39 protein-coding genes (1 of these 39 only partly in view) are annotated in these 57,671 nt (G+C 42.1%); 21 read left to right on the top strand and 18 right to left on the bottom strand.

Going from position 1 to position 57,671, the window contains the following annotated elements; all coding sequences use genetic code 11:
* The 3 genes from AC570H_RS17875 to AC570H_RS17865 form a co-directional block, all read left to right on the top strand.
* Window positions 1-208, top strand: partial view of a phosphodiester glycosidase family protein gene (locus AC570H_RS17875; protein ID WP_497357338.1) — the 3' end only. 662 nt of this gene lie to the left of the window's left edge; the window shows 208 of its 870 coding nt (coding positions 663-870); its start codon lies beyond the left edge, outside the window; it ends in the stop codon at window positions 206-208.
* Between the two features lie 592 nt (window positions 209-800).
* On the top strand, window positions 801-1,763 hold the full coding sequence (locus AC570H_RS17870; RefSeq protein WP_497357336.1) for a hypothetical protein: 963 nt from the start codon (window positions 801-803) through the stop codon (window positions 1,761-1,763).
* A gap of 85 nt (window positions 1,764-1,848) precedes the next feature.
* On the top strand, window positions 1,849-2,040 hold the full coding sequence (locus AC570H_RS17865; protein ID WP_497357334.1) for a cold-shock protein: 192 nt from the start codon (window positions 1,849-1,851) through the stop codon (window positions 2,038-2,040).
* Between the two features lie 97 nt (window positions 2,041-2,137).
* Here AC570H_RS17865 and AC570H_RS17860 read toward each other — a convergent pair whose 3' ends face one another.
* Window positions 2,138-3,652 carry a family 16 glycosylhydrolase gene (locus AC570H_RS17860; RefSeq protein ID WP_497357332.1) on the bottom strand — a complete coding sequence of 505 codons (1,515 nt, stop codon included), beginning with the start codon at window positions 3,650-3,652 and terminating at the stop codon, window positions 2,138-2,140.
* 151 nt (window positions 3,653-3,803) lie between these two features.
* Between AC570H_RS17860 and AC570H_RS17855 the strand changes: the two genes are divergently transcribed.
* Window positions 3,804-7,112, top strand: a complete 3,309-nt coding sequence (locus AC570H_RS17855; RefSeq protein WP_497357330.1) for a DUF4175 family protein — start codon at window positions 3,804-3,806, stop codon at window positions 7,110-7,112.
* Between the two features lie 114 nt (window positions 7,113-7,226).
* The gene (ybeY, locus tag AC570H_RS17850; protein ID WP_497357328.1) at window positions 7,227-7,658 is read left to right on the top strand and encodes an rRNA maturation RNase YbeY; all 432 of its coding nucleotides are present in this window, start codon (window positions 7,227-7,229) and stop codon (window positions 7,656-7,658) included.
* Between the two features lie 308 nt (window positions 7,659-7,966).
* On the opposite strand, the gene AC570H_RS17845 is transcribed toward ybeY, so the two are convergent.
* The 3 genes from AC570H_RS17845 to AC570H_RS17835 all read right to left on the bottom strand — a co-directional run bounded on the left by AC570H_RS17845 (window position 7,967) and on the right by AC570H_RS17835 (window position 11,645).
* On the bottom strand, window positions 7,967-8,635 hold the full coding sequence (locus AC570H_RS17845; protein WP_497357326.1) for a PepSY-associated TM helix domain-containing protein: 669 nt from the start codon (window positions 8,633-8,635) through the stop codon (window positions 7,967-7,969).
* Window positions 8,616-10,136, bottom strand: a complete 1,521-nt coding sequence (locus AC570H_RS17840) for a DUF2271 domain-containing protein (RefSeq protein WP_497357324.1) — start codon at window positions 10,134-10,136, stop codon at window positions 8,616-8,618. The genes AC570H_RS17845 and AC570H_RS17840 overlap by 20 nt, the downstream gene beginning before the upstream one ends.
* Window positions 10,137-10,454: 318 nt before the next feature.
* The gene (locus AC570H_RS17835) at window positions 10,455-11,645 is read right to left on the bottom strand and encodes a threonine aldolase family protein (protein ID WP_497357322.1); all 1,191 of its coding nucleotides are present in this window, start codon (window positions 11,643-11,645) and stop codon (window positions 10,455-10,457) included.
* Between the two features lie 858 nt (window positions 11,646-12,503).
* Here AC570H_RS17835 and AC570H_RS17830 point away from each other — a divergent pair.
* Both AC570H_RS17830 and AC570H_RS17825 read left to right on the top strand, forming a co-directional pair.
* A complete protein-coding gene (locus AC570H_RS17830; protein WP_497357320.1) occupies window positions 12,504-13,127 on the top strand; it encodes a GIN domain-containing protein in 624 nt (207 codons plus the stop codon).
* A 164-nt stretch (window positions 13,128-13,291) separates the two neighbouring features.
* Window positions 13,292-13,942, top strand: a complete 651-nt coding sequence (locus AC570H_RS17825; RefSeq protein WP_497357318.1) for an MCP four helix bundle domain-containing protein — start codon at window positions 13,292-13,294, stop codon at window positions 13,940-13,942.
* A gap of 263 nt (window positions 13,943-14,205) precedes the next feature.
* Here the strand turns inward: AC570H_RS17825 and AC570H_RS17820 are convergent, their stop codons facing one another.
* The 6 genes from AC570H_RS17820 to AC570H_RS17795 form a co-directional block, all read right to left on the bottom strand.
* Entirely contained in the window at window positions 14,206-14,463 is a 258-nt protein-coding gene (locus AC570H_RS17820; protein ID WP_497357316.1) for a hypothetical protein, read from the bottom strand.
* A 6-nt stretch (window positions 14,464-14,469) separates the two neighbouring features.
* Window positions 14,470-17,916 (bottom strand): DUF6443 domain-containing protein, encoded by a 3,447-nt coding sequence (locus tag AC570H_RS17815; RefSeq protein ID WP_497357314.1) that lies wholly within the window; start codon window positions 17,914-17,916, stop codon window positions 14,470-14,472.
* Between the two features lie 8 nt (window positions 17,917-17,924).
* Window positions 17,925-21,794 carry a DUF5977 domain-containing protein gene (locus tag AC570H_RS17810; RefSeq protein ID WP_497357312.1) on the bottom strand — a complete coding sequence of 1,290 codons (3,870 nt, stop codon included), beginning with the start codon at window positions 21,792-21,794 and terminating at the stop codon, window positions 17,925-17,927.
* A 931-nt stretch (window positions 21,795-22,725) separates the two neighbouring features.
* A complete protein-coding gene (locus tag AC570H_RS17805) occupies window positions 22,726-23,082 on the bottom strand; it encodes a hypothetical protein (protein WP_497357310.1) in 357 nt (118 codons plus the stop codon).
* Between the two features lie 28 nt (window positions 23,083-23,110).
* Complete coding sequence (locus AC570H_RS17800) at window positions 23,111-23,398, bottom strand: hypothetical protein (RefSeq protein WP_497357308.1); 288 nt, start codon at window positions 23,396-23,398, stop codon at window positions 23,111-23,113.
* 31 nt (window positions 23,399-23,429) lie between these two features.
* Window positions 23,430-23,768, bottom strand: a complete 339-nt coding sequence (locus AC570H_RS17795) for a DUF7674 family protein (protein ID WP_497357306.1) — start codon at window positions 23,766-23,768, stop codon at window positions 23,430-23,432.
* A 152-nt stretch (window positions 23,769-23,920) separates the two neighbouring features.
* Here AC570H_RS17795 and AC570H_RS17790 point away from each other — a divergent pair, with 152 nt between their 5' ends.
* From AC570H_RS17790 to AC570H_RS17780, 3 genes are all read left to right on the top strand, one after another.
* Window positions 23,921-25,786, top strand: coding sequence for an ABC-F family ATP-binding cassette domain-containing protein (locus AC570H_RS17790; protein WP_497357304.1), 1,866 nt, complete (start codon window positions 23,921-23,923; stop codon window positions 25,784-25,786).
* Between the two features lie 138 nt (window positions 25,787-25,924).
* Window positions 25,925-27,787 (top strand): tRNA uridine-5-carboxymethylaminomethyl(34) synthesis enzyme MnmG, encoded by a 1,863-nt coding sequence (gene mnmG / locus AC570H_RS17785; RefSeq protein ID WP_497357302.1) that lies wholly within the window; start codon window positions 25,925-25,927, stop codon window positions 27,785-27,787.
* Window positions 27,788-27,918: 131 nt separating this feature from the next.
* Window positions 27,919-29,553, top strand: a complete 1,635-nt coding sequence (locus AC570H_RS17780; protein WP_497357300.1) for an Ig-like domain-containing protein — start codon at window positions 27,919-27,921, stop codon at window positions 29,551-29,553.
* Here AC570H_RS17780 and AC570H_RS17775 read toward each other — a convergent pair whose 3' ends face one another.
* Both AC570H_RS17775 and nadB read right to left on the bottom strand, forming a co-directional pair.
* A complete protein-coding gene (locus AC570H_RS17775) occupies window positions 29,554-30,063 on the bottom strand; it encodes a gamma carbonic anhydrase family protein (RefSeq protein WP_497357298.1) in 510 nt (169 codons plus the stop codon).
* A 68-nt stretch (window positions 30,064-30,131) separates the two neighbouring features.
* Complete coding sequence (gene nadB, locus AC570H_RS17770; RefSeq protein WP_497357296.1) at window positions 30,132-31,718, bottom strand: L-aspartate oxidase; 1,587 nt, start codon at window positions 31,716-31,718, stop codon at window positions 30,132-30,134.
* Window positions 31,719-32,232: 514 nt separating this feature from the next.
* On the opposite strand from nadB, the gene nadA reads away from it, so the two are divergent.
* From nadA to AC570H_RS17750, 4 genes are all read left to right on the top strand, one after another.
* Window positions 32,233-33,225: a quinolinate synthase NadA gene (nadA, locus tag AC570H_RS17765; RefSeq protein ID WP_497357294.1), complete on the top strand. Its 993-nt coding sequence runs from the start codon at window positions 32,233-32,235 to the stop codon at window positions 33,223-33,225.
* A gap of 75 nt (window positions 33,226-33,300) precedes the next feature.
* Window positions 33,301-34,341 (top strand): thiamine-phosphate kinase, encoded by a 1,041-nt coding sequence (gene thiL, locus AC570H_RS17760; RefSeq protein ID WP_497357292.1) that lies wholly within the window; start codon window positions 33,301-33,303, stop codon window positions 34,339-34,341.
* Between the two features lie 118 nt (window positions 34,342-34,459).
* Window positions 34,460-34,993: a hypothetical protein gene (locus AC570H_RS17755; RefSeq protein ID WP_497357290.1), complete on the top strand. Its 534-nt coding sequence runs from the start codon at window positions 34,460-34,462 to the stop codon at window positions 34,991-34,993.
* Between the two features lie 76 nt (window positions 34,994-35,069).
* Entirely contained in the window at window positions 35,070-35,801 is a 732-nt protein-coding gene (locus AC570H_RS17750; protein ID WP_497357288.1) for an alpha/beta hydrolase, read from the top strand.
* Here AC570H_RS17750 and AC570H_RS17745 read toward each other — a convergent pair whose 3' ends face one another.
* Window positions 35,802-37,085: a DNA recombination protein RmuC gene (locus AC570H_RS17745; RefSeq protein ID WP_497357286.1), complete on the bottom strand. Its 1,284-nt coding sequence runs from the start codon at window positions 37,083-37,085 to the stop codon at window positions 35,802-35,804.
* A 48-nt stretch (window positions 37,086-37,133) separates the two neighbouring features.
* Here AC570H_RS17745 and AC570H_RS17740 point away from each other — a divergent pair, with 48 nt between their 5' ends.
* The gene (locus tag AC570H_RS17740; RefSeq protein ID WP_497357284.1) at window positions 37,134-38,063 is read left to right on the top strand and encodes a tetratricopeptide repeat protein; all 930 of its coding nucleotides are present in this window, start codon (window positions 37,134-37,136) and stop codon (window positions 38,061-38,063) included.
* Between the two features lie 25 nt (window positions 38,064-38,088).
* Here the strand turns inward: AC570H_RS17740 and AC570H_RS17735 are convergent, their stop codons facing one another.
* Window positions 38,089-39,228, bottom strand: a complete 1,140-nt coding sequence (locus AC570H_RS17735; RefSeq protein ID WP_497357282.1) for an NAD(P)/FAD-dependent oxidoreductase — start codon at window positions 39,226-39,228, stop codon at window positions 38,089-38,091.
* Window positions 39,229-39,313: 85 nt separating this feature from the next.
* On the opposite strand from AC570H_RS17735, the gene AC570H_RS17730 reads away from it, so the two are divergent.
* On the top strand, window positions 39,314-40,009 hold the full coding sequence (locus AC570H_RS17730) for a zinc metallopeptidase (protein WP_497357280.1): 696 nt from the start codon (window positions 39,314-39,316) through the stop codon (window positions 40,007-40,009).
* A 99-nt stretch (window positions 40,010-40,108) separates the two neighbouring features.
* On the opposite strand, the gene apaG is transcribed toward AC570H_RS17730, so the two are convergent.
* On the bottom strand, window positions 40,109-40,495 hold the full coding sequence (gene apaG, locus AC570H_RS17725; RefSeq protein WP_497357278.1) for a Co2+/Mg2+ efflux facilitator ApaG/CorD: 387 nt from the start codon (window positions 40,493-40,495) through the stop codon (window positions 40,109-40,111).
* Window positions 40,496-40,524: 29 nt separating this feature from the next.
* Window positions 40,525-41,532, bottom strand: a complete 1,008-nt coding sequence (dusB, locus tag AC570H_RS17720; RefSeq protein ID WP_497359166.1) for a tRNA dihydrouridine synthase DusB — start codon at window positions 41,530-41,532, stop codon at window positions 40,525-40,527.
* A 90-nt stretch (window positions 41,533-41,622) separates the two neighbouring features.
* Between dusB and AC570H_RS17715 the strand changes: the two genes are divergently transcribed.
* The 4 genes from AC570H_RS17715 (at window position 41,623) to AC570H_RS17700 (ending at window position 47,102) form a co-directional block, all read left to right on the top strand.
* Window positions 41,623-42,549, top strand: coding sequence for a CPBP family glutamic-type intramembrane protease (locus AC570H_RS17715; RefSeq protein ID WP_497357276.1), 927 nt, complete (start codon window positions 41,623-41,625; stop codon window positions 42,547-42,549).
* A 21-nt stretch (window positions 42,550-42,570) separates the two neighbouring features.
* Window positions 42,571-43,380 carry a phosphatidate cytidylyltransferase gene (locus tag AC570H_RS17710; RefSeq protein WP_497357274.1) on the top strand — a complete coding sequence of 270 codons (810 nt, stop codon included), beginning with the start codon at window positions 42,571-42,573 and terminating at the stop codon, window positions 43,378-43,380.
* A 94-nt stretch (window positions 43,381-43,474) separates the two neighbouring features.
* The gene (locus AC570H_RS17705; protein WP_497357272.1) at window positions 43,475-46,204 is read left to right on the top strand and encodes a M14 family metallopeptidase; all 2,730 of its coding nucleotides are present in this window, start codon (window positions 43,475-43,477) and stop codon (window positions 46,202-46,204) included.
* A gap of 178 nt (window positions 46,205-46,382) precedes the next feature.
* Window positions 46,383-47,102, top strand: a complete 720-nt coding sequence (locus AC570H_RS17700) for a DsbA family oxidoreductase (protein WP_497357270.1) — start codon at window positions 46,383-46,385, stop codon at window positions 47,100-47,102.
* A gap of 574 nt (window positions 47,103-47,676) precedes the next feature.
* On the opposite strand, the gene AC570H_RS17695 is transcribed toward AC570H_RS17700, so the two are convergent.
* On the bottom strand, window positions 47,677-47,892 hold the full coding sequence (locus AC570H_RS17695; protein WP_497357268.1) for a DUF3820 family protein: 216 nt from the start codon (window positions 47,890-47,892) through the stop codon (window positions 47,677-47,679).
* Window positions 47,893-47,983: 91 nt separating this feature from the next.
* Window positions 47,984-51,322, bottom strand: a complete 3,339-nt coding sequence (gene mfd / locus AC570H_RS17690) for a transcription-repair coupling factor (protein ID WP_497357266.1) — start codon at window positions 51,320-51,322, stop codon at window positions 47,984-47,986.
* 731 nt (window positions 51,323-52,053) lie between these two features.
* Here mfd and AC570H_RS17685 point away from each other — a divergent pair.
* Window positions 52,054-57,671 (top strand): beta strand repeat-containing protein (locus AC570H_RS17685; protein WP_497357264.1); only part of this gene is annotated, 5,618 nt, incomplete at its 3' end.

The raw sequence follows: 57,671 nt of genomic DNA, 5'->3' as shown, positions 1-57,671 counted from the left end.
AGGCATGAGCCTGTTCGAACTCACCAAAGTAATGAAATGGTTAGGCTGTACCAGCGCCATTAACCTCGATGGGGGTGGTTCTACCACTTTATGGATAGCCGATGCTCCCGGAAACGGCATCGTAAATTTCCCCTCAGACAATAAAAAATGGGATCACGAAGGCGAAAGAAAAGTAGCCAATGTAATTATGCTTAAATCAAGGAAGTAGGTTAGTCTCTTCTACAAAATTGTTAGTGATTTATGATCGCTGGTTGGATAGCGCATGAAAGCACTGTTTTTTATAAACTTTAACAATCTTGCCCTCACCAGACAAACAATGTTAGTTGCCACACGGCCTACAAAGCTTTGGAAGTAAAGGCAAACCAAAGCTTTTGCACTTCCTTTCGTTTTACTGAAAATAAGCAAGGGCGCAGAAGTGGTGCAGGACCTTTGATTACCAATAGGCATTCACGCGGCTTGGCCTTGCGCTATTAAGCGAAGGTTTAGGATTTGCGACAAAACTTTGAAGCCTTGATTCTTTGGTCCCTTTCTCATCAAGGAGAAAGGACTAGCCCAGCCGGCTAGGAGGCGGAACTACACTAGCCCAAGAAAAATAGCCCGAATTTAAACCAGCAACCGGAATATGCGCTCCAGAACAATTGGCAGTTTTCAGAGGAGACAAGTTGGATTGTGATGATCATCCCTACCAACGGTGATTAAAAAGACGAAAACCCCTGAACGTCACGTTAAAGTATCAACTCCCTTTATACTTCTTTATAAAACTATGATATATTTGCGCCATCAATATTGTGCCCTTTAAAATGAAGCTGAACCACCTTTTAACAACTGCCTTTCTTTTTTCCCTATTTTTTGTCGCTTGCAATTCTGGTTCCAAAAAACAGACTAAAGGCGATTCTAAGCCTGCCGAACAAACAGAAGAGCTCGGTTTTAGCGATGTAAACGGCATTCGGTTTTACGAGGTGAAGCGCCGTTTTAAAAATGGCCTTTCTTTTAATAAAAACGGTTTCCAGCATGAACCTACTTGGATTATTCAATATAAAGCACCAGATACAATGCTGGCTTATAGTCCTGAGAAACAGGGAATGGAAGCTTTTTACCTGCAGTTTGACCACGGCAAGGTATACAATTTTGCGCGCGAGTTTTTTAGGGTGATTACCATTAGCAAAGACAGCCTGATCCTGCAACGCCTGCAGGTGGATGGACGCGTAATTGCCGGCGACGACGACGAACGTTCGGATGTTTTTTGCACCTACTACACCCGCGACTATATCGAAAACAAGCTCCATACCACTGTTGGCGAGCTGCAGCGTCCCACCAAGGCCGATACTCTTTTTATCAAGGAGCTGTCGGCCAAAACGGCCAAAGATCCTGCCAATCCAGAAGTGGCCTTTGCGGCCCGTCAGCCTGTTGAGTTTAAGCCAAAAGGGCCTTACGTAACCGTAGAAAAAATAAGCAATGTAGATGAGCTCAATCATAAAACAAGTTCTTACGACTACCTCTATCCAGAATACAAATTGGTCATCAAAAAATCTTACAAGGAGTTTGCCTATCGTTTTTCTATAGTGGTTGATGCACAAGGCAAAATGACCGTTAATCGGGTAGAAGGCGTGATGAAACAAGATTTGGGGCCAAGAAAAAGACTAATTCAGGGTATTTTAGATGTGTATGTGCGCAACCTCTACCAAATTACGCCTGGCACTACACTGGGCATACCCCACTCTAGCGAAATTACCCTGAACCTGGTGGGCAAATTGGCGAAATAAACTGTTCTTTTTTTTGACTGCATAGCGCAAACATTTGTTTTATTAATTTTTAAATGTACCTTGCAGCTCATTTAATTACAATACAATGCAAGAAGGAACAGTAAAATTTTTCAATGTAACTAAAGGTTTCGGCTTCATTATCCCATCAAATGGCGATAGCGAAATCTTTGTACATTCAACAGGCCTTATCGACGAAATTCGTGAAAACGACAAAGTTCAATACGACGTTGAAAACGGTAGAAAAGGCTTAAACGCCGTTAATGTGAAAGTAATCTAATTATTTATCATATTTACCAAAAAGCCTCGATAAGTTATCGAGGCTTTTTTATTTTATAAATTCTTTACTGTAACTTCTTTCTGCAACTACAGGCTTTTTACTTCTGGTAAACCCTTACATAATCAACCTTCATGGTTGCAGGGAAAATAGATTCGTCTAATCCCTTTGCGCCGCCCCAGTTGCCACCTACAGCAACGTTCAGCAGCACATGAAACTGCTGGTCAAAAGGCCAGTCACTCATTCCCTTGCCACTATTTTTAAAGGTCAGGTATTTCTGTTCGTCGATAAAGAAATCGATGCGGTCTGCAAACCATTCGATCGCATACACATGGTATTGGGTATAAATATCGTTTATTTTTAAGGCTTTGCCTACCTGCGTTCCCTTTACGTGGTTAAACGCTTCGGTATGCACGGTGCCATGTACGGTATCTGGCGCATAACCTACGTGCTCCATAATGTCTATCTCGCCGCTTTTAGGCCAGCTTCCGTATTTCCAGTCGGTAGGCAACATCCAAATGGCAGGCCATATGCCTCTTCCTTTTGGCAAAATGGCACGCACTTCAACACGTCCGTATTTCACGTCGTATTTGTTTTTGCTCACCAGCCTAGCCGAAGTATATTGCATTTTATCCTTCTCCTGTTTACGGGCCGTAATGTTCAATGCTCCTTTTTCTACATTGGCATTGGTGGTATCGGCTTTGGTATAAAACTGTTTCTCATTATTTCCCCAGCCAGAGCCACCAACATCATAACCCCAGTTATTGGCATCAGGAAGGCCTTTTCCATTAAACTCATCGGCCCATTTTAGCTTCCATCCTTTGGCAACAGGTGTATTTTTCAAAGTCTCGAACAGCAGTTCAGGCTCATTGGTGGTAATGTAATCAACCTCGTTGGCCAATAGCCATTCCATTTCCGGAACGGTATTTACCGTCCAGGCGTTAATGCTCAGTCCCAGTTTTTTGGAGGGTGCGAACCAGTTGTTTTTTTGGAAAACCGAATAATGGTAATCCGATCCGGCAAAACCATCGGCTTTTAACTTTTCCGGAGCCACTTCTCCCGCCAAATAAGCCACCTTGGCATTAGGCATGTGCTGAATAATGTAGGTACAGATGTCGTATCCAAAACTGATGTATTCTACCCAAGCTTCTGCCTTTAGTTTTTTCACTAGCTGCAGGGCCTTTTCGGTTAAAAAAGCATCGCGTTCCTTACCCATGTTCTGAGGCTTGATTTCTAAAATAAGCTTGGTTTTCTTTTGGGTCATCCCTGCTTTGAGGTAACTTTCTAAAGTTGGGATCGATTCGCCGTTTGAAAGCTTTTTGCTGAGCAGTTGCGCATAGGTCGATTTAGCAATCGGCAAGCCCAAAAAGGTGGCATCGTGGTTTACCACGATCACACTATCCAAAGTTAGGTGCACATCGAATTCTGAACCAAAACACTTAATGCGGATGGCTTCTTTGAGTGAAGCAATGGAGTTTTCGGGAAGGCCGTTTTTCTTCCAGGCACCCCGGTGCGCAATCACCTGGTTTTTGTTCCAGCTGGTAATGGTTTTTTGAGCTATCGCCTGAGTTGAAATCATAGCACTCAATAAAATTACAGTTGTTAATCGTTTCATTTGTGTATTTTAATCCACTAAAAATAGGGTTTTGGGAACAAAAATGTATTGATTTTTTGTTAACTTATCCCTGTCAATATTAAAACTGTTAAATTAGGGCATTTATTGGCCGATTAGCACACATTTTTAACCTTTATTTCGTTAACACGATATGGGCAGCAGCTACGATCTTCTGGTCGACAAGATTAATGAGTTTACGCGAAAGTTTTACCTCAACAGGCTTCTGCGTGGCAGCATTTATGCTTCGGCAAGTATTTTGGGCCTTTATCTTTTGCTGTTTGTATTGGTTTACTATGCCCAGCCTGGCATTGGCGCCAAAACCGCACTCTTCTTTTCATTTGTGCTCATCGCTCTATGCATTATTGGGTTTTGGATTGTAAAACCTGCCCTCGCCTATTTCAAGTTGGGCAAAACCCTCAGTTTGGAACAAGCCGCCAGCTTGATCGGCAATCATTTTTTTAACGTAAAAGACCGCTTGCTCAATACTTTGCAGCTGAAGGCGCTGGCCGATAGCTCCCCACAAAACAGCCAATTGATTTTGGCCGGGATAGATCAAAAAATAAACAATTTAAGACCCGTACCCTTTGCCAGTGCCATTAATTTGGGCGAAAACAAAAGGCATATCAAATACATTTTGGTGCCCTTGGGAATTATCTTGGTCATTGGCCTCATTGCCCCAGCCGTACTGCGCGAAGGCACCAATAGTTTCATCCGCTACAACGAAGAAGTACTGCCCAAAGCGCCTTTCGATTTTTTGGTAACAAACAAAACTTTAACGGCTACACAGGGCGATGATTTTAAGGTGCAACTAGAACTGAAGGGCGATGAATTTCCGCAGGATATTTACCTCGAAGATGGGCCGAACACCTACAAGCTCGAAAAGGAAAACATCAGCCATTTCAATTATACCTTTAAAAACCTGCAAAAAAACAAATCATTGCGCTTTTTTGGTGGGGGGTTTAATTCCGCAACATTTGTGATCGAGGTGAAGCCCCGTCCGTCATTGCTGAACATGAGCGCGCAACTGGTTTTTCCTGCCTATCTGCAACGGAAAAGTGAAAGCCTGAGCAACGTAGGCGATATGCTCATCCCTGAAGGAACAAAGGTGGTTTGGCAGCTGCATACCGAAAACAGCAACGAGCTATCTTTTATTTTACAGAACAAGGCCTTTAGTCTCAAGGTTGACGATGACGTGGCCAGCTTTACTTCGGTGATCCGAAAAAACAGCAGTTACCGCGTAGTGCCGAAAAACGAATTTGTAACCAATGCCGATTCGCTCAGCCACCAAATCAATGTCATTGTCGATCAGTTTCCGAGCATTTCGGTTACCGAAGCACCGGATTCGCTGAGCAGCAAAGCGCTTTATTTTTCTGGCAACATTGCCGATGATTATGGTTTTTCTTCGCTCAAATTCAAATACAGCATCAAGGAAAACGGAAAAACTGTTAGCGAACAGAGCAAGCCTATTTCCATCAAAAACAACCAGGTGGAGAATGCTTTTTTCTACCTGTGGAATTTAAACGACATCAGTACCAAGCCTGGCCAAGTGCTGGAGTATTATTTTGAGGTGGCCGATAACGATGGGGTAAATGGGGTAAAGGTTTCGAAGTCTGAAATCAAAACCTATCAGGTGCCTACCCAGCAGCAGGTAGCCGAAAAACTGGAAAAAGGAAGCGAATCGCTCAAGCAAAAAATGGAATCGACCATTAAATTGGCCAATACCATAGAAAAAGACAGCAAAAAGCTGAGCCAAAACCTGTTGGACAAAAAACAGCTTTCTTTCGAAGATAAAAAGCAGATTGAGCAATTGCTCGATAAGCAAAAACAGCTGGAAGAGGCCGTAAAAGACATTAAGCAGCAAAACCAGAAAAACAACTTCGACAAACAGGAAAACAATGCCTTAAACGAAGAACTGAAAGAAAAGCAAAAGCAGATCGACAACCTTTTTAAGAATGTGCTCGACGAAAAAACCAAGGAACTGCTGCAAAAGCTGCAGCAGCTCATGGAAATGAACAACAAGGACATGACCCAAGATGAGCTGTCTAAAATGCAAATGGACAACAAGACGCTTAAAAATGAACTCGACCGCATTTTAGAATTGTATAAGCAGCTGGAGTTTGAGCAGAACCTGCAGAACAAGATTGATCGCTTAAACGAAATGGCCAAGGACCAAAAGGAATTGAGCCAGCAAAGCAAAGACAAAAACAGCTCGGTAAACGACCTCAAAGACAAACAAGACCAGCTGAACAAGGATTTTAAAGACCTGCAAAAAGAGCTGAAAGACCTGGCCGATAAAAACCAACAGCTCGAAAAGCCCAACAATTTTAAAAATCCCGAAAAGGAAACCAAACAAATCGAACAAAAGCAGCAAAACAGCAAAGAACAGCTGAACAAAAACGATAAGCAAAAAGCGGCCGATAACCAAAAGCAGGCAGCCGAACAAATGGAACAGCTGGCCAAAGAGATGAAGGAAGACCAGCAAGAGGGCGAAGAACAAGAATCGAAGGTAAATGCCCAAGAGTTGCGCAAGCTGCTCGAAAATTTGTTGAGCACTTCTTTTGAGCAGGAAAAAGTGATGCTAAGCCTTAGGCGCATGAGCAGCAACGACCCCTCTTATGTGGGCAACGTACAGCAACAGAACACCATTAAGGACAACATGAAAACCATTGCCGACAGTTTGCATTCGCTCAGCAAGCGTGTGCCCCAAATTGAAAGTGTGGTGAATGCCGAGGTAGATAAAATCAATTTTAATATTGGGAAAGCATTAGAATATTTGGGCGATAGGCGCACGCCGGAAGCCAACCGTTCGCAACAATTTGCCATGACCTCGCTCAACAACCTGGCCTTGATGCTGAACGAAGCATTAGACCAATTGCAAAACTCCAAAAAGAACGGCAAAAGCGGAGGCAAGGGTAAACAAAGCATGCAGCAATTGCAGCAGATGCAAGACCAGCTGAACAAAAAAATGCAGCAGGCCCGCGACAAAATGAAGCGCGAAGGCAACATGGGCACCGTTCCTAAAGGTCAAATGAGCGAAGAATATGCGCGCATGGCCCAGCAACAACAAATGATTAGGGAAGCCCTGCAGAAAATAAACAAAGAAGACAACAAGGATGGCAAAGGTACCATGGGCGACCTGAACCAGGTGGTACAGGACATGAAGAAAACGGAATCGGATTTGGTGAATAAGCAGATCAGCGAGGAAACCATGAACAGGCAAAAAAACCTGAACATTAAACTGCTCGATGCCGAGAAGGCACAACGCGAGCAGGACGAAGATGCCAAACGCGAAAGCAAGGCCGGCAATGATTTTCCGCCATCCTACAAACAGATGATGGACAAGTTTAAAAAACAGCAACAGAGTGAAACCGAAATGATCCAGAAATTGCCGCCGAGCTTGAACTACTACTACAAAAACAAGATTGCGGAATATTTTAAATTGCTAAATTCGCCGAAATAATTATCGTCATTGCGATCCCGAAAAACTTCGGGAGAAGCAATCTCTCTCGGGAAGATTGCTTTGTCGTCGCGATTTGCTCCTCCTCGCAATGACGAATATCAAGAGAAGACCCCCATGGCAAAAATCAATTTCTTTACCGAAGACATCACTTATACCCTCAAACAAAAGACTTTAATCAAGCGCTGGATCGAGGCTACTATTGTTGCAGAGGGCTACCGATTAGAAGAGCTCAATTTTATTTTGTGTTCTGACGCGTATTTGCTGCGTATAAACCAAGATTACCTTCAACACGACGATTATACCGACGTGATCACTTTCGACAACTCAGAGGCCTTAAAAACGATTGTTGGCGATATTTTTATCAGCTTGGAAAGAATTCGCGAAAATGCGGCGTCTTTTAACGCGAATGTAGTGGATGAGCTTTGCCGCGTCATGATCCACGGTACCTTGCACTTGTTGGGCTATAAAGACAAAACAAAAGTCGCCAAAACATTGATGACGGCCAAAGAGGATGAATACCTAGCAAAAAGACCTGTGAAGTTTTAAAAACTTCACAGGTCTTTTTTCCGTTCATTAGTTCATTGGCTCATTAGTCAATTGCTAACCGCCATACCAAAAATTATTTCTTGTCATTCCGATGTTAGGAGGAATCTGCCTCAAAATAGATCCTTCGCTTCGCTCTGGATGACAAATTTCGTTCTGAATAACAAATGGTTCTTTTTATATCAGTTTGCCTTGACTATCAACATGCATTATTGACTTACCCTTTGAGGTTATAGCTAGAACCTGCAAGCGATGGACCATCATCAATAGACTATTAACTCAAGCCTGAAAACTGCTAACTGAAAACTGGCCTAGGGTACCAGCCACACATAGAGCAAATAACAAAGCAGCAGTCCTATAATAGCCGAAACCAAACCAGAAACTCTTTTTTTCTTCAGGAACAGCATCAGGATCAAGCCCGTTAACGAAACCAAGGTTAAGAAAACGGCCGAAATATCGATTACCCAAGCCCAGCCCTTGCCCGAATCGCGGCCTTTGTGCAGGTCGTTCATAATGGCCACAATGCCCATTTTGATTTCAGAAAGTTCGTAGCTGCCTTTTTCTCGATCTATAAAGGCATCGGCCGAATAGGCAGGGCCTTTAAACGAAACCGTTATTTCCGAATCGTCGATCCTAAATTCGCTTACCGCGCCCTTTACCTGGTGCTTGTTGCGCATCCACTCTACAATTTCGAGCTTGGCGATCTTGTTGGTATCGGGATTGTTTACCCATTTCGCGTTTAATGTGCCTTTAAGCTTGCTTTCTATCTGTTTATCGCCACCTAGCCAACTCGGATGGTTAAGTGTTAAACCAGTAACGGCAAAGAAAAGCACAATGGCAAAACTAACCATCGAAAGATAGATATGTAGCCAACGCGAAAGTTTGGCTACGTCCTTTTTTGCGCTTTTCCCTGCTTTTTGGGCCTCTTTCTTCTTTGAAGTAAGCGCCCTTGGCGTTGGATTATTTTTTGTAGAAGTCAAAAGTTACGTTTGAAATTTCAACATTGCCTTCTGCCGTTGCTTTTTTAGCGGCTTTCTTTAATTCCATGGTTTGGCGAAGAATCTCGTCCGTTCCATGCTCTTTCGAGGTTTCGATGATAATGGTATACTTGCCTTGGGCTACATAATTTCCTTTATCGTCTTTCCCATCCCATTTAATGGTGTATTTGCCTGGTGAGCGGGTTGCGCCGGTTGACGATGCAAAATTGGCTTTATCGGCTTTAAAGCTTTCGCCGTTAATGCGGTACCAGTTTCTTAAATCAGGCACCCATTTGGTTTTATTGTACCACAAGGCCAAGTTGCGAACCGGTTCCTTGTTTTCGTTTTCAACCCAAATGGCCGCAAAAGGCCTGTGGGTATTACCCTGAATGGCATTGAACTCAAAGTTAATGGCCAATTCAAATTTAGGATCCCAAGGCTTGTCTTTTCCATAAGCTACAGGAGTTGCGTTTTCGGCAGTGTTGATTTTGGCATTCGGATCAACCAAAGTGCTCCATCCTGCGCTTTCTACCCTTTTGCCGTCTTTTGTAATGATCAGGTATTCGGCATCTTTTACGGTTTTGGCCAAGGCTTCGCTTTCTTTGAGCGACAATACGTTAAATGCGGTTGCCAAAGCACCTGCGTCTGTTGCGCTTGGCGCGATAACCGTGGCACTGATTACGCCTTCAACCGGTTTGCCTGTACGCGGATCAACAATATGCGAATACCAGTGTTTGCCAATCTGCTCGCCGCGACGGTAGTTGCCACTGGTGGCTACAGCGCGGTTGCTTACCAATAATTGTGCTAAGGGCGCATCGTTTTCGGCGTTTGCCTGAGGATTGGTTACGTTCACATGGTCTTTTACATCGCCTTTGATCACCAAATCGCCACCAATGTTTACCACAACGGCATCAACTTTTGCGCTGGCCAAAGCGGCATCGCAAGCCAAATTAATGATGTAGCTTTTGGCGAAGGTATTCATAACCAATGGCGCGTTGCTCAAACGAGTAGCGGTTAGGTTTTGGGCATCAAGTTTATAATGTGTTTGTTGCATGGTAGCTACGGCCGCATTGATTTCGGCTTTGCTTGGCAATTGCTGTTTTTTGGCAGCTTCGTTCCATAGTTTTCCAGCAACAGCTGCCGAAGCATCAAGCGCGCCATTGGTACGGGTTTTCCAATCGGCAAAGAGGCTTAGTATATCGAAAAGCTCCTTCGAAACTTTTACAGGCTTGTTCAAACCCTGTTTCATCCATTGGCTAAATTCGCTTTTGGCATCGTAGGCGCTAAAAATAGCCGATAACCTATCAATTTCTGCCAAGGCTGCGTTTTCGGCCTTGTCTGCCTCCGCTTCCGAAGTGCTGGTAAATTTAAACTCTAGTGATGTTCCCAATACATTTTCGTAATGCGAAACATACAACCGCTGATTGTTTTTAATAGGACTTTCATTACGAGGCTGGCCGCCAATCATTAAAAAAGCCACGCACAAGGAGGCAAACACTTTCATGTCGTTATTAAGTTTAATTCTAAATAAAAAGCAAATGTAAAATCTAATTCTGAATTTTCGCCTTTTTAAGACTGTATTTTTTACGTTAGGGTTTAAACTTTAGTTAACCAAATGCACAATGGTCACAAAGGATGATTTTTGCAAAATTACGCTTTTGAGATTAGGCGTTTTCTTAATTTTCACCACTTTAGGAACATAGGCATCATAGTTTACAGCTTTTGTTATTCCCAGTAAACCATCAACTATAAACCATGGTCTATTAACTAAAACCTTCTTTTCTTTGCGAAACCTTCGCTCTTTGCGGTTAATCTTCCATCTCTATGCTTTTGCAAAAGCGATTGCCTCTTTAAATGCTTCGTAAATCAGTTGGTTCTCTCTTCTCAATAACGTTAAATTGACCTTTATCTTTACAAAGCCGTCTTCTTTGGGCAATCCAAATACAATGTTATGCTGGCCCCTGAGCCTTTTGCTCAGTTTTTCTGCATCCAACCCTTTCTCTAGAGATACGTTAAAAAGATTGGTCCCATTGTTAAGGGCATTTACCTTTATGCCTTTCAATCCGTTTAATAAAACAAACAGTTCTTTTGCTTTGGCCTTGATTTTTTCCATGTCGTCGGCAATCGTATTCAAATGATGCAGGGCGATGGCGGCGCTTGGCCAATTGGTAAAAATGCCCCCTCCATGGATTTTGATCAGGTGATGCATTTGGTCTATCAAAGCCTTGTCGCCACATAAAACGGCGCCTCCCGTAGCGCCCAGGTATTTATAAAGGCAGAGGTAAACCGTATCGAAATAAGATGCATATTCCTTTACCGTGGAATTGGTAAATGCGGTAGCCATGTGCAATCTGGCGCCATCCAAATGCATTTTGTAACCCTGTTCTTTGCAATAGGCCGAAATTTTCTTGATTTCTTCTAAAGGAAAAAATTGGCCGTCGCATCTTCTTACCGGTGTTTCGATAGACACCGCCCCTACACCGCCAACAAAATATTCACCCTCTTTATGGTAAGCGATGGATTGTTTCAATTCTTCCAAAGTAAAATGCGCTTTGCCAGTAGCTAAAGGAATCAGTCTCTTGTTAAAAAGAGTTTGTGCGGCATCGCCTTCATCGCGGTAAACATGGCTGGTCTCCTGAACAAAAGCCTTGGTATTATTCGGGCCACATAGTACATTAATGGCTAATTGATTGGCCAATGTTCCCGTTGGAAGGTATACCGCGGCTTCCTTTCCGGTAATTTCCACAAACTTTTTGAGCAGCTTTTCCATGTCGCCCCCTTCTGCATAACTATCCCTTTCTATAGGTTTGGCCGCGTTGATTTCTCCTAACTTGGCAATGAAATCTTCCGGCCGATAAAAAATGCCGTCGTTGATGAAATAAACTGCTTCCGAATCTTTTGATGGCTGATTGGTTGGGTTAGCAAAGGCATTGATCGGAACTGAAGCTGCCAACAAAGGCAATGACGACAACGTGGAAAGCTTTAAAAATTCTCGGCGTTTGAAATTAGGCATAGAGGGGATTTAGGTTTGGATAAATTTGGGCTTTTCTTTTTTTAAATCCAAAGAATGCCTTTTGTACTTCTTTTATTAAGCATAGCACCGCATTAAACATCTTAGGTAGTTTTATTTTTATGCTCATGACCTAGGTGCATTGCTATCCCCTTTGGAGGGGGTTGGGGGAGGAAATTTTAACCACATAGAAACATAGTCACATAAAGGGGCTTCCAGATTCAAAAAATGCCTTAAGCTACATTAAATTAACCATATTAGGCATGGCCCCGCCTTAAACATCTTAGCTAGTTTTTATTTTTATGCTTATGACCTAGGCGCATTGCTGTTCCCCTTTAGAGGGGGTTGGGGGAGGAAATTTTAACCACATAGGAACATAGTCACGTAAAGGGGCTTATGCTCATGACCTAGGCGCATTGCTGTCCCCCTTTGGAGGGGGTTGGGGGAGGAAAAAATTAACCACAGAGGAACATAGGCCCACAGAGCTGATATTCTATCCCAGAAAACAAATCTATCTTAATTGTCCTTCCTTATATAGTTATAAAACAGGGCATGCCGGATGCTTAAGGTCTAAGCCATCCTAACCTTTATCTGCTAAGCAACTGATTAACAAAGACATTTCTTTGACAATTGTCTCTGCTTTTATTTCTCATTCCTGTCTTTTCTTCGAAAAATTTAATGCCCGTTGGTCGAAAAATTACAGGCGTTCGTCGAGAGTTACTCCTCGCTGGTATAATACGGGCATATCCCGTGCAACCTTTTTAAATTCTTGCAGTCTTATTTACGAAACCAGCCTGATAGGGGCGGTTCAAAAAAAGAAAACAAAAAATAACAATTACAAGATTTTAAAAAAATAAAAATATGAAAACTGCTATCAAAACTTTGGCCATCGCATTAACTGCAATATTATCAACAACTGCTGCTTCAACTGTTAAAGCCGCCGACAACAATACGGTAACTGTATTATCGGAAGTTAAAAAAGTAAACAAAATCAATGTATCAGGTAACGTTGAAGTAATCTTGGTACAAAGCCCTAACGAAAGCGTAAAGGTGTACGACAACTATTATGCAAAAAATGCATTGGTACAACAAAAAGACGGCGAGCTGCGCATCAGCTCTTTCAACAAAGAAATGTTAACGGTTGTGGTTTATGTAAGCAACTTGTCATCGATCACTGCTTCAGATAATGCAAAAGTAAGCACTTATGGCAAATTCAGCGCTTTGAGCTTAGATGTTAACCTTAAAGACAGCGCTGTTGCAAATTTAAACACCAACACCATTAACTTGAACAGCAACTTGAGCGGACAAGCTAACTTAACCTTAGCTGGTTCTACTTCGGCCTACAATGCCACAATGGGTAGCGTAGCCAAAGTAAATATGGATCAGTTTGCTGCAGAAAGCACTAACATCCAATCGCAAAACATCGCAATTGCTAAAGTGGCTACAGTTAACGAGATGCCTACAGCTGATTTGTTTACCCTATAAAATTCATAATCCATCATAAATTTAGTTTAGTTTTTAGTTTAGTTAAGTAAAAAAAGCGGATGGATGTCCGCTTTTTTTGTGCCTGCTATTTTGGTCAAATGCTTTGCGCCAAATAATGCGTATCTTTAGCTATTTTGTTTCCAACCTCCTAAAACCAAATGGCCATGAAATTTTCCTATTCGCTTAAACAAAAAACCAAGATTGCCCTTTTGCTTTTCTGCATTATGGCCTGCACCATTTTGATCAGGTTGTTGGAGGACAGGAGCATCAAGGACATGGGCAATTCTTTTGTGTCGATGTACAACGACCGTTTGGTGCCCGCTACCGATTTATTTTTCGTGGCGGAGCAAATCCATGCCAAAAGACATTTACTGTCCAGCAACGTGGCGCAACATACGCCTGCGGGCCAACAGCAATCGGCTAAGATAGACAGAAGTATCGACTCGTTATTGAACAAGTATGCCAAAACCTTTTTGGTTACCAGCGAAAAGAGCCACCTGCAGAGTCTTAAAAACAGCTTGCAACAAAGCAGGGCGATAGAAAAACGCATCCAAGGGAATACCGCAAGTCCTCTAGACCTGGAATTGGCCAAAAAATCCTATGCACAGGTTTCGACTCAGCTGCTTGCCCTCACGCAGATCCAAACCAAGATCGGCAATGAACTGATGAGCGAATCGAAAGCCATCCTAACCGGAAGCCAGTTCTATTCTGCCGTTCAGTTCGCCTTGGCCATTGTCATCGGCGTTCTCATCGTGTCGATCATCTTTGCCTCAAATGCCATGAAAGTAAACCAAGAGAAGTTTAACTTGAATTAGGTTGGGCATTTATTATGTTTGTATTGGAAAATTAAAAACTTAATGATGAAAAAACACCTTCAAATTGCGCTCCTCATCAAAAAACATCGAAGACATCATTCTTTCTGGCATATTGATTTATGCACAAACTGAAGAGGAATAATTTTGATGTAGCTATCATGAAAAGCGCCCCGATAAATCGGGGTGCTTTTTGTTTTTATTGATCCCGGACTTGATCCGAGGCTTTTACGCTAGATTTAGGAGATCAATTAGTTTAAATCTGTTTATAATCTCACATTTTCATAATCTAAGTGATGAAGTATTTTACTTTCATCTGAATAGATTACGCATTCAACCGTTTTATCTTGTAAAATAAGAGTTCTTGCATAAAGCAAGGCTTTTTCAACGTCATCAAAAAGAGTATACACCTTTTGATCATCCCTAATAGCCAACTCAAGCTTATCATCCATTACGTGACCTGTATTTATGTCAGCTCTCAATAGCGCAACCTGCTTATCAGTCAATTTCGGAAAATTTTCCATACATTATTAATTTACTTTTTTAACTTTTGCGCCTGTAACATTTTTTAACAAAACTTCCGACTCGTTTACGACACCTCCCCCTTGTTTTAAAAGTACATTTTTTAGACTAGGGCTAGCTACAGTGCTTGTTGTTGGTACGGTAACCTCCATTACAACGCCTGAGTTATTTGGTCTTAGTGCATAATTTAAAGCGACATCAGGATCAGTTGTCCAAGATGTAAAATCACTAGCCGTATTCCCAGCATTGTGCTCAGCCGCTGTTGCCGCTCCACCACGAGCTGTAGCGACCCCTTCATTCGCTGCAGAAAATCCTGGATGGCTCTCATTAACTCCTCTATATAAAGTTATTGTTTCTATTTCTGAAGAAGCGCCTCGAAAAGCAATTACTCCCTTACCTATCCCAACCCCGATACCTTGAACTGCAGCATTAACACTTGCATTAGCAAAATTTTTTCCAGCAATATTACCAAGGGCTTCTGCATCGCCTTTAACTAATGCTTTAACACCACTAATTTCGTCTTTAACATAGTTAACAACATGGGTGACAGGCAATATTTTAAGGTAATTCCTACCGTATGACTGCGCTAATTCGCCAGGAGATTTATCCGCCAAACCCCTTATCTTAGAGGGGAGACTGGTAACCCCTTTATACATTGCCTGATATTGAGCCTTAGCTGAGCTTACTGCTGTATTCCAAAGCCTACTCAAAAACCCGGGGTCTGGGCCTGGCCACATTCCATCAGGATCTGTAAATCTAATCGGATTATTAAATGTATAATTATATGGTGACCATCTTCTTCCCTTCTCCGCCAAAGGATCAACCACATTCCACCTTGCAATCACAGGATCATAGAACCTTGCGCCGTAGTCATACTGTTCCAGTTCGTCCTGCAGCTCCTTGCCGTTGTACAGGTACCTGTTATCCAACGATACCGGACTGCCTGCAGATTTTCTCAAGCCAAAAGGGTAGTAGTTGTCCTCCTGCAATCTGCGTACGGCGCCTCCATAAATATCGAAAGTATAGCGCACATTTCCAAGGTTGTCCGTCAGGTTGTAATTGTAGGTGTAGGTGCCTCCATTGTTTTTGGCAATGCCCTGCTCGGTCTGGATAAAGTCTATTGTGCCGTTCAGGTATTGGATGCCGTCTATATAGTCTGTAGTTGTACCAGTGCTACTGTTTACTTTTTTGAGCTTTGCTCCGGTGGCATCGTAGATGTAGCTCAGGCTCAGGCCACTCTTTGTCGCACTGATCGGCAGGTTGAGGTAATTGTAGGTTAATGTAACGCTGTTTCGGCCGTCGGTAACAGCATTGGCGTTGCCGTCATAGCCATACAGGCCTGTAGCCATGGTTCCTCCACTTACGCCATCGAGCTGGTTGCCCGTATAGCTGTAGGTACCGGTGCTGCCGTCACGGTTCAAAGTAGCAATATTGCCCATTACATCATAGGTCAGGGTTTCGCTCATGGCAATGCCCGAACTGGTACCGCTTTTCAAGCGGTTCAGCTTGTCATAATCATAGGTATAGGCATTGGGAAAGCTCCAGCTGGAACCCCACTGCTGGTTGGCAATATTGCCATTGTATTGTGGCAGGCTTCCATCTTCATATTTGAGGGCTGTGCTGAACTCTCCGCTGGTAGCGCTTTTAAGCCAGCTGCGTTCGTTATAAGTATAGGCCGTGCTCTGCAGGCCATTGGCCAGTTTTTTCTCTCTTAGCTGGCCTATTTCGTTGTAGGCCATTTGGCTCAAAGTAACTTCGCCCTGGCTGTTGATGTTCTCTTTGGTCAACACTTTACGCCCCGCGTGGTCGTATTCGTAGCCATTGGCAATGGTCGTGGTATTGCTACCTACGGTATGTACCCTGGTGCTGGCTACCAGTTCGTCGGCAAAGTTCCAGGTATTTGTCACCCTATCCGTGCCTCCGAGATGATTGTCGGCTATGGTTTCCTTTACGCGTCCGTCTTCGTCATAATAGGTTAATGTCCATTCTGAGGCTATTCCGTCGTCGTGATATACCCTTGTGCCTGTAGGCAGTCCCCTTGTCCTGCTGCTCGCCGTTGATGTAGCGGGGTAAACCGATCCCATATTGCGGAAGTTGTAGTCATCATAGTAGCTGAATACGCCTGCTTTCGAAAAGTTAGTTGTGGGAATTGCATTGTTTGTATAGTCTGTCCCCGCGTTGCTCTCCCTTACTTCCCATAGATAGCTTTGCGAATCTGTGCTGGCCTGCCAGGAAACCCTATTGGCTGTGCTTGCTATGATGCCGGTAATGACCGTCCTGCCCAAGGCATCATACTTTACATAAGACCATTGTCCATTTATGCGTTGAACACTATCTTGAGTCAACACCACCTGGTCTAGCTTGTTGTACACGATATACTCCCAGCCCTTGCCCGGAATCTTCTTTTCGGTTAACCTGCTGCGCCCATCGTAATGGTAGCCGTAGATGTAGTTCTTAAATATGGCGTCGGCTTCGGTAAAACTGGTTGCCGTAACAGCTGGAGGGATTACATAGGCCAGGCTTCCATAGCGATCGTAAACGTAATAGGTATTGAGTGCTACGCTTTCGCTTTCCCAAATTCTTTTGAGCACTACCCGACCCAACATATCCTTAAATTCTTCGGCTGTTCCTGCCTTGCCGCTGCTCCAGTTTTCGTCTCTGCCAATGGTTTTTACTAATTTGTTAGCGTCATAATTGGCAATGCTCGAAGCGCCAGAAGCGTTGACTATCCACAAACGCACTTCGTCGGCCATATTAAAGCCGTAGCCAGGCTTAACCGTGTGTCCAGATCCAGCAATAGACGCATCGGTAGGCTGCCAAGTAGTCCCTGGCGCACCCTGTTCCAATACCCGACCAATAGGCGAAGCTTCAAAAACCGTCTTGCTAAAAGGGTACGGTGTTTTAACCACAGCCACATCCCAGCTGCTATTTCCATAATAGGCTGGTTGACTAGTTAAGGGATCGGTTTTAAAACTGCCATCGCCCGATGTCTGATCTGCATATGGCAGGTACTTAACAGATTCTCTGCCAAAGCCGTCGTAAATGATATGAGACACAATGTCTTTTCCGCTAGGGCTTGCCGCAATGCTGATGCTTTGCAAGGGCCTCCCTAAACCATCAAAGTACTGGATTGTCTGGCTTTCTTCGCAGGCCGTACGGCTGCTATTCAGGTTATTTATATTTACGCCGGGTACTTTAAAGGTTCTGGCAAGTACATAGTTACGGCTATTGCTGGGCGCGGTACTCAAGGGGTTGCAGTCCTGTCCAGAAATAAAGATGCGCAGGTTATTGCCAAAAGGAACATTAAATCCATCAGTTAAGGTGATGCTATTCTTTGCAGAAATAAGCGATTGGCCAGTATAGCCACTTAAAGTAAGCTGCTGTTGTGCTGTTGCTCGGGCAACGAACAAGGTTGCAAATAGGGCAACTAATTGGAGGTGTTTTTTCGCTGTCATGTCTTAATTTAGAATATGCTTGAACCTAGATAAAATGTTGCCGAGCTCGAATCAAGTACAACATTAGAAAGATTGTATGTTCCGGCCAACGTATTGTTAAAGTAATAGAAATTTGTAGGCGTGGTGATCGAAAATAAAGCCCAACCTAAACCTGAGTTAAAATCGTAGATCTCGCCAAAAATACTCGCAGTTATATTGTAAGTTCCTTTTGGAACATTAATTCCTGCGATTACTTGACTTTCATTAAAAGTATAAAGCACATCGCCGCTGGCATTTTTAAAAACAAGGCTAATAATTCTTCCAGATTTAGGCCCACCACTATAGAATGGCGCTGTTTCGTCGAAAAAATTGACGGCAACGGGAACTTCACAAATGCCATTGGCATTGGCATAGGTTTGTCCCCCGCTATTTAATGCAGCTATGGCTGGGGCATCTGCCGCGGCTTGGCTAACGGTAGAAGAATAAAGGTTTGCAGGAATGGTATAAACAACAGCTGAACCCAATAAGCCCCCTGTACAATCATTTTTGGTAAAACTTTTGCTTTGGGCCGTATTGTAATACAGTGCATTGCCCTTTCCTTGGTTGTATTTGTAATTTTTAATAATATTTCCGTCTTGGTCAAATACATTTTCCAAGCGGTTAAGCTTATCAAACTGGTAACTGGTTGTATTTCCCTTGGTATCAATAACTGAGCGGTTACCAATACCATCGAAATAAGTGTAAGAACTGAGCTGCGCATCGACAGGATAAATCGACACGTCGTCAATCGCATCGCCGTCGCTTAAGGTTACCGCGCCAGTATAAGGCTGTGTCTTATACTGCCACTTGCCTGCCGAAAGGTAAAAGAAACTTACTACAAAATTTCTAGCTGTACCAGATGGCAATGGCCAGCTCAGGCTAAAATCGCCACTATAAAATTTATCACCACTATGGGCATTGCCACTGCTTGCTGAACCATGCTCTTCAAAGTTTTCATGATAAAACTCTGTTGGCAATGCGTTTTTGACTTCCGCAATAGGATAATTCATTTGTCCTGCGCTAGGATAACCAAACGGTATAATCGAAGCATAACCCCATTGGTAAGAAGTAGGTATGCCTCCGACTAATTTTTGACTAATTAACCTCCCTGTATTGTTATAGGCATAACTCGCTCGTTCTTCGTAACGCGTATCGCTAAACAGATTATTATATAGCAACCCTGTTTTAGATTCGTTGTTCAATGAGTTGAGGCCTCTTATGCTCAACAGGTGCTGTTTAATAGGTTTGAAATTAGTATTGGAATATTCGGTAATAGAGGCCGATACCAGCACAGAATCACTGCTGTTTTTGTTCCAAGTCTGTTGCTCAATAACCGGACTAATCACATGGGCATTCAATAAGTTGCCAAAGCCACTTACATAGCTTTCGGGGTATTTGAATTTAGAAACGATGATATCACCATTCGAATTGCTTGTTGTGGTGTAGGCCAGGTTCCGGTTCTGGTCATAGGTATTGGTGCTTACGGTTACCAACGAGTCTGCGCCTTCATAAACCACATCGCGTGTGCTTTTGAGGTATTTCCAGCCTTGATAACTCCAGTTTTCGTTGTAATCATATTCGTCTAACGGGCCGCTCCAATAACCTGCGCTTTGGTTTACCTGCATAGTTTGGTAAGGTTTGATGCCTCTGAAAATACTGTCTTGTACCTCAACGTATTGATAGCTCTTGGTGCTTGCAGGGACCAAGGCATTAGCCATGTTTCTTCTGAATTGGGTTACCTTTGTAGGCACATTACCCATAAAGCTTCCATTAAGTGCCTTAAAATCATGGCGGGTTAATAGGGTATCTGTCCCCGAAACCTGCTTTTCGAATACCGAGGTATAATAATGTGGCAAACCTGTAGTTGGGCTTTCGGCAATATAAGAAGAGAAAATATTGTAATAATAATCTTTTATTTCATAGGCGCCAGGATCTCCACCCCATGCCGGAGTAATCCTTACTTCATGAAAAGGCTTCATGTCGTAAGTATCAGAAGGGGCCACCCCAGTAGAAAAGCCATTAGTACCTTTATAGCTGTATTCTCTTTGTAGCGCGGGCCCTGCCTGAGGATAAGTAAATGTACTTTTTAAACGCAAACCACCAGCCGGTTTAGGTGGGGCAGGCCTGTTGGTTAACTTGGTGTAGGTAAGGTAAGCTGAAATATAGGCTTCTCTATAATCGGCTGCAATGCTGAGGTAATAAGTGCCTGGGCTTAGTGTGGTTGTAAAGCTTTCTCCAGAATTATTTGCCTCACGACCAATCATGCCATAGAAAACAACTCCTGATGAATTGCTGATTTCAAAATCGTTAACCAGGTTGTGGGTAAACCCATCTCCCATTTCGCTATATGGCGTTCTTGACACATTAATTGTTACATTTTGGGTTTCATTAATTGTAATCGGCTGTGAACCGTTTGCATACTGAGGATTTGTACCAACTTGTGGCCTATTAACACTTGCGCTAACCGTATACTGATCCACGTCATAGGCATAATTAGCAATATCATTTAATTCATAGTTGAAAACGGTAGAACCGCCAGAAGGATAGATTATTCTTGTCATAGCCCCTTGCTTGGTTCCATTGATATTAGGAGTTCTATCGGCACCGCTGCTATGATAAATGTTTGGAATGAGCATGCTGCTAAATTCACCATTCCCAGTATAAAAGCCATAATGATCAACATAGGCAATGTTTTTTTGCACAGCATCTAGACCTTCGTATTCAAATTCATGGGTTAATGTATCAGTAGGTATTACTGGCTCATCTACGGCTGGGGGAATAGGACATTCTTGTATCGAATTGAGCATCAGGTATTTTACATACGCGCTTCCTATGAAAGCCTGATTCAATTTGAATTTTTTAACTATTCCTGTTTTGCTGGAAACCTCAATGCGCCCCAAAGCCTTTGACGGCGATCCCGATTCCTGAGTCACGTCAAGCCTAGTAGCACCAGGCAAAAAAGAAACTGTATATTTTTCTGAAGAAATCGAGCTGAGGCGAAGCGTGTTTACGTAAGTTGGATAGGAAACGCTTGGTGGGCCTGGATAGGTGTCGGCAAATACATTGATATCTTTTTTATAGCTTTGGGTGTAAGACCCATTGTTTGCCAATTTCCCGTCAGAAACATAGTCAAGCAAAATCATTTCATTGCTGGTAGCATTTTCTATTTTAGAAAGATACCAAGAAGAAGTATAAGTTGATGGCAACTGATAGGTTGCATTGGGTGTTCCTTTAGGATTTGATGTTTCAATTACATCGAAGTAATACTTGGTTCCGTTTTCTGTTGTAATGACGAAACCGCCCACACCTCCTGCGATTTTGAGCTTTTGGCTTGGAAATATATAGAATTTGTCTTTATAGATAATAAACTTACCTGAATAACCAGGAAAACTAAAACTATATAAATCTGGTTCTAAATCATAATTACTGCCTGCTGCTCTCAAAAAATCTTGGCTTGCCGCGGCTGGGCTTCGAATCGCGGCCTGTATATCTGGATCGCTATAGTTTTTGTTGTTAGGCATGGTACCATCTACCTTGTCTCTGATCTGTCTGGTAATTACGCCTCCGGCTTCTAAATTCCAGCCCCAGCCTACCCAGCTTCCTGTAATTGCAGGCTTAAAGCCATCGTAGTTATAGTTGAGTGAAATGGGTAATTCCAAATCGTTTCCCTTTATGTTAAATATAGGGATGGATACTGAGGGTAATCCCGTAGAGATATTCATAGGGATATCCCCAACCTTAGTAATGCTTCCTGCATTAGGCGAAGCCGGAATAAGGTCTGTACGGATCAATGGGCTTTGTGCATTGGCTTGAAAAATTGCATTGCCAAGCATGAAACAGAAAAATAAAATCTTTCTCATAGCAAAATAGAGTCGTTAAGACAATTAGTTAAGATAAGTTTGTGTGTTGGAGGAAAGTATTTGGGCGAAAAAGCCTATATCGATGCGCAAGGCAGAATGAGATACATTTTTTGAGCATAAGCGTAATTTAAATGGTAATAGTAGGTACCGCCAATTTAGAAAGCCTTTTCCAATAAAAAAAATTTTTGGCCCAATAGTAGTTTTCGCAGGACGAACATATGGAATCTCAGGACGAACATACGTTTTGGAAGGATATTACGATTCAGCAAATAGGACCTTTATGTCTGGTTTTTGTGTGGGTTTTGGAGAGATTCGGCGTGAAGGTTAATGGAAGACGGAAAAGGTAAGAGGGAAGGGATATGAAATTGAAGATGGAAAAGAGGATAATCAATGTCCGACAATGTCTTGAACGGCCTGTTAATGTCAGTCTAAATAGGGGTTTCTTCGGGTGTTCTTCGACTCTTGTTCGATAAACAGGCCCAAAAACGCAGTTTTCTCGAAGAAGACTCGAAGGAATCTGGGAGAAAACGCTATTGAATCCTGAGACTTGTTTCAGGTAGTGAAGCTTTTTTATTGCTCTTCCCAAGCCTTATCAAATTCCTTTTGTGCAATAAAATCTGCTTCTTCTAAGTCGAGTTCTTCGAGCTATTGATCATACAACAATAAATAATCATCGGGGTTCTCTGCGTCCAAAAACAGCCTTCTGTTTGGCCTTATTTCAATTTGTCTAACGGATTCTCCGTTTCGGAAATGAAGATAGAACAATGTGTCTTCTTCATTCCAATATTTTTTTACGAATATGTCGATGTTTAATTTTTGATTACGTTTCTTCAAAACTAAATTCAAACCAAAATCTTTTCATGTAAAAATTATTGTTCCTAAACTACTTTTCAAACAACTTAGCCAATGGACCGTTCTTTTTAACAAGTGCCTACCATCCGGGGTTTGTTCTAGGGCTAATAACAGCTGTCAGCCTTTTTTCGATAAAGATTTTTGCTTTATCTAATTGCATATCACCAGAAGAAATCCATTCAATTTCAATAATATCATCACTAATAATAGGCTTAATATTTTTCCTAACAAATTCCTGAGGGTTTAAGAAAGGCGTGCCTTCCTTTTTCCAAATAGTCTGCTGTGGTGTCGGTGCCTGATTATAAAGCCATACATCGCCAATAATTTCATTTTCCAACATTAAGTAAGCGTAGGCCACATTTCCATCATCTTCGATGATCAATGAATACCTTTTATCCTTTTCCCAGAAGATCTGCTTATAAAATTCTGTCATCATTAAAGCCTATTTGATTTTTCCTGTTTAGTTAGCATACCGGTTTTTCGATACTTAATGCATTCATAATCTGTGCTATTCTTTGCAAATCGTATGGTACCAAATCGTCTGATCTAAAAGTATTTAAAAGCGTTTGCCAATCATCCGTCAATTGACCGATGGAAAAGTCTTTTGGCTCATTTAGTACATCATAAATCTCTTTATCATCGAAGCTCCAATAATAGTCGTTTTGTATTTCTATTTCGTTACCGTTAACCTCTCTGTATGCTTTGAGAATTATGGCGATCATTTCTTCTATTTTATTTAAGTCTATCTTCATTTTGAGTGTCATTTAACTTAGCAAATCATATCTATCTTTGCATTTTCAGCTCTTTCAATATTGTCTGCAATTTAATCGGCAACCTTCTTTCTGCGTTAGGATTATTACTAAAATCCAATTTCCCCAAACAAGAAAGCACCAAAGAGTTCTCAACTTTAAAAACTACATTTCCAAAGTTTTTGGAAAAGAAATCAAAGCACCTATCGATTGTTGCTAAATCTCCAATATTAATCGCTTTTTGTATAAACCTTGTAAAGCAAGCTACCTGTAAAACAAGTAAACCCTCATAATCTTCATCCAAAACCTCATCCCTTATTTCGGGGAAGCTATTCGCCAGATCTTCAACAAATGTGTTTTCGTCTTTTTTCATGATTGGAACCGCTGCCCTAAAATACAGATTTAACCTCCATTTTGTCACTCATGCCTCCTATTTAGCCATAACAATCATTATCAGCACCATAGGCCGATTTTATTGATTACTTTTGCAGCAATTTTTAATCCGATAAACCGTTACAAAAGACTTTGAGTACACTAATTGCAGCAGAAGGCCTTGGCCATGGCTACCATCAAGAATGGCTTTTCAAAAACCTAACACTGGGCATCAACGCCGGGCAGCGCGTAGCGTTGGTTGGCATTAACGGCGCCGGTAAAAGCACCCTTTTAAAATTACTGGCCGAACGCTTCGAACCGCTGGAAGGCAAGATCGTTAAGAACAAATCTGTGAAGATCGGATTCCTTGATCAGGAACCTGTTTTTCCGGAAGGCTATTCAATTAGCGACTTTATTTTCTCTATGGACAATAAGCAACAGCAACTGATCAGAGAATATGAAGAGTTAATTGAGCAAGAGCATCCTAACGAAGAAAAGCTCAATCACTTATATGGCGAATTAAGCGAGCATAATGCTTGGGAATATGAGCACCAGATCAAAACGATTTTGAGCAGAATGGGCATTAATCACCTGCAACAAAAAATAAATACTTTGTCTGGTGGACAGAAAAAGCGTTTGGCTTTGGCTAAATTGTTAATCGAAGATCCTGAGATTTACGTGTTAGATGAGCCGACCAACCATTTAGACATCGACACGATAGAATGGCTAGAGAAATTATTGACTACAGGGAGCAAAACCATTCTTTTGGTTACCCACGATCGTTATTTTTTAGACAACGTCTGCAATACGATCGTAGAACTCGACAGAGGAAAAATCTTTAATTACAACGGCAATTATGCCTACTTCCTAGAAAAGAAAGCCGAAAGGGAAATGGCTGACGAAAGCACTTTCCAAAAGAATAAAAATCTTTTGAAGAAAGAACTGGAATGGATGCGCCGTATGCCCGCTGCCCGTACCACAAAATCGCGTTCTCGCATAGATGCCTTTTACGATCTGGAAGACAAAACCAAACAGCGTTCCGACAATCAGAAAGTAACGCTGAATGTAAAGATGTCTAGACAGGGAGGCAAGATTTTAGAATTGGAACATATTGGCCAATCTTTTGGAGAAAAGAAAATCATCAATGACTTCACTTATACTTTTAAGCGGGGAGATCGCATTGGCTTAGCCGGCAAAAACGGAACCGGCAAATCAACTTTGCTGAACATCATCACTAATCACCTGCAACCAGAAAAAGGAAAAGTAGATGTGGGCGAGACTACAGTTTATGGTTATTACAAACAAGGTGGTTTGGCTTTCAATGAAAAAGAACGTGTAATTGATATTGTAAAATCAGATGCCGAATTTATCAAGATGGCGGATGGACAAACCATTTCGGCTTCTGCCCTATTGACTTTGTTTTTATTCCCTCCAAAAAAACAGCATGGCTTGGTAGAGAAATTAAGCGGTGGTGAAAAGAAGCGTTTGCACTTGATGAAAGTCTTGATGCAAAATCCAAACTTTTTGATTTTGGATGAGCCGACAAACGATTTGGATATTGACACCTTAAACGTGTTGGAAGAGTTTTTAGAAAATTTTCCTGGTGTATTGATCTTGGTTTCACACGACAGGTACTTGTTGGATAAAATGAGCGAGCAGTTATTTATCATGGAAGGAGACGGAGAAGTGACAATCTATAATGGAAATTATTCTGAACACAGGTTGAGTTTAGAAACTGCAAAGGATAATACACCAAAGAAGACTAAACCAGAAAACACTTCAACCCCTCTTGCCCCTGCTAAAAAATTAAGCTTTAAAGAACAAAAAGAATTGGAAGACACTGAGCTTGCCATGTCGGAAAAGGAAAACAGAATAGCCGAGTTAACTCAAAAACTAAACAGTATTGATAGTGTCGACTATTTAAAAATTCAAGAGGTTTCCGATGAAATCGAAAAATTAACGGAACAACTGAATCAGCATATGGAGCGCTGGATTGAGCTTTCAGAAAAAACAAATTAGGCTTTAGAGCGCTTTCGCGCTCTTTATCCCTTGGTTAAATTATTTCAAAAAAGAAAAGTTCCACGTGAAACAAAGAAAATTTCTACTCGAATTTTGACTAGTTTTGTACTGTTCCACGTGAAACACAAAAATATATAGATGTTTAAAGAATACGATGTAATTGTTGTGGGCGCCGGCCATGCTGGTTGCGAAGCTGCCGCTGCCGCTGCCAACCTCGGCTCCTCTGTATTATTGGTTACCATGAATATGGAAACCATAGCGCAAATGAGTTGTAACCCAGCTATGGGTGGCGTGGCCAAGGGGCAAATTGTAAGAGAGATTGATGCCATGGGTGGCTATTCGGGTATTATTGCCGACAAGACTACTCTTCAATTCCGCATGCTCAATAAATCGAAAGGCCCAGCCATGTGGAGCCCGCGTACGCAAAACGACAGAAAAAGGTTTGCCGAAGAGTGGCGATTAGCTCTAGAAAGAACACCAAATGTTGATTTTTGGCAGGAAATGGTGGGCAGTTTATTGATCAAAAACAATACCGTTGTTGGTGTTAAAACTGCACTTGGGGTAGAAATTTATGGTAAAGCTGTAGTGCTAACTAATGGTACTTTTTTAAATGGAATCATCCATGTGGGCGAAAAAAGATTTGGTGGCGGTCGTACTGGAGAAAAAGCAGCAACAGGATTAACCGAGCAATTGACCGAATTGGGCTTTGAAGCTGGCCGAATGAAGACCGGCACTCCTCCCCGTGTTGATGGAAGATCGCTGAATTATTCATTAATGGAAGAACAATGGGGTGATGAAAATCCAGGTCGATTTTCTTTTACCAATGTAGAATTACCCAAAGATCAACGGTGTTGCTGGATTACTTATACCAATAGTGAAGTGCACGAAACCTTGAAAGAAGGCTTTGAAAAATCGCCTATGTTTACTGGTCGGATCAAAGGTCTGGGTCCTCGTTATTGTCCATCTATTGAAGATAAAATCAACCGTTTTGCAGAGCGCGAAAGACATCAGATTTTTGTAGAGCCTGAGGGTTGGAATACCTGTGAGATTTATGTAAACGGTTTCTCTACCTCCCTTCCAGAAGATGTGCAATATAAAGCTCTTACCCAAATTCCTGGCTTCGAAAATGCCAAGATGTTTAGGCCTGGTTATGCCATCGAATACGATTATTTTCCGCCAACCCAGCTCTCTTTAACACTTGAAACCAAACTGATCAGTAATTTGTTCTTTGCAGGCCAAATTAATGGCACAACTGGATATGAAGAGGCTGCTAGTCAAGGCTTTATCGCTGGAATCAATGCCCATCAAAAGGTAAATGATGCCCATGAGCTGATTATGAAGCGTTCTGAGTCGTATATTGGTGTTTTGATCGATGATTTGGTAACCAAAGGTACCGAAGAACCTTATCGCATGTTTACTTCGAGGGCTGAACATCGCCTGTTGCTGAGACAAGATAATGCTGATATCAGGCTCTCCCCTATCGCGCATCAATTGGGATTGATCAGTGACGAACGCCTAGCCATCGTTAATGAAAAAGTAGCTAACTCCGATGCCATCGTTGCCTTTACCAAAGACCAAGGCGTACAGATGAGCGAGGCCAACGAATTATTGGAAAGTTTGGGAACAGCACCTTTAAACCAAAATGTAAAATTGTTCAACGTGTTGAGCAGGCCACAGGTAGGAATTGAAGATATCAGAAAAGTAAGTCCGGCTTTTGATCAACTTTTAAATACCTTTGAGCAGGAGACCGTTGAGCAGGCAGAAATTAAAATCAAGTACGAAAGCTACTTTGAAAAAGAAAACGAAATTGTAAGCAAAATGCAGAAGATGGAAGACAAATCCATCAACCCAGATTTCGATTACAACAAACTCGTTTCGCTCTCGAAAGAAGCCCGTGAAAAATTATTGAAAATTAAACCTCGTACTTTAGGGCAAGCTTCTCGCATTTCTGGCGTTTCTCCTTCAGATATTTCGGTTTTAATGGTTCATATTTCCAAATAATCGTAAATTCATTGATAATCAACCGTTTAATTAAAAAATAACAAGCCTATTTTAAAGCGATATCAGCAACTTTTAGAGTTTTTTAATATTATCGTTCCAAAAAGAGGTTTAATTCAACAGAACTCATATAAATGCCAAAAAACGAGACGTCCTCAAAAAAACAGCTTTTGTACCTGGCTCTTTTCTTAACTTCCCTAATTTTGGGTTGTGCAACTATGCGCACGCCAGAAGGCGGACCAAGGGACAAGACTCCGCCGAAGGTTTTAAAAATGGAGCCGAAAGATTTGACCACCAATTTTACAGCGAAGAAAATTGTGATCGAATTTGACGAGTACATCAAATTAGCAGATGAGTTTAAAGAATTTTCAATTTCTCCAGAACAAGAGAAACCGCCAATCTTAAAAGCAAAATTAAAGCGCTTGGAAATTTCGCTTCAAGACAGCTTAGAAAAAAATACAACTTATACCTTAAATTTTGGCAAGGCCATAACCGATGTGAACGAAGGCAATGCCATTAAGAATTTCACTTACGTTTTTTCTACCGGTCCTACCCTCGATTCGCTGAGCATTAGTGGCAAGGTAAAAAATTCACTGACCGGTGCACCAGAAATAGAATCAACTGTTTTTATTTTTCCTTTGGAACGTGATACTTTATTTGGCAAAAAGAAACCTTCTATTTTCGCCACCACTGATAGCAGCGGCAATTACCAATTAAAAAATCTTAAAAAAGGTTCTTATAAAATTTATGCCCTGAAAGAAAAAGGCGGAGATCGGATTTACCAGCAGCTAAGCGATGAGATCGGATTTATTAAAGATCCTATCGTATTGGACAAGACTAATCTCGACAGTATCAATTTACAGGTATTTAAAGAATTGGCTCCAACCTTTAGGGTTTTAGACAGAAAACTGAACAATGATGGAAGTATTAACCTGGTCTTTAACCAGCAATTGAAAAAGCCAGAACTGACTGTTGTAGAACCTGCGAATGTAGATCTGAATAAGAAAATACAGTTCAACAAAACCAATGATTCGGTTAAGCTTTGGCTTGCTGATTTGAGCTTTGATTCGGTTAAAGTTGCCATCAAGGATCAAGGAAAAGTACTGTCTACCGAGCGGTTTACACGTGGAAAAAGAGACACTTATACACGAACTATCCAGGTTACAGATAACCTAGAATCAGGTGCATTAAACCCATATAAGCCTTTAAAGCTTCATTTTAACTTCCCTATAGATAAAATTGATCTTGATAAGATTACATTATTAGAAGACTCTATACCACGCAAGGGTTTTACAATGACCAAAGACAGTACCGACCTCCTCTCCTATAACTTTACCTATAAATGGAAGCCAAAAGAAGAATATATTTTAGTCTTTGGCGAAGGTGCAGTAACGGCTATTTTCAATGCCAAAAACAAGGAAATAAGAAAGACTTTTAAACTGGCCAGCACTGACGATTATGGAACTTTGGGCCTAAAAGTTACCGTTGAGGATACCAGCAAGAGCTATATCCTGCAATTGGTTAACGAGAAAAAGGAGCAAGTGGTTTATAGTGAAAGCATTAACAGTTCAAAAACCATCACTTTTACCAAATACAAGCAGGGTATTTATTTCGCCAGAATCATTTATGATGTGAATAAAAATGGTGTTTGGGATACCGGTGATGTGCTTAAAGGCATCCAGCCTGAAAAGATCTGGTATGGTCCGAAGGAACTTTCGATCAAAGCCAATTGGGATAGAAACGAAGAACTTATTATTCCAAAAGATTGATTACCTAAACCAATCTGAATACATGATATAATTATCTGGCAATTTTTTTAATAAAGCCTTTTGCTCATCGGTAAGAGGCTTTATTTTTTTTGCAGGTGTACCGGCATAAAGAAAGCCGCTTTCACAAATCGTGTTTTCTAAAACTACTGCTCCAGCTGCAATGATGCAGAATTCTTCAATTACTGCATGGTCCATTACAATGGCACCCATCCCAATCAAAACATGGTCTTTTACCTCGCAACCATGCACAATGGCATTGTGGCCAACAGAAACCCTATTTCCGATATGTGTACTGGCTTTCAGGTAAGTAGCATGAATTACAGCACCATCCTGGATATTGGTATCATTGCCAATGGTGATGGTATTTACATCGCCCCTAATTACTGCATTGAACCACACCGAACAATTATCGCCCATACTTACATTGCCAACTATAGTGGCATTCGGTGCAATAAAATTATTTTCGCCCCATTTAGGGTGGATATCTTTAACTGGTAAAATAACTGGCATTTTCTTTAGATATGAATATTGAGATGTGAGATATGAGACTGTTTTATTGCCCTAATGTTAACTGAAAACTAAATAACCGTATCAACCAATTGATTGGCATGGTTTGGATAATCTGTTGTGTAGTGTAATCCCCTACTTTCTTTTCTGGCTTTAGCCGATTTGATAATCATATAGGCTACCTGAATGACATTGCGCAATTCACAGAGTTTAACAGAAACTTTATTTGCCTTATAAAACTCTTCGGTTTCTTCAAAAAGCAGGTATAAACGTCGCATTGCCCTATCCAACCTAAAATCCGAACGCACGATACCTACATAATCGCTCATTATTTTCTGAGTTTCGCGCAAGTTGTGAGTCACCAAAATATCTTCGTTAGACTGGGTTACGCCATGTGCATCCCAATCGGGAATATTTTCAGGAATTACATTTTTTTGATAGTTTTCAATAGCCGATACAAAGATCCTGTGTGCAAAAACCGTAGCCTCTAATAAAGAATTGGAAGCCAATCGGTTAGCGCCATGCAATCCTGTTGATGACACTTCTCCACAGGCATATAAATTATTGATCGACGATTTTCCATATTCGTCAACCATAATACCTCCACACATGTAATGCGCTGCTGGCGTAACCGGGATCAGGTCTTTGGTCATATCTATACCAATTGACAAGCATTTGGCATAAATATTTGGAAAATGAGTCAGGATATCTGCCTTTTTCCTCATGGTGATATCTAGATATACAAAATCATCACCTGATTTTTTCATTTCTGCATCTATGGCACGTGCTACGATATCGCGAGGGGCTAATGATCCTCTCTTATCGTATTCGTACATAAATTCTTCGCCATTTCTTCTTCTCAACACCCCACCAAAACCGCGAACAGCTTCAGAAATCAGAAAAGAAGGATATTCGCCAGGGTTGTATAATGCAGTTGGATGGAACTGGATAAATTCCATATTTCTTATTTTACCTTTTGCACGATACACCATTGCCATTCCATCGCCAGTGGCAATTACCGGATTGGTGGTAGTAGAATACACATGGCCTGCACCACCCGATGCCATTACAGTTACACTTGCCAATATCTTTTCCACATCGTTAAGCTCTGTATTAAAGGCATATATACCATAACAGTTGATATCTTCACTGCTCTTATCCACATGCACACCCAAGTGATGTTGGGTGATCAGCTCCAAACAGAAGTAATGTGTTAATATCTCTATGTTCTTATTCTCGTGAATCTGCTTTAATAAAACACTCTCTATTTCGTATCCGGTGATATCCTTATAGTGTAATACGCGGTGTTCCGAATGTCCGCCTTCCTTAGCCAAATCAAAGAAGCCTGAAGTGTTTTTATCGAAGTTAATCCCGTAATCTATAATCTCTTGTATCCGTTGCGGACCTTCTTTAACTACAATTTCTACGATCTTTTCGTCGCACAATCCATCACCTGCAATTAAAGTATCTTCTATGTGTTTTTCGAACGAATCAGACTCGTCAACTACCACTGCTACACCACCTTGTGCATATTTGGTATTGGATTCGTCTTCATTGGATTTGGTTACGATCAGTACCTTACCATATTGTGCGGCCTTTAAGGCAAAACTCAATCCGGCAATGCCCGATCCTATTACCAAAAAATCTACTTTCCTCATTAAATTAACGTTATTCTAACTATTGTTAACAATATCAACATTAGTGTTAGTAGAGTGTATAAATAAAACCAACAACTATTTTTGAATGTTTAAAGCTAAGGTAAAATGGCAATTCGACACAATCTTTTGCGTAATTTTTGAGCAACTTTGTTCAGTTTATTAACTTTTTACACACCTGTTAAGAATACACATTTTAATATTGATAAATTTATAGGTCTAAAAATACTGCACTGAAAATCAAGCCTTAGTTAAAAATAAAATGCATGATAAATGTTGGTAAGTATGTGATAAGTTATTTACTGCTACATTTTGAGATAACTTTTACACAGTACCAACACCTTAATAAATAACAAGATTCTTTTTAATAAAAGTAATTATGATTTATTGATGCGTTGAAAGCTGCGTATCTTTGACTTGAAATGATTGAAGAAGAGAATTAATTGAGGAGAGAATAAATAAATTGGAATGGACAAACATTCGCTAATTCTTTCATTCAAAATTAAAAAATAAGATAATGGATATTGTAGAAGAACTGAGCATTAAGGGCTTTGTAGAGGAAGAAATAGATCCTACGCTTGATCTTTTTGATGAGATTGAAAAATTGAAAAAAGAGAAAAATGCGATCATACTGGCACATTATTACCAAGAACCTGATATACAGGATATTGCCGATTATATTGGTGATAGCTTAGGTTTATCGCAAGAGGCTGCAAAGACAGAAGCTGATGTGATTGTGTTTGCCGGTGTTCACTTTATGGCCGAAACAGCCAAGATTTTATCGCCTAACAAAAAGGTTTTGCTACCCGATTTAAAGGCAGGCTGTTCTTTGGCTGATAGCTGCCCTCCTCACCTATTTAAAAAATTCAAGGAAAAATATCCTGATCATATCGTTATTACCTACGTAAACTGTACGGCAGAATTAAAGGCTTTGAGCGATATTGTTTGTACATCGACCAATGCGGTACAGATTGTGGAAAGTTTGCCAAAAGACCAGAAAATTATTTTTGGTCCAGATAAAAACCTGGGGGCCTGGGTAGCCAAAAAAACGGGTAGAGATCTGGTTTTATGGAATGGTGCCTGTATGGTCCATGAGATTTTTTCGAGAGAAAAGATTACCAAACTGAAAGAACGCCATCCAGATGCCAAGTTTATTGCCCATCCAGAATGCGAAGAAGCGATTTTGGCCATGGCCGAATACATTGGTTCGACCACAGGGTTGCTCAAATATGCCATTAACAGCGATGCCAAAGAATTTATCGTAGCTACAGAAAGTGGCATTATCCATCAAATGGAGAAGGCTTGTCCGGATAAGACTTTTATACCCGCGCCGCCAAACAATACCTGCGCCTGCAACGATTGTGCCTACATGAAAAGAAATACTTTAGAAAAACTGTATTTGTGTATTAAAAATGGCTTGCCAGAAGTAACTGTTCCTGCCGATATTATTGTAGAAGCCCGTAAGCCAATTGAAAGAATGTTAGAAATTTCGGCTAAGCTGGGATTGTAATGAACAATGTCATCCAGAGCGAAGGATCTATTTAATAGATTCCTCCTACCGTCGGAATGACAAAAGATAAAAATTATGTTTGAAAATAAAGAGCGTACCGATATTGCAGAACTAGGTGAATTTGGATTGATCAAGCACCTTACCCAAAACTTTAAAATACAGCATGAAAGCAGCATAAAAGGGGTTGGAGATGATGCTGCCGTATTGGATTTTAAGGAACAACAGGTACTGGTTTCTACTGATTTATTGTTAGAAGGCATTCATTTTGACCTGGCTTATGTACCATTGATCCACTTGGGTTACAAGGCGGTACAGGTTAACCTGAGCGATATTTATGCCATGAATGGTGTGGCTACGCAAATCACGGTTTCTATTGGAGTTTCGAGCAAGTTTCCTTTAGAAGCTGTAGAAGATATTTACAAAGGAATTGAGCTGGCCTGTAATAAATTCAATATCGATTTAATTGGTGGTGATACTTCTTCGAGTAAACAAGGCTTGGTGATCAGTGTAACCAGTATAGGCTATGCCAAAAAAGAAGATATCTGCTACAGAAACGGAGCCCAGGAGGGTGATTTGTTATGTGTTTCTGGAGATTTGGGTGGTGCTTATGTAGGTTTGCAGATTTTGGAAAGAGAAAAACAGATTTTCTTGGAAAATCCACAAATACAGCCAGATTTAGAAGGAAAGGATTATATCATCGAACGTCAGTTAAAGCCAGAAGGAAGAAGGGATATTGTTGATTTATTGGACCAAATGAAAATCAAGCCTACTGCTATGATCGATGTTTCTGATGGCTTGGCCTCTGAAATTTTGCATATCTGTACCCAATCTGAGAAAGGCTGTACCATTTATGAAGACAAGTTGCCAATAGATCCAATGACTTACGAAACTGCAAGAGAATTGGGATTGGATCCAACGGTTTGTGCCTTAAATGGCGGCGAAGATTATGAGCTCTTGTTTACCATTAAGCAAACCGATTACGAGAAGCTGAAAAATGATGTTGACATCAGTATTATTGGTCATATTACCGATAAAAATTCGGGTTGCCAGATGATTTCAAAATCTGAGAGGGTGCACGAGTTGAAGGCACAAGGCTGGAATGCTTTTAAAAAGTAGTAAATAATTTGGCATCTATATCTGGTATTGTCATCCAGAGCAAAGCGAAGGATCTATAAAGTCGAATTCATCGTATTAGATTTCTCCTATCGTCGGAATGACAATTTTTATTAGGTAAATGAATACATTATTAAAGAAACATAAGGCACTAATACCGCTAATTATTTTAGGAATTTGTTGCATTTATACATTTTTGAATTACTTTTTTAATAGGTATGAAGCGGATGGAATTGTTTATAGTTATAAAATTTCCATTGAACACTTTTCGGCATTAGGTCTTGTAAGCATAGATTTTTTAATTTATTTCTTTAAAAAAAGATATTTTAATCAGGCATTTATTTTTACCCTAATTGTTGGATTTTTAGGAGGAGCAATTTTTTTGCCTATAAACGTGGCTATTGGATTTGGAAGTATCTCATTAGAATTTGTCCCTTTGCTTATTGCTATAGTCTATTTTAGTTTAAAGGAAAGAAAATTTAAAGAAAAGGTTAAAGAGATAGAAGTTCCAGATTTAGATAAGATAGAGGCTTTTAAAGAGAAATATTTAGGAAAAAGTGAAGAGGAACTCTTAGAAATTTACGAAAGTAAAAGATTTGTGGTTGAAGCTAAAATGGCAGCGGAACAATTGATGAAAGAAACTAATAGGAAATAGACCATTGAAAAAATTAATCGTCATTAGTTGCTTCCTATTTGTGACAAGTTTGGTCTCTGCACAAACTCCTTTTGTATTGGGAAAAGTAGATAAACTCAAATCTACCCTGCTAAAAGAAGAAAGAACCTTAAATATTTACCTACCAGAAGGATATAATGCCAAATCTGCCGATAAATACCCTGTGATTTATCTCTTGGATGGTTCGGCCAACGAAGATTTTATTCATGTAGCGGGTGTGGTTCAGTTTTTAAACATGATCAAATTCATGCCCAAAGCGATTGTGGTGGGTATAGCCAATGTAGATAGAGCCAGAGATTTTACATTCTCTACCAAGCTGCCGGAAGACCAAAAATATTTTCCAAGTAGTGGGCAATCAACCAAATTTATTGAGTTTATAGCAAAAGAACTGCAGCCGTTTATCGAGAAAAAATATCCAACAGATGGCAGCAAAACAATTATTGGTCAATCATTGGGTGGTTTGTTGGCTACAGAAATCTTGTTGAAAAGGCCTGAACTGTTTGATCATTATTTAATCGTAAGTCCGAGTTTATGGTGGGATGATGAATCGCTTTTGAAACAAGCACCTGCTTTATTGGCTAAAGAGAAAGAGAGTAAACAAGTTTATTTGGCTGTGGGCAATGAGCATAAACAAATGGTAGCTGAAGCAGAAAAATTCGGAGCACTGCTCAAAGAATCAAAACAGCTCCAATCAAAATTTGAATACTTCGAAAAGGAAGATCATTTAACCATTTTGCATCATGCCGTTTACAATGGCTTGCAGGTTTTATTTCCAAAAAAGGGAAAGTAATTAGGATTCGTCTTCTAGTTCATTACCTAAAAACTTGGAATCGATTTGTTTGCTCGACTTGGTTTTGGCGCCTAGCTTTTTGATTTTTTCTACTTTTCCAATCAGGTTACCACTGCCATATTGTAATTTTTTAAAGGCATCTTCATGTGCTTTTTGAGTAAGGTCGAGGTGTTTGCCAATTTTTTCCATATCGGCCAAAAAGCCTACAAACTTATCGTAAAGGGCGCCTGCTTCTTCGGCAATTTCGAAAACGTTTTTGTTCTGGCGGTCAACTTTCCAAATGCTGGCAATGGTACGGAGTGTGGCCAATAGGGTAGTAGGGCTTACAATAACCACTTTTCTGTCCCAGGCATAATTGAAAAGTTCGGTATCGGCTTGTAGCGTAATACTAAAAGAAGATTCGATAGGCATAAACAGCAAAACAAAATCAGGAGAGTTGATCTGATAAAGATTTTGGTAGTTTTTTCCAGCTAGGCCATCAATATGGTTTTTGATAGAAAGCAGGTGTTGCTTAAGGTAAGCCAGCTTTTCTTCATCCGTTTCGGCACTTATCATTCTTTCGTAAGCAATCAAGGAGATTTTAGCGTCTACAATCAAATGTTTTTCGTCGGGCAGGTCAATGACTACATCTGGTTGCAAACGCGCGCCTTCGGCGCTATTTAGGCTTACCTGTAGGCGATATTCCCTATCCTTGATGAGGCCAGAACGTTCTAATATTCTTTCCAAAATCACTTCGCCCCAATTTCCCTGTTTTTTATTATCACCTTTCAATGCCCTGGTTAGGTTATTGGCGTCGTTTTGGATCTGCTTGCTTTGATCCATCAACTGAAAAATAACGCCTTTGAGATGATTTCTTTCGGCGGCTTCGGCCTGGTAAACTTTATCTACCTTTTCTTCAAAAGACTTGATATTGGCTTTTAGCGGATTTAAAATGGTATCGAGGTTGCTTTGGTTTTGCGCAGTGAACTTGGCTGTTTTTTCGTCCAGTATTTTATTGGCCAAGTTGGCAAACTCCAGACTGAATTTTTGTTGGAGCTCATCCAGGTTTTTGCCTTGCTCGGCTAGTTTATCGCGGTAAGATCCGGCCAATGCCTCAGCTTTGATAAAATTGGCTTTTTCCAGGTTCAGGCGTTCGCGCAAATCGTTCAATTCGTCTTGTAGGCGTATATTTTCTTCTTTTAGAAAGTTGAGGGTTTCGTTCGGCTGCGTACCTGGTTTTCTAAACAAGATAACCAGCAACACGATTAAAATCACGACTAATAAAGCGACGCCTACAATTTCCATTTTGCTAATATTTTTATCAAAAATAAGAAATTATACATTTATTTACTAATGAAATTATTTCAAAATGTAACAGAAAAAATGGTTATTGACGCTGAAATAAAATATATATTTGATAGGAAAACCATTAAAACCATCATGAAATATTTCTTGCTCTTCATCGCACTTTATTCAACAAGTTTAAAGGCACAAACAGATTTTAACTTTAATAAACGTCTAATCGAATGTGAGGATAAATGGGTTGTTTTACCAATGAATAAAGACAGTACCTATACTTATGGATTTATTTATTTGGATAATGTGGCTGGATTGACCTTTAATTTAGAAGGAACATTTAAAATAGCCAAAGAATCTATATCAAACCTTAAAAAGCAACCTATGGTTAGCATGGTTAAACAACGGATTTCGCCAACGAATGTTAAAGTTGCGATTGTGCCAGAATCCAAATTTAAAGAACTCGAGGTTAATCAATATCCCGATTGGCTAAAGATCTATAAAACCGATAGTACATCTGCTGAAACATTATTCAGGAAGGGATTCACTTATAATATGTGGAACGAGTGCAACAAAGCTTTAACCTATTTAGAAAAGGTAAAAACGATTAATCCAGATTATAGAGGCTTGGATTTTGAATTTGCTTTTGCCTATAATGTTTTAAAGCAATATGATAAGGCTATTGTGGTGTTGGAGAAAGCGCTTAAGAAAAGCCCAAAGGATTGTAATTTGTATAAGGAGCTTTTATATGCCGAAATGAATTTAGACTTGATTGACAAGGCTGTAGAAACCTGTAAAAAAGGCCTCACCGATTGCACAGATGCTTCAGTTAAAGCAGAAATGACCTATAATATGACCTACCAGTTCTTTAAGAAAAAAGAAAAGGAGCAATTTAAAATATGGGCAGATGAAACAAAAAAATGGATAGTGGCCAATGACAGGTATTCAAAAAATATTGAGGCAATGGAGAAAGAGCTTAATAAATAGGCACAGATTGATTTGCTATAAGCGCTTAGAGACTTGACAATACCAGCTCCGCCGCTTCTTGTCCGGTTTGGCTGCCGATGGCAATGCCCATTCCATTGCAACGCACTGCACAAAACACATTGGGCTGTACCTCTTCAATAATTGGTGAGAGTTGTGGACCAAAAGCCATAATCCCACTCCATCTGTGTTCTATCTCAACATCGGCTTCTGGGAGAATGACTTCGCGGAGCAGGTTTTCTAAAGCATTTTGAACCAAAGGTGTTTCGCCAAAGGTGGTGGTTTCCTCTGCTTTAAAATCGAGGTTACGGCCACCGCCCAACAGTATCCGGTTATCGATATTCCTGAAATAGTAATAGCCTTTATCGTAATGGAAAGTCCCTTTAATTTTAAGATCTGGAATAGGCTTGGTTACCATTACTTGTCCGCGGCCAGGTGTTACCTCCAGGTTGGGCAGAAGATCTTTTACAAAGGCATTGGTGCACAGCAGTACCTTTTTGCTTTTAAATCGCCCTTGACTGGTCTCTAGCAATAGTCCTGTATCTTCATTGTGGATGGCATTTACCGCGCAGTTGTTCAAAACTTGGATGCCCAGGGAATTGGCGATTGCCAACAGCGATTTCATCATGAGGCCAGGGTCTAATTGGCCCTCGAGCTTATTCTCTATCAACAAGTTAACCCCGTTCAATCCAAAAGTGCCAATTTTACTATTTTTAAGGCCGAATACGTCACTTTCTAGGACAATATCCTTAATTAAGTGATTAAAATGGCTTATTTTTGATACACAATCATTTGCGAGTTCCTGTTGAGCAGGCACAAATAATTCATAACCCCCAAAGTTGTAAAAAGATAGGCGCTGATCGCCTACTAGTTCGCGCAATTTCAGGAGGCCTTTCCAACGTTTGGCAATGAGCTGATGCAGGCCATCGATACCACTGAGCTTTTCTTGTTCAATTAGCTCAGAAATGCTTCCGAAACAGGCAAAACCTGCATTTTTGGTACTTGCGCCAGTAGGTAAAAACCCACGTTCCAATAGGCTAACCGAGATAGCTGGTCGGGCCTTTTTTAATGCAATGGCGGCGTTTAAACCTACTATGCCGCTGCCAACAATGATGACATCCGCATAAAAGAAATTTTGTTGCTCCCAGTATGATAAGCCCTGCTGCATGATTAAATGTAATGTAAATTTTTTATGATGCTTAAATATGGGAACACTTTTTGTTTTACAGAAACCGAAAAACATACATAGCGATATGGGAACCTATTTAATTTTAATTATCCCGGTACTGTTATTGAGCATGTTTGTGCAATGGCGATTTAGGAACAAGTTCTCAAAATATGCCGAAATGCAACTCAATTCGGGTTTATCGGGAAAGGAAGTGGCTGAGAAGATGCTTGCAGACAACGGCATCTACAATGTGAAGGTGATGAGTTTGGAGGGACAGCTAACAGACCATTATAATCCTGCAAGTTATACCGTAAATTTAAGCACTGACGTATATTATGGTCGGAGTGTAGCGGCAGCAGCAGTTGCGGCGCACGAATGCGGACACGCGGTACAACATGCCAAATCATACCACTGGCTACAGTTGCGCTCTAATATGGTGCCTGTAGTGAGTATTTCTTCCAATCTTTTGCAATGGGTATTGCTGATCGGCGTTTTGCTGATCGGGTTTACAGGCAATCCAATTGTATTGGGCATTGGCGTAGCTGGACTAGCCTTAGTAACGCTATTCAGTATCATTACCTTGCCTGTAGAATTTGACGCCAGCAAAAGGGCATTGGTATGGTTAAAAAACAACAGAGGGGTAATGTACACCAACGAAGAAAACGTACAGGCAAAAGATGCACTTTGGTGGGCCGCCATGACCTATGTAGTTGCGGCTTTAGGTGCCTTGGCCAATCTCCTTTACTATGCCTCTATGCTGTTTGGCAGAAACAGGGAATAACACATTAAGCACAATGAAACTAGAGAAGGGATGGCAATTGTCATCCCTTTTTTATGAGGCTGTTTTTGATCAATCTTTAGAAAAAGCCTATGGCTTTAATTAGTTCAGTTTATAAGGAACGATGAGCTGAAACTCTGGAATATCTACGTTGAAACTGGTTTCGTCAACCAAGCGGTTCATGGCATAATGGCCACGCATGCTGCCCATATCGGTTTTAAGGTTGCAACCCGATACATAGGCATAGCTTTGGCCCGGTTCGATAACCGGCTGTACACCAACCACACCTTCGCCTTCCACTTCGCGAACGGTACCATTGGAATCGAAAATGATCCACTGGCGACGCATTAACTGGATGGCATAATCAGATAAGTTCTCTATCTCGATGCGGTAAGCGAACATGTAATGCTCGTTGGCCGGATTAGAGTGCTCATCTTGGTAAATGGTATCTACCGAGATCTTTACGCCTTGTGTGATTGCTGTAACCATGATTAAAATTAAGAAATGCAATCCAATAATCAAGCCATTTCTGCAAAAGGCATGTAATTGGCATATTTTTCTGACACTTCGTCCAAAATGGCATGAATGGTGTCTATATTTTCTTCTTTGACCAATAACATACGGTAAGGTTTAAAATCAGGCAAACCTTTAAAATAATTGGCATAATGCCTTCTCATTTCGAATACGCCAACTTTTGGACCTTTCCATTCAATAGATTTATCCAGGTGGGTTCTGCAGGCCAACATCCTTTCTTCGATGGTCGGACCGGGCAAAAACTCTCCGGTTTTGAAGAAATGCTTCACTTCCCTGAAGATCCATGGATAGCCAATGGCTGCTCTGCCAATCATAATGCCATCTACTTCGTATTCCAATCGCCAGTTGGCTGCTTTTTGCGGACTATCTACGTCGCCATTGCCAAAAATCGGGATTTTAATGCGTGGATTGCGTTTAATTTCCCTGATCAAGGTCCAATCAGCTTCGCCTTTATACAGTTGGGCACGTGTACGGCCGTGGATGGTAAGCGCCTGGATACCGACATCTTGTAGACGCTCGGCTACTTCATAAACATTCTTGGTATTATCGTCCCAGCCTAAGCGGGTTTTTACTGTAACGGGCAAATGGGTTGCTTTTACAACGGCATCGGTCATTTTTACCATCTTGTCTATATCCTGCAACAAGCTGGCGCCGGCACCGCGACAGGCCACGTTTTTAACGGGACAGCCATAGTTGATATCCATCAGATCGGGTTTGGCCAACGTGGCAATTTCTGTGGCTTCGCGCATGCTTTCGATTTCGCTGCCAAAGATCTGGATGCCAATTGGCCTTTCGTATTCGAAAATATCGAGCTTCTGGCGGCTTTTGGCGGCATCGCGGATCAGGCCTTCAGACGAGATGAATTCGGTGTACATCAAATCGGCCCCACCTTGTTTGCATACATAACGGAAAGGCGGATCGCTCACATCTTCCATAGGTGCCAACAACAAGGGGAATTCTCCTAAATCTATATTTCCTATCTTTACCGACATTTGTCTATCTTCAACTAATTTTTGCAAAGGTACGAACTTTGTTTTTAATGCGCTTTTAACAGGCAATTACTTGATCATCTTTACATTAAAATGGATTTTATAAAAGAAACCGCTACAGAAAAGCACCCCTTTGTACAATTGGTGTTTTTGGGTATGTTGGCCGTTTTTGGCATTTTCGTTTGCCTGGCAATTAGCTTAGGAGTAATTTACCTGTGCTACGGACAGGAGGTAATGATGGATATTTTGTACCAGAAAATGGATTTAAAAGCCAGTGTAGATGCCACCAAAATATTGCTGACCTTACAACAGGTATTTGCTTTTTTGTTGCCGGCGCTGTTGCTTGGCGTAACCGAAAGCAAAAGGCCTAGCCAGTTTTATGGTACAGCCGCTCCACGCTTTAACTGGCTGGCCATCGTTTTTTTAATGATGCTGGTTTCTATCCCTTTTATGGGCTGGATTAACGAATTGAACCAAAAAATGGCCTTTCCAGACTATTTAAAATGGCTGGAAGACTGGATGCGCAAACAAGAAGATGCGGGAGCCGAAACCACAAAGGCGATTTTAAAAATGTCGACGGTTGGAGGACTTTTGTTGAACCTGTTTGTGATTGCCTTAATGCCGGCCATTTGCGAAGAATTTATTTTTAGAGGAGGCCTGCAACGGAGCCTTTTGCGCTGGATACGGAATCCGCATGTGGCTATTTGGCTTTCGGCGGCTATTTTTAGTGCCATCCACATACAGTTTTTTGGCTTTTTGCCACGCCTGTTCTTAGGTGCCATGTTCGGTTACATCTATTTTTGGACCAAAAGCATCTGGTATACGGTTTTTGCCCATTTCTTGAACAATGGCTATGCGGTTTGCGTGGCTTTCTACCTGCAAAAAAACAAGTTGCCTATTGATCAGGACGATACTGCTGGCCTGCCTTGGTATGTTGCATTGATTAGTTTGACATTAACCGTAGCTTTGTTCGGCTATTTGAAAGAACAGATCAGAGAAAAACACTTAGCCACACCTTAACCCTATACCGTTTTAAGCTTTATGAAGACCCGGGCCATTACCGCATTTTTCTTTACCATCGTAATGTTGGGATCCATTTTTTTGGGTGCCTATACCTTTACTTTTTTCTATATGGCCCTGAGCGTAATTGCGCTGCTGGAGTTTTATAAATTGGTGAAGATAGGAGGGATCAGGCCCCACCGAAACATAGGCGTATTGGCGGCCCTAGTTATTTTTGCACTTACGGCAGGCTACCATTTCTTTCAATACGAGCTCAAATACCTGTTGCTCATTGTGCCGCTGATCTTTTCGATCTTTATTTTCGAACTCTATAAAAAAGAGAAAATTCCTTTCGCCAATATTTCCTACACTTTTGTAGGTTTTATATACGTAACCATACCTTTTTGCTTCTTTTATTCGCTAGGATTTCTGAACGATTTTAACCACTACAATTTCCATTTGCCTTTGTCTTTTTTATTGATGCTTTGGGCAAATGATACTGGCGCTTATTTGTTTGGAATGAAGTTTGGCAAACACCGTTTATTTGAGCGCCATTCGCCCAAAAAATCATGGGAAGGCTTTTTTGGTGGTCTTTTTACCAGTTTGTTGGTTTCCTACCTTATTTCTACCCAGTTTACCGAGCAGGCAAGTTGGGTTTGGGCAGGAATGGCTGTATTGGTTTCGTGTTTTGGCACCCTGGGCGATTTGGTAGAATCGATGTTGAAACGGAGCTTGGATGCTAAAGATTCAGGCAGCTTTTTGCCGGGCCATGGAGGCTTTTTAGATCGTTTTGACGGACTTTTGATCGCGGCCCCGGTGGTTTATGTATATCTCTATCTGATCCTGTACTAAAATATGGCTTAACCTTGTTCGTGTAACAAATCAATAACAGCAATACGTTCAAGGCCAAAGCAGGTTATATTTGATTAAAACAAAACTAGAATTTATGGCAAAATTTTACCCTCGTGGCCTTTGGCTGCTTGCGTTGCTTTTTAGCGTGCAAACAGTATGGGCACAAAACATCCCTACGCCTAAGGAGCATTTCGGCTTTGACATAGGCGACGATTACCAACTGGCCAACTATACGCAAACAGAGGCCTACTTTAAAAAACTGGCCGCTGCTTCAAATAGAGTAAAGCTGGTTGATATTGGCAAAACCGAAGAAGGAAGAAGCCAATACATGCTGATCATTACCTCGCCAGAAAACCAAAAAAACCTGGAGAAATACAAAGAGATTTCCCAAAAATTGGCACATGCCGAAGACCTGACCAAGGATCAAGCCAAGGCATTGGCGGCTGAAGGCAAGGCTGTAGTGTGGATTGATGGCGGTTTACATGCCAACGAAGTGGTTGGCGCGCACCAGCTGATCCAAATGGCTTATAACCTATCGAGCCGTACCGATGCAGAAACCACTAAAATATTAGATAAGGTGATTATTTTGATGACCCACGCCAATCCTGATGGACAAGAATTGGTGAGCGATTGGTACATGCGTGAAAAGGATCCTAAAAAACGGTCGATTAACGGATTGCCTCGTTTGTACGAAAAATATGCGGGCCACGATAACAACCGCGACTTTTTCATGCTGAACCTGAAAGAGACCCAAAATATGGGGCGTCAGTTGTTTGTAGAATGGATTCCGCAAATTATGTACAACCACCACCAGGCAGGTCCTGCAGGTACGGTAGTAGCTGGCCCTCCTTATCGCGATCCTTATAACTATGTTTTCGATCCGATTATTTTAACCAGTATCGATGCTGTTGGCGCGGCCATGCACAACCGCATGAACGTAGAAGCCAAACCGGGCTATACCCAACGTGGCGGTTCGGTGTTTTCTACCTGGTACAATGGCGGTTTGCGCACGACGACTTATTTTCACAACATGGTGGGCTTATTGACCGAGATTGTAGGTAGTCCAACCCCATCAGATATTCCTTTGGTACCTTCGCGCCTGTTGCCAAACGGCGATTCGCCTAATCCGGTATTGCCACAAAAATGGTATTTCAAAAACTCTATAGACTATTCGGTTTCGCTGAATTATGCGGTATTGAATTATGCGCAACGCTACAGCGATGAGTTGTTGTACAATATTTACCAAATGGGACGCAATTCTATTGAAAGAGGCAGCAAAGACACCTGGTCTTTCTCGCCTAAGAAAATAGATGCCATTAACGAGGCTTACCAAAAAGACAGGAAGGCAACAACTGCTGGATCTGGCGGCGAATTCAATCGCGGAGGTATGCCAGTTAAGTATTTAGATACGGTAATGAAGGCGCCAAAAAACAGAGATGCCAGGGGCTATATTCTTTCGGCAGACCAGCCAGATTTTACAACAGCTATCCGTTTCTTAAACGCCTTGATCAGAACTGGTATCCGTGTACAAAAAGCTACTGCTCCTTTTGCGGTTGCAGGCAAGCAATATCCGGCAGGTTCTTATGTGGTGAAAACGGATCAGGCTTTCCGTCCACATGTGCTAGATATGTTTGAGCCACAAGATCACCCGAATGATTTCAAATATGAAGGAGGGCCACCAATTGCACCATACGATGCCGCAGGATGGACCTTGGCTTATTTAATGAACGTGAAGTTTGACCGTGTGTTGGATGCATTTGATGGTCCGTTTGAGAAAGTTCCTTATGGCATTTTATTACAGGCTACACCAAAAGCATTGCCATCGGGCAGCGGCTATGTGTTGAGTGCATCGGCCAACGAAAGCTACCTAGCCGTAAACGAATTGCTCAAAGGCGGTGCCGAGGTATACAGAAATACAGCCGACGGCTCATTCTATGTACCGGTATCTGCTAAGGCCAAAAGTATTTTAGACAAAGCAGAACATGGTTTTGGCATGCGCGTAATGGCGACTTCAAAACCTGCAAAAGCCGTAAAAATTGCGCCAGCACGTATTGCACTTTGGGATACTTACGGAGGTTCGATGGATTCGGGCTGGATCCGTTTCATTATGGAGCAGTACCACTTCGATGCAACAGTGATTTATGCACCAGATATTGATGCTGGCAATTTGAAAGACAAATATGACGTGATTGTTTTTGTTGATGGTTCTATTCCGGCCTTTAATCCGAATCCTGTAGCTGCTGCTGGAGGTAGGGGTTTTGGCGGTCCGGCTCCAGAAACCGTTCCGGCAGAATATAGGGCAAGAATTGGACGCATGAGCCAGGAAAAATCTATTCCGCAACTGAAAAAATTCTTAGAGGCAGGCGGCGAAATCGTAGCGATAGGCAGTGCAACCAATTTGGCGGCGCACTTGGAGTTGCCGGTACGTAATGCCATTGTAGAGTTGGTTGGTGGCGTGGAGAAAAGGTTGCCTGCAGAGAAATACTATGTTCCAGGAAGCGTACTTAACGTAGCCTTGGATAGCAAACAACCAGCCAACTGGGGCATGGACAGCACGGCTGATGTTTATTTTGACAACAGTCCGGTGTTTAAACTAAGTGCCGATGCCGTTTCGAGCGGAAAAATCAAGCCTTTGGCCTGGTTTGCCAATGCCACGCCATTGCGCAGCGGCTGGGCTTGGGGACAAAGCTACCTACAAGACGGGGTAACCGCTTTTGAAGCTGATTATGGCAAGGGCAAGCTGTTTGCCTTTGGACCAGAAATTACCTTCAGGGCACAAACCCATGGTACATTTAAATGGGTGTTTAACCAGTTGTATAAATAACCGAAGCGTTGGCGAGGATGCCAACAAACGAATAATAAATCGTCATTGCGAGCGTAGCGAAGCAATCTTTTGTATGAGGTTGCTTCATCACTTCGTTCTTCGCAATGACGATTTTTCTTTTGGGTGATTTTTACCCCCTGCTTACCATTTCAAAAAAAGACCGCCGTAACTTTGTATCATGAAAGTAGAAATCTGGTCTGATGTGATGTGTCCGTTTTGCTATATTGGCAAGAGGCACTTTGAAGAAGCAATACATACCTTGCCTTTTCAAAAAGAGATAGAAGTAGAATGGAAAAGCTTTCAGCTGAATCCAGACTATCAAAATACCAATAACGAAGACTTGTACAGTTACTTGGCCCGGAGCAAGGGAATGAGCAGGGAACAGGCGCAACAATTGACCAAGCAAGTGGAGGCCATGGCCCAAAATGCCGGATTGGATATAGACTTCGGCACAAATATCCCTGCAAACTCATTTAAAGCCCACAGGCTGATCCATTTTGCAACCAGCCAGGGTTTGCAAGACCAAGCAGAAGAAGCGCTGTTTAAGGCCCACTTTATTGATGCCAAGGATGTAGCCAAAGACGAAGTACTGTTAGCCATAGCCAAAGAATTGGGTTTGGCCGAAGAACTGGTTAAAGGTGTTTTGGCAAGCGACGAATATGCGGAAGCTGTTCGTTATGATATTTACGAAAGCCAACAACTGGGGATCAGGGGCGTTCCATATTTTATATTCGATCGCAAATATGCCTTGTCTGGCGCACAGCCCGTTCCTGCATTTAAGGAAGCATTAACCCAAAGCTTTAACGAATGGAAGGCGGCGCAGCCTCAACATCAATTGACCTCGTTAAATAAAAACAACAATGCCGTTTGTGATGAGGACGGTTGTGAGGTAAAATAGTTCATTGGCCATTGGTTCGTTGGGCTGATTAGAGAATTAGCTTATTGGTTGATTAGTAATTGTCATTCCGAGTTACGAGGAATCTACCTCGAGATAGATGCTTCGCTGCGCTCTGCATGACAAATCCTGGGGAATGTTGTGGAGCTTTTAGGCTAATTTGACTTAGGCAAGCGACGATTATAGTGCCATAGACAGATGCTTCGCTGCGCTCTGCATGACAAATCTTAGGGAATGTTGTGAAGCTACTGGGCTAATTAGACTTAGGCAAGCAACGATTATAGTACCAGAAACAAATGCTTCGCTGCGCTCTGTATGACAAATCCTAGGGAATGTCGTGAAGCTACTGGGCTAATTAAACTTAGGCCAGTGCAACGGGGCATAGTTGTAGAGACTGCTGTTGCCTAAACCCGATTGACAGCGGTAGTTTTGAGCGAAGCGAAAAACTTTAGCAAAAAGCGGGACTAACCATCAAATGAAATACCGGTTTTGCTTTTCTAATAAAATTTACCTATTGAAGATTGCTTCGTTTCTCGCAATGACGAGGTACTACGGACTATTGACTTCGGACTCCTGACTACCGACTCCCCTTTAGCGGTTGCAGCAAATACTCCAATCCGTTTGCTTTGATTTCGTACATGGTAGCCAACAAATGCCCCAATTTTCCGGCAGGGAAGCCTTTTTCTCTGTACCAAACCAAATAGGGCTCAGGCAGGGAAGAGATTAACCAACCTTGGTATTTGCCATAAGGCATTTTAACTTTTACCAGGTCTAGTAATATTTGAGAATCCATATTGGTTGATTGTTTGAGATTGTTAAAAGAGATTGCTTCATCACTAACGCTCTTCGCAATGACTATTTACTATTCCATTTTACCTTTTACATCACAGAATCATCTCCAGCATCTCTATCGCTTCATCTACATTGTTAATGTTGTCAAAAGAGATGCGAAGCGAATCCTTTACTTCTTTGAGGTTGCAAAGACGGGGATGCAGCTGTGCAAAGGCCAAAATCTTGTTGAATATTTCGGAATCAAAGAAAGGTGATTGCTTGTCGCTCACAAAATAGCCCCTTAAAATATTCTTCTTGTAGTTCAGTTTTTCAAAACCCAGTTTCTTGCCTACCCATTGCAGGCGCAATACCTTGATCATCACTTTTACAGGTGCGGGAACCGGACCAAAGCGATCGTGTAGCTCCTTTTCAAAAGCCGTTAATTGTGCTTCGGTTTCGAGTTTTGAAAGCTCTGTATATAAATTGTATCGCTCTGTAATATTGGTTACATAATCGTCGGGGATATGCAGTTCCAAATCGGTATCTACCTGGGTAAAGCTTACAAAAGGGCGTAGCGGTTCATCTTTAAACAAATCTTTGAACTCGGCATCCTTTAATTCCTGAATGGCTTCGTCTAAGATCTTGTTGTACATTTCGAAGCCGATTTCGGCAATAAAGCCGCTTTGCTCGCCTCCCAGCAAATTGCCGCTGCCCCTAATGTCCAAATCCCGCATGGCAATATTGAAACCGCTGCCCAGATCAGAAAATTCTTCAATGGCACTGAGGCGCTTGCGTGCTTCGTTGGTCAAAGTAGACATTGGTAGCGTTAACAAATAACAAAAGGCCTTTTTGTTTGATCGTCCTACGCGGCCACGCATTTGGTGCAGGTCGCTCAGGCCGAACATGTGCGCATGGTTGATGATGATGGTGTTGGCATTCGGGATATCCAAACCGGCCTCAATAATCGTGGTGGCCACCAGTACATCTTTTTCGCCATTGATGAAATCGAGCATTACATCCTCCAACTGATCGCCGTCTAACTGCCCGTGTGCAATACCAATCCGCGCTTTTGGCACCAGTTTTTGGATCAAACCACCCAATTGCATTAAGTCGTTCACCCGGTTATGGATAAAGAAAACCTGTCCGCCACGGTCCAATTCAAACTGAACGGCATCTTGGATCAGCTTATCGTTAAACACATGCAATTCGGTATTTACGGGTTGTCTGTTTGGCGGCGGCGTGCTCATGATCGACAAATCCCTTGCGCCCATTAAAGAAAAATGCAAGGTTCGTGGAATAGGAGTGGCCGTAAGCGTAAGCGTATCTACATTTACACGGAGCGCCTTCAACTTTTCTTTGGCGGCTACTCCAAATTTCTGCTCCTCGTCTATCACCATCAGGCCTAGGTCTTTAAAAATCACGTCTTTGCTCAGCAAACGGTGGGTACCAATAACGATATCGACCTTGCCTTCGGCTACGCGCGCCAAAGTATCTTTAATCTGTTTGCTGGTTTTGAAACGGTTGATGTAATCGACCGTACAAGGAAACTCCTTTAAACGCGAAGAGAATGTTTTAAAATGCTGTAAGGCCAAAATGGTAGTCGGTACCAATACGGCTACTTGTTTGCCATTGGCAACAGCCTTAAATGCGGCGCGTACGGCTATTTCGGTTTTGCCAAAGCCCACATCTCCACAAACCAAACGGTCCATTGGGTGTGGGGCTTCCATGTCTTTTTTTACATCGCTGGTCGCTTTTACCTGGTCTGGGGTATCCTCATAAATGAAGGAAGCCTCGAGCTCGGTTTCGAGAAAACCATCTGGACCAAAAGCAGTACCTGATTGGGCCTTACGCATGGCATAAAGCTTGATCAGATCGCGGGCAATGTCTTTAACTTTTTTTTTTGTGGTTTTCTTGAGCTTGTCCCAAGCCTCGGTTCCCAACTTGTTCATTTTGGGTTGGGTGCCGTCTTTGCCACTAAATTTGGCAATGCGGTTAAGCGAGTTGATGTTTACATAGAGCAGGTCGTTATCGGCATATACCAATCGGATCATCTCCTGAACTTTGCCGTTTACTTCTACTTTTTCTAGGCCTGCATATTTGCCTATGCCATGGTCTATGTGGGTCACAAAATCGCCAGGCTTAAGTTCTCGCAGGTCTTTTAGGGTGATGGACTGGCTTCGCTGATAGCCTTTTCTGAGCTGGTATTTATAAAAACGATCAAAAATCTGGTGATCGGTATAAAAAGCCATTTTCTGTACCAGGTCTACAAAGCCCTCCCGCAAAGGAATATTTACGGGCGTAAACTTGGCCGTTTTGTCTATATCGTCTAAAATAGCGTATAAGCGTTCGGTCTGTTTGGTAGAATTGGTAAAAATGAAGTTATGGATCTGTTCTTTTTCGTTCTCTTTAAGGTTATGGATTAAGAGGCTGAAATCTTTATTGAAAGAGGGTTGGGGCTTGGTATCGAACTGAAAAACAGAATCGGTCTGATAGAAAAACTGTTTGCCGAATTCGACCAACGAAAAATCCTGAAACAGATCGGCCAGCATCTTTTCGTCGGAAAACGAAAATTTGGGATCGAGCCAGTTTGGATTTTGTTGCTTTTCGGGCATCGATAAGGCTTTCCAAAGCTCATTGGCTTTTTTATAGCCGCTTTTTACGATATCCAAGGTAAAATTAACATCCTTAAACCAAAGCTGGGTGTCTTTTTCAATGTAATCGAGCAGGCTGATATTGCTTTCGGTTAAGAATTTGGCCTGTACATTGGGAACAATAGTCAGGGTTTTTACATCGCCTACCGAAAGCTGGCTGTCTATTTCGAAGGTGCGGATGCTTTCGATCTCATCGCCAAAAAACTCGATGCGGTAAGGCAGTTCGTGCGAAAAAGAGAAAATATCAACAATACCGCCACGAATGGAAAATTGGCCGGGCTCGTAAACAAAATCGGACCTTTCAAAATCGTATTCGATTAAAAACTCATTAATGAAATCGATGCTGAGCTTGGCGCCTAAACTGATTTCTAAAGTGTTTTTTTCGAGAATGGAGCGATCGATCACCTTTTCGGCCAAGGCCTCGGGGTAGCTTACCACAATTTTGCCGTATTCAGACTGGTGGTTCAGTTCGTTGAGCACTTCGGCCCTTGCCAATACGTTGGCCGTATCGATTTGGGTAAACTCAAAAGGCTTGCGAAACGATGAAGGAAAAAGCAAAACATCTATGCCCAAGATACCTTCCAGATCTGAAAGAAAATAAGAGGCTTCTTCTCGATTTGGCAAAATGAAAAGCTGCGGTTTATGGAGCAAAAAGTAGGTAGAAACGGCAATTACGGCATCGGCAGAGCCCACCAATCCCTTGAGTTGGGTTTTGGCCCCCTTTCCTTTATTGAGCGATTGCGCCACAGCCTGCACACGCTCATCGGTTTTGTATCTGTTAATCAGGTCGCGGATGTTCACTACACAAAGATAAGCATTTGCTAACGCCAGTTTGTTAAAATTAGTATGGAATTGACAATATTAGGAACAAGACTCAGAGCTTTTGGGAGTAAGAATTTATGCAACATTGTTTTATTTTATTATTTAAATGTGTACTTTCATGTAACAATGATGTGGTAAACAGAAAACACTGTATTAAATTCCATGTTCCTCTAAATGCTGCTCTAAATATTGCGAAAGAAAATTCTGACGAGCAACTATAGGGCCTGAGCTATTGGAACAGCGGAGAGCTCAAAATAGTTGGTATGATCAAAAACGTTACCTCCTCTATTTTTAAATCAAATCAGAGATATTCCCTCTCAGGAATATCAAGCATCCTATATCAAATATTTAAAGGCTATTTTCTTCGGGAAATGGCCTTTTTAATGCAATCACCCCCTATTCCCCCCTCATCCCTAAGCTTGGTTCATTTTCCCTACCTCAAAACCATCCCGCCTATGCAAACTTTTTTCTAAACCTATCCATATCGACTTTTTGCTCATTTACATCTACGTAAATGCATGTTCGCCGTATGATCTATATGGGCGAACGCTGAAGTTATATAGCTTGATTTTTTTGTCAAATTGAAATAGAAGCACCAATGTGCTATTTCTTCTGGGCAGACTGAGATAAAGCTATTGCGATTGCAACCACGCTTTTAGAATTGTAAGGATCTTCTCTAAGCGAATAAATTAACGGCAAACCAACTAAATATGAAAGAACGCTACACCCCTACCCATCATACCATCCATAGAAAAGAAAGCAACATTGAACAAAGAGGCAACCGATTAAAAAATTCGAAAAACTTTTCGAAACTACTCGTATTGGTTTTAGGTTTGTTTTTTTCGCCTTTTCTGGCTATTGGACAGAATATTCCAACTACACCCTATGTTCGTTTAACCAACACCAACCTAGTGAGCAATCCTTCATTTGAATCGGGCACCGCTAACTGGACGGCGAATGTAGGAACCCCTGAAGTTGCGAGCAATGGTGGGGCTTACGGTATTTCTGGCGCGTCAGATGGAACCAATTTTGCCGAAGTAGAAGGCGCTCTTAATGCAACGACTCTTTCGCAAACCATTACCACAGTAGTAGGGAAGACTTATCTTTTCTACATTATGGGCATTACCAGGGTGGGGAGCAATACTGCAGATAGGGGATTCTTGAGGGTTAACGGTACAAACATCTTGAGTTTTACTACAGGTGGTTCTTGGCAGGCCTACGCCGCCACCTTTACGGCTACAAGTACTTCTACTATAATTGCCATCGTTTCAAACGGATCATCATCTGGACTGACCTCGCCTACTGATGGCTCTGGCCTTATCATTGACAATGTAAGAATTTATGAGCCCGATAACAGCAATAGCTATACCGAGGGAGGTTTTGCCGCCGCCCTTACCAGTAGCGCTAATATTGTTGATGGAAACAGTGCGAATATGGCATCGGCTAGCGTACAGATCAGCAATGGTGCTGTAGGCGATGTGCTCTCAACTGTGTCTTTGCCTGCAGGCATTACCGCTAATTACGATGCGGCCACTTTTACGCTTACACTAAGTGGATCAGCCACTGCAGCCAACTACCAGACTGCGCTGAACAATGTGCGGTTTTCGTCTACTTCAGAGAACCCGTCTAGTACGGCTCGGATCATTAATGTAAGAGTAGGAGATGGCGCTACACCAAATTCAAATACTGCCGTAGCAACTATTAGCGTCACGCCTGTCAATGACCCTCCTTCGGGCACTGATAAAACGATAAGCGTGCTCGAAGATGCTACCTATACTTTTGCGGCGGCTGATTTTGGATTTAGTGATCCTGCAGAAGGTAATACATTTCAATCGGTAACTATTGCTAGCCTTGCCACCAACGGAACGCTTAGTTTAAATGGGGTTGCTGTTACCTTAAATCAGGTTATTCCTGTGGCAAGTATCCCACAGCTTACCTGGAAACAGAGCACGGCAGATGCCAATGGAAACGGCCTGAGTTCGTTCACTTTTAAGGTAACAGATAATGGCGGTACCGCCAACGGAGGAATTGACACCGACCCGGCGGCCAATACCATTACTTTTAATGTTACTCCGGTAGTAGATATTACCGACGACGCCATTACCACATTGGTCAATCAGCCCGCTACCTTTAATGTGATTACAGGTACCAACGGCGCTACTGCAGATAGTTTTGAAAATGCTACGCCAACGGTAACCCGCATTAACGGACTTGCTTTTACGGCTGGTTCGCCGATTGCAATTACCAATGGCAGCATAACTGTAGCCACTAATGGCAATATTACTTTTACGCCTACTGCAGGGTTCTCTGGCTCAACCAATTTTACCTATACGGTTACTTCTGGTGGTGCAACAGAAACGGCAACAGTTAGCCTTACGGTTGCCAGTGGAGCGCCTTGTACATCGGGAGCTGTTTATGGGGTATTCTCTTCCGACCTGCGACAATTGGTGAGCATAAATACGACAACAGGGGTAACGACCAATATTGCGGATTTATTTGCCTCGGGCCCTGCAACAAGTGCTACAAGTTTTACCGCTAGCGCTCTTGCACTTGATCAGGCCACCAATACCATCTGGTATACGGATCAATCTACAAGTAATGCGCAGATCATTCTTTACTACAATCTTTCAACCGGAACTTACGGTGGAGGTACGGCTTTTGGTATGCCTGCGGGATCCCACAACATTAACAAGGCAGGCTATAATCCGATTGACAAAAAAGTTTATTTCCATGATGCAACGACCAATACTTTATATGTTTATAATCCAGCAACGCCAACTGTAGCACCGGTATCGCTAGGGTCATTATCAATAAGCGGACAGACCACTTCGCAGGCCACGTTTAATGGCGGGGACATTGCTTTCGACGGTCTTGGAAACTTAACGGGTGCATTTAACAACGCCAATGCGATTGTGACATTCCCGGGTATCTATAACGCAAGCGGTACCTATACAGGACTATCATTGGTGGGTCAATCTACGATAAGCCTAACGGCGACTCCTTCTTCGGTGGCCTTCTTGTCTGATGGTAATTATTTGATTGGAAGCACAACAGGAGCGGTTCTTGTAAACACCAGTACGGGCACCCAAACGACCATTTCTAACACTGGTTTTGCAGATTTTGCATCCTGCGCAGCTCCAGCACCTAATTTAACAGTCAATAAAACGGCAACAGCTAACTGTGCGGGTACCACTACTAATATTCAATACACCATCACCGTAAATAATACAGGGCAATACCATTCCTTAAATACAAGGTTAATAGATGCGTTGCCTGCAGGTGTAACCTTAGTTTCGGCCACCTTGAATGGTAATGCTATAGCTGGAGCAAGCAACAGTTCGTTGGCTACTGGTATTCTGGTCAAGTCGAGCACCGCTACAACAGATGGACAACTGTTTAAGGGAGAAACGGCTACAATTGTCTTAAATTGTACTGCTCCGTCGGGAGCGGCTTCTTACAGCAACCAAGCCTTTGTAAAATATAACGGAGTAGAGTCATTGAATTTGCCTAATGATCAGATTCCTTCTAATGACCCTGCAACAGCCGCGGTTAATGATGCCACTGTTGTAAATACAACAGGCTGTTTGGCAATTAGCGGTACTGTTTTTAACGATGCGAACGGTACAACGGATAATATTGTAAATGGTACAGGCATAGGTACGGCATCTGGCACACAGTTATATGCCTATCTTACCAATGGAAGCGGCCTTATTTTGTTGGCATCGCCTGTGGCCGCAAATGGCACTTATACTTTCAATGGCATTACTGCCAATACAAGCTATAATGTTATTGTTTCTACTACAAATGTTGCGGCGGGAACAAGTAATCCTACTGTGGTTTTGCCAGCGGGATGGGTAAACACGGCTGAAAACATAGGCTCGGGAACAGGCAATGATGGCACAGCTAATGGAAGGTTGGCCATTAGTTTGGCAAACGCAAGTATAAGCAATGCCAATTTTGGAATAGAGCAATTGCCAACGGCAAATGACGTAACCGCTACTAGCCAAGCTAATCCTGGAGGAACTGTACGTGTTGTAGTGCCTAACTTAAATGGAACAGATCCAGAAGATGGCCCTTTGGCTAGTGGCAGCACGATTACCATCAGTACCTTACCAAGTAACGGGACACTATATTATAATAATGTGGCTGTAACTGCGGGTCAGGTAATTACCGGTTATACCCCTAGTTTATTGCTGCTCGATCCAACCAGCAATAATGCAACCAGCGTAAGTTTCACCTATACGGTAGCTGATGCAGCGGGCAAAACAGACTTGAGTCCAGCCACGGTTACCATGCCTTTCAGTGCTTCGGCCGATGTGTCTATCACCAAAACGGCAAGCAGTGGTACGCCGAATGTAGGTAGCAATGTCACTTTTACCTTAACTGCTGCTAATGCAGGCGCAAGCGATGCTACCAATGTAAGTGCAACGGATGCACTTCCTACGGGCTATACCTTTGTTTCTGCTACCCCATCTGGAAGCACCACTTTTAACAGCGGAACAGGGGTTTGGACCATTGGTACGCTAGCCAATGGTACCAATGCTACTTTAACTATTGTAGCCACGGTGAAAGCTGCGGGCGTGTATGCCAACACGGCAACAATTACGGCTACAGAAACAGACCCAACACCAGGAAACAATAGTTCTACCAATACACCAGTTCCGGTTCCGGTTGCCGATGTATCGATTAGCAAAACGGCAAGCAGCGGAACGCCAAATGTGGGCAGCAACGTTACTTTTACCTTAACAGCGAGCAATGCCGGGCCAAGTTCGGCAAGCAACGTGAGTGCGACAGATGTGTTGCCTGCGGGCTATACTTTTGTCTCTGCCACACCATCTGGAAGCACCACTTTCAATAGTGGAACAGGTGTTTGGAGCATCGGCACCTTAGCAAACGGGGCTAATGCTACCTTGAACATCGTAGCCACGGTTAAGGCTACGGGCAGTTATGCCAACACGGCAACGGTTACTGCTACAGAAACAGATCCAACTCCTGGAAATAACAGCGCAACGAATACACCGGTACCAGTTCCAATAGCCGATGTATCGATTACCAAAACAGCAAGCAGCGGTACGCCAAATGTAGGCAGCAACGTTACCTTTACCTTAACGGCGAGCAATGCCGGGCCAAGTTCGGCAACTACGGTTAGTGCAACAGATGTATTGCCAAACGGCTATACCTTTGTCTCTGCTACACCATCGGGAAGTACCACCTACAACAGCGGAACCGGAGTTTGGACGATCGGCACCCTAGCCAACGGTGCGGGTGCTACTTTGAACATCGTAGCCACAGTGAAGGCTTCGGGCAACTATGCGAATACAGCTACGATCACCTCGGCAATTACAGATCCTACGCCAGGCAACAACAGCTCTACCAATACACCGGTACCAGTTCCGGTAGCTGATGTTTCGATTACCAAAACGGCAAGTAGCGGAACGCCAAATGTAGGCAGCAATGTTACTTTTACCTTAACGGCGAGCAATGTTGGTCCAAGCTCGGCCAGCAACGTGAGTGCGACAGATGTGTTGCCTGCCGGCTATACTTTTGTATCGGCTACGCCATCAGGAAGCACCACCTATAACAACGGAACCGGAGTTTGGACGATCGGCACTTTGGCCAATGGCGCGAATGCTACTTTGAGCATCGTAGCCAAGGTTAATGCAACAGGCAGCTATGCAAATACGGCAACAATAACCAGTACCGAAACCGACCCTGCCCCTGGAAACAATACTTCGACCAGCACCCCTGTTCCTGTACCAATCGCCGATGTTTCGATTACGAAAACAGCAAGCAGCGGAACGCCAAATGTAGGCAACAATGTTACCTTTACCTTAACGGCGGCTAATGCCGGGCCAAGCTCGGCCAGCAATGTTAGTGCGACTGATTTATTGCCTGCCGGCTATACTTTTGTATCGGCTACGCCATCTGGAAGCACAACTTATAATAGCGGTACGGGCGTTTGGACCATTGGTACTCTAGCCAATGGCGCAAATGCGACTTTGAGCATCGTAGCCACAGTGAAGGCTACAGGTAGCTATGCGAATACGGCAACAATCACGAGTACAGAAACTGATCCTACTCCTGGAAATAATACTTCGACCAGCACCCCTGTTCCTATACCGATCGCCGATGTTTCGATTAGCAAAACGGCAAGCAGTGGTACGCCAAACGTAGGCAGCAATGTTACCTTTACCCTAACGGCGAGCAATGCTGGTCCAAGTTCTGCAAGCAATGTTAGTGCGACAGACGTTTTGCCTGCCGGCTATACTTTTGTATCGGCTACGCCATCGGGAAGCACCACCTATAACATCGGCACGGGTGTTTGGAC

This window comes from Pedobacter sp. B4419 (assembly GCF_059693725.1).
Note: the sequence above shows the minus strand (reverse complement) of the source record. Positions and strands in the feature narration are given on the sequence as shown.

Bases quoted from the DNA above. Each gene is read 5' to 3' on its own strand.
- AC570H_RS17870 (WP_497357336.1), top strand. From the start codon at position 801: ATGAAGCTGAACCACCTTTTAACAACTGCCTTTCTTTTTTCCCTATTT.
- AC570H_RS17865 (WP_497357334.1), top strand. From the start codon at position 1,849: ATGCAAGAAGGAACAGTAAAATTTTTCAATGTAACTAAAGGTTTCGGC.
- AC570H_RS17860 (WP_497357332.1), bottom strand. From the start codon at position 3,652: ATGAAACGATTAACAACTGTAATTTTATTGAGTGCTATGATTTCAACT.
- AC570H_RS17855 (WP_497357330.1), top strand. From the start codon at position 3,804: ATGGGCAGCAGCTACGATCTTCTGGTCGACAAGATTAATGAGTTTACG.
- ybeY (WP_497357328.1), top strand. From the start codon at position 7,227: ATGGCAAAAATCAATTTCTTTACCGAAGACATCACTTATACCCTCAAA.
- AC570H_RS17840 (WP_497357324.1), bottom strand. From the start codon at position 10,136: ATGAAAGTGTTTGCCTCCTTGTGCGTGGCTTTTTTAATGATTGGCGGC.
- AC570H_RS17835 (WP_497357322.1), bottom strand. From the start codon at position 11,645: ATGCCTAATTTCAAACGCCGAGAATTTTTAAAGCTTTCCACGTTGTCG.
- AC570H_RS17830 (WP_497357320.1), top strand. From the start codon at position 12,504: ATGAAAACTGCTATCAAAACTTTGGCCATCGCATTAACTGCAATATTA.
- AC570H_RS17825 (WP_497357318.1), top strand. From the start codon at position 13,292: ATGAAATTTTCCTATTCGCTTAAACAAAAAACCAAGATTGCCCTTTTG.
- AC570H_RS17820 (WP_497357316.1), bottom strand. From the start codon at position 14,463: ATGGAAAATTTTCCGAAATTGACTGATAAGCAGGTTGCGCTATTGAGA.
- AC570H_RS17815 (WP_497357314.1), bottom strand. From the start codon at position 17,916: ATGACAGCGAAAAAACACCTCCAATTAGTTGCCCTATTTGCAACCTTG.
- AC570H_RS17810 (WP_497357312.1), bottom strand. From the start codon at position 21,794: ATGAGAAAGATTTTATTTTTCTGTTTCATGCTTGGCAATGCAATTTTT.
- AC570H_RS17805 (WP_497357310.1), bottom strand. From the start codon at position 23,082: ATGATGACAGAATTTTATAAGCAGATCTTCTGGGAAAAGGATAAAAGG.
- AC570H_RS17800 (WP_497357308.1), bottom strand. From the start codon at position 23,398: ATGAAGATAGACTTAAATAAAATAGAAGAAATGATCGCCATAATTCTC.
- AC570H_RS17795 (WP_497357306.1), bottom strand. From the start codon at position 23,768: ATGAAAAAAGACGAAAACACATTTGTTGAAGATCTGGCGAATAGCTTC.
- mnmG (WP_497357302.1), top strand. From the start codon at position 25,925: ATGTTTAAAGAATACGATGTAATTGTTGTGGGCGCCGGCCATGCTGGT.
- AC570H_RS17780 (WP_497357300.1), top strand. From the start codon at position 27,919: ATGCCAAAAAACGAGACGTCCTCAAAAAAACAGCTTTTGTACCTGGCT.
- AC570H_RS17775 (WP_497357298.1), bottom strand. From the start codon at position 30,063: ATGCCAGTTATTTTACCAGTTAAAGATATCCACCCTAAATGGGGCGAA.
- nadB (WP_497357296.1), bottom strand. From the start codon at position 31,718: ATGAGGAAAGTAGATTTTTTGGTAATAGGATCGGGCATTGCCGGATTG.
- nadA (WP_497357294.1), top strand. From the start codon at position 32,233: ATGGATATTGTAGAAGAACTGAGCATTAAGGGCTTTGTAGAGGAAGAA.
- thiL (WP_497357292.1), top strand. From the start codon at position 33,301: ATGTTTGAAAATAAAGAGCGTACCGATATTGCAGAACTAGGTGAATTT.
- AC570H_RS17755 (WP_497357290.1), top strand. From the start codon at position 34,460: ATGAATACATTATTAAAGAAACATAAGGCACTAATACCGCTAATTATT.
- AC570H_RS17745 (WP_497357286.1), bottom strand. From the start codon at position 37,085: ATGGAAATTGTAGGCGTCGCTTTATTAGTCGTGATTTTAATCGTGTTG.
- AC570H_RS17740 (WP_497357284.1), top strand. From the start codon at position 37,134: ATGAAATTATTTCAAAATGTAACAGAAAAAATGGTTATTGACGCTGAA.
- AC570H_RS17735 (WP_497357282.1), bottom strand. From the start codon at position 39,228: ATGCAGCAGGGCTTATCATACTGGGAGCAACAAAATTTCTTTTATGCG.
- AC570H_RS17730 (WP_497357280.1), top strand. From the start codon at position 39,314: ATGGGAACCTATTTAATTTTAATTATCCCGGTACTGTTATTGAGCATG.
- apaG (WP_497357278.1), bottom strand. From the start codon at position 40,495: ATGGTTACAGCAATCACACAAGGCGTAAAGATCTCGGTAGATACCATT.
- dusB (WP_497359166.1), bottom strand. From the start codon at position 41,532: ATGTCGGTAAAGATAGGAAATATAGATTTAGGAGAATTCCCCTTGTTG.
- AC570H_RS17715 (WP_497357276.1), top strand. From the start codon at position 41,623: ATGGATTTTATAAAAGAAACCGCTACAGAAAAGCACCCCTTTGTACAA.
- AC570H_RS17710 (WP_497357274.1), top strand. From the start codon at position 42,571: ATGAAGACCCGGGCCATTACCGCATTTTTCTTTACCATCGTAATGTTG.
- AC570H_RS17705 (WP_497357272.1), top strand. From the start codon at position 43,475: ATGGCAAAATTTTACCCTCGTGGCCTTTGGCTGCTTGCGTTGCTTTTT.
- AC570H_RS17700 (WP_497357270.1), top strand. From the start codon at position 46,383: ATGAAAGTAGAAATCTGGTCTGATGTGATGTGTCCGTTTTGCTATATT.
- AC570H_RS17695 (WP_497357268.1), bottom strand. From the start codon at position 47,892: ATGGATTCTCAAATATTACTAGACCTGGTAAAAGTTAAAATGCCTTAT.